The sequence below is a fragment of the Paracidovorax oryzae ATCC 19882 genome (genome assembly GCF_000687165.1).
In the GTDB taxonomy this organism is placed as follows: domain Bacteria; phylum Pseudomonadota; class Gammaproteobacteria; order Burkholderiales; family Burkholderiaceae_C; genus Paracidovorax; species Paracidovorax oryzae.
Map to the genome: position 1 here is coordinate 1 of NZ_JMKU01000010.1, position 55,202 is coordinate 55,202.

The window sequence follows — 55,202 nt, forward strand, 5'->3', positions numbered from 1 at the left end:
GCAATGATCTTGGCCACGACGCCGGCGCCGACCGTACGGCCGCCTTCGCGGATGGCGAAGCGCAGGCCTTCTTCCATGGCGATGGGGTTGATCAGCTTGACGGTGATCGACACGTTGTCGCCGGGCATGACCATTTCCTTGTCGGCCGGCAGCTCGATGGCGCCGGTCACGTCGGTCGTGCGGAAGTAGAACTGCGGACGGTAGTTGTTGAAGAAGGGCGTGTGGCGGCCGCCTTCGTCCTTCGACAGCACGTACACCTCGGCCGTGAAGTGGGTGTGCGGCTTGATGGAGCCGGGCTTGCACAGCACCTGGCCGCGCTCGACGTCTTCACGCTTCGTGCCGCGCAGCAGCAGGCCGACGTTGTCGCCGGCTTGGCCCTGGTCCAGCAGCTTGCGGAACATTTCCACGCCCGTGCAGGTGGTCTTCTGCGTGTCGCGGATGCCCACGATTTCGATTTCTTCGCCGACCTTGATGATGCCGCGCTCGACACGGCCCGTCACCACGGTACCGCGACCGGAGATGGAGAACACGTCTTCCACGGGCATCAGGAAGGCACCGTCCACGGCGCGCTCGGGCGTCGGGATGTAGGTGTCCAGGGCTTCTGCCAGCTTGTCGATGGCTTGCTCGCCCAGGGGGCCCTTGTCGCCTTCGAGGGCCAGCTTGGCCGAGCCGCGCACGATGGGGGTGTCGTCGCCGGGGAAGTCGTACTTGTCGAGGAGTTCGCGCACTTCCATTTCGACCAGCTCGAGCAGCTCTTCGTCATCCACCATGTCGCACTTGTTCAGGAACACGATGATGTAGGGCACGCCCACCTGGCGGGCCAGCAGGATGTGCTCGCGCGTCTGGGGCATCGGGCCGTCGGCGGCCGAGCACACCAGGATGGCGCCGTCCATCTGGGCGGCACCGGTGATCATGTTCTTGACGTAGTCGGCGTGGCCGGGGCAGTCCACGTGGGCGTAGTGGCGGTTGGCCGTCTCGTATTCCACGTGTGCGGTGTTGATGGTGATGCCGCGGGCCTTTTCTTCGGGCGCTGCGTCGATTTCGTCGTACTTCTTGGCTTCGCCGCCGAACTTGGCGGACAGCACCGTGGCGATCGCTGCCGTCAGCGTCGTCTTGCCATGGTCCACGTGGCCGATCGTGCCCACGTTCACGTGGGGCTTGGTACGTTCGAACTTACCTTTTGCCATTTCTCAACTCCAGAATAAAGAGCAATGCCCGTGTGTTGGTTTTACGTCTGCACCGCATTGCTGAATCCTTCGCCACGGGCAACGAAGGGCATGCGATCGCAGACAGAAACTGGTTCACCCCTGCGCCGCAGGCGACACAGGGGTGGTACTTTACTTCGCCCGGGCGGCCATGATGGCTTCGGACACGTTGCGCGGAGCTTCGCTGTAGTGCTTGAACTCCATCGTGTACGTGGCGCGGCCTTGCGTCGCGGAGCGCAGCGCGGTCGAGTAGCCGAACATTTCCGACAGGGGCACCTCGGCCTTGATGGCCTTGCCGCCGCCGACCATGTCGTCCATGCCCTGCACCATGCCGCGGCGGGACGAGAGGTCGCCCATCACGGTACCGGCGTAGTCTTCGGGCGTCTCCACTTCCACGGCCATCATGGGTTCCAGGATGACCGGACCGGCCTTCTTGCAACCTTCCTTGAAGCCGAAGATGGCGGCCATCTTGAACGCCAGTTCGTTCGAGTCCACGTCGTGGTACGAACCGAAGTGCAGCGTGACCTTCACGTCCACCACCGGATAGCCGGCCAGCACGCCCTGGGTCACGGCTTCGTTGATGCCCTTTTCCACGGCCGGGATGAATTCACGGGGAACCACACCGCCCTTGATGGCGTCCACGAACTCGATGCCCTTGCCGGCTTCGTTCGGCTCGATCTTGAGCACGACGTGGCCGTACTGGCCCTTGCCGCCGGACTGGCGCACGAACTTGCCTTCGGCCTCTTCCACCGTCTTGCGGATGGTTTCGCGGTAGGCCACCTGGGGCTTGCCCACGTTGGCTTCCACGCCGAACTCGCGCTTCATGCGGTCCACGATGATTTCCAGGTGGAGCTCGCCCATGCCGGCGATCAGCGTCTGGCCCGATTCCTCATCGGTCTTCACGCGGAAGGACGGATCCTCGGCGGCCAGGCGCTGCAGGGCGATGCCCATCTTTTCCTGGTCGGTCTTGGTCTTGGGTTCGACGGCCTGCGTGATCACGGGCTCGGGGAACACCATGCGCTCCAGCGTCACGATGGCTTCGGGATCGCACAGGGTTTCGCCCGTGGTCACGTCCTTCAGGCCCACGCAGGCGGCGATGTCGCCGGCGCGGATTTCTTCCACTTCCAGGCGTTCGTTCGCGTGCATCTGCACGATACGGCCGATGCGCTCCTTGCGGCCCTTCACGGGGTTGTACACGGTGTCGCCCTTGGAGAGCACGCCCGAGTACACACGCACGAAGGTCAGCTGGCCCACGAACGGGTCGGTCATCAGCTTGAATGCCAGGGCCGAGAACTTCTCGCCGTCATCCGCCTTGCGGGTGGTTTCGGCTTCGTCCTCGTCCGTGCCGGCCACGGGAGGAATGTCCACGGGCGAAGGCAGGTAGTCGATCACGGCGTCCAGCATGCGCTGCACACCCTTGTTCTTGAACGCCGTGCCGCACAGCATGGGCTGGATCTCGGTGGCGATCGTGCGCGTGCGCAGGCCGAGCTTGATCTCGTCCTCGGAGAGGTCGCCCTCTTCCAGGTACTTGTTCATCAGCTCTTCGGACGCTTCGGCAGCGGCCTCGACCATCTTCTCGCGCCATTCCTTGGCGGATTCCACCAGGTCGGCCGGGATGTCTTCGTAGTTGAACTTCATGCCCTGGGACGCTTCGTCCCAGATGATGGCCTTCATCTTGAGCAGGTCGACCACGCCGGTGAAGTTTTCCTCGGCACCGATCGGGATCACCACGGGCACGGGGTTGGCCTTCAGGCGCAGACGCATCTGGTCATAGACCTTGAAGAAGTTGGCGCCGGTGCGGTCCATCTTGTTGACGAACGCGAGACGGGGCACCTTGTACTTGTTGGCCTGCCGCCAGACGGTTTCCGACTGGGGCTGCACGCCGCCCACGGCGCAATACACCATGCAGGCACCGTCCAGCACGCGCATGGAACGCTCCACCTCGATGGTGAAGTCCACGTGGCCGGGGGTGTCGATGATGTTGAAGCGGTGCTCGGGATAGGACATGTCCATGCCCTTCCAGAAGCAGGTCGTGGCGGCGGACGTGATCGTGATGCCGCGCTCCTGCTCCTGCTCCATCCAGTCCATGGTCGCAGCGCCGTCGTGCACTTCGCCGATCTTGTGGTTCACACCCGTGTAGAACAGGATACGTTCAGTCGTCGTGGTCTTGCCAGCGTCGATGTGGGCCGAGATACCGATGTTGCGGTAGCGCTCGATGGGAGTCTTGCGTGCCATGATGGTCTTTCGTTAACAGCCAAAGAGCCCGCCCGCCGGTGTGGCGGATCGGGCTCCAGGCCTTCGAGATGAAGGGATGGGCTTAGAAGCGGAAGTGGCTGAACGCCTTGTTGGCTTCTGCCATGCGGTGCACTTCGTCACGGCGCTTCATCGCGCCGCCACGGCCTTCCGTGGCTTCCAGCAGCTCGTTGGCCAGGCGCTGGGCCATGGACTTCTCGCCGCGCTTGCGGGCGGCTTCCTTGAGCCAGCGCATCGACAGGGCCAGGCGGCGCACGGGGCGCACTTCGACCGGCACCTGGTAGTTGGCACCACCGACGCGGCGGGACTTCACTTCCACCATGGGCTTCACGTTGTTGATGGCAACGGTGAACGCTTCCAGGGGATCCTTGTCGGGGTGCTTCTTCTGGATGAGTTCCAGGGCGCCATAGATGATGCGCTCTGCAACTGCCTTCTTGCCGCCTTCCATGATCACGTTCATGAATTTGGACAGCTCGACATTGCCGAACTTCGGGTCCGGCAGGATTTCACGTTTGGGGACTTCGCGACGACGTGGCATTTCTCACCTCTATCTTTGCTTCAGTTGGCGCCTTTCCAGGCACCGCGAGAGCCATTCAGGACTCCCACTTACTCGACCCACGCAGAACGCCTGCGTTCGGGGCCACTACGCTGCTTCACCGCGCCACGCGGGAACAGCACCGAAAATTGCTTGAAACGCAGGGCTTACTTGGCCTTGGGCTTCTTGGCACCGTACTTGGAACGGGCCTGCTTGCGGTCCTTGACGCCTTGCAGGTCAAGCGAGCCGCGCACGATGTGGTAACGCACACCGGGCAGATCCTTCACACGGCCGCCGCGGACCAGCACGACGCTGTGTTCCTGCAGGTTGTGGCCTTCGCCGCCGATGTAGGAGATGACCTCGAAGCCGTTGGTCAGGCGCACCTTGGCGACCTTCCGCAGAGCGGAGTTCGGCTTCTTGGGCGTCGTGGTGTACACACGGGTGCACACGCCACGGCGCTGGGGAGAGTTTTGCATCGCAGGGCTCTTGGACTTGGTCGTTTCGACCTCGCGCCCCTGACGAATGAGCTGGTTGATGGTTGGCATGAATCGTCCCTAAACGTGAAAACTTCGCCCGGTGGATTCGGATCGAGCGAAGACGTGATTCCCTTCGGAAATTCCGAAAAGCCTTCTAATGTATCAGTTTGCCCCGGGCGAGGCAAGGACCGGCGCTGCCGGCCTCCCGGCACGCTCAACGTGCATCACTTGATCCAGAGCCGGATGGCATCCCAGGCACGACCGAAGATGCCGGCCTGCTCGACGGTCTCGAGCGCCACCAGGGGCACCTCGGCGATCTGCTGGTCGCCCAGCGAGACCTTGAGGGTGCCGATGGACTGCCCCTTGGTCAGGGGGGCGACCAGCGGGTCCTGGCGGACGATCTGGGTGGAGATCTTGCCGGCCGATCCCGACGGCACCGTGACCACGATGGGGTCCGGGCGCCCGATCTTGATGGTGTTCTGCGTGCCCTTCCAGAGCGCCGGGGTGGCGGCCGGCTGGCCGCCGTCGAACAGCTTGACGGCATCGTAGGCGGTGTAGCCCCAGTTCAGGAGTTTCTGGCTCTCGTTGGCGCGCGCGTTCTCGCTCGCGGTGCCCAGCACGATGGACAGCAGGCGGCGCTGGCCGACATTGGGGAAATCACGCTTGGACGTGGCCACGAGGCAGTAGCCGGCCGCAGCCGTGTGCCCGGTCTTGAGGCCATCCACCGTCGGATCGCGGAACAGCAGCGAATTGCGGTTGGTGCCGTTGGAAGGCGGCGTGCCCGGATAGGCATAGTGCTTGGTGGAGTAGTAGTGCATGTACTCCGGAAAGTCCTTCATGAGCCGCGTCGCGAGAATGCTCAGGTCGCGCGCCGTGGTCGTGTGGCCGGGCTCCGTGAGGCCTTCGGGGTTCTTGTAGGCCGTGTTCTTCATGCCCAGGGCCTTGGCCTGGTCGTTCATGAGCTTGACGAAGTTCTCGGCCGAGCCGCCCACGCCCTCGGCCAGGGCCATGGAGGCGTCGTTGCCCGACTGCACGATCATGCCCTTCAGCAGGTCGTCCACCGGCACCTGCATCTTGGGGTCGATGAACATGCGCGAGCCGGGCATCTTCCACGCCAGGACGCTCACGGGCAGCTTCTGCTCCAGGGTGATCTTCCTGGATCGCAGCGCATCGAACACCAGGTAGCCGGTCATGAGCTTGGTCAGGGACGCCTGCTCCACGGGGGCATCGATGTCCTTGGCGGCCAGCACCTGCCCGGATGTCACGTCCAGCAGCAGGTAGTTGCGCGCCGCGATCTCGGGCGGCTGGGGGGCCTGCACCTGCGCCCAGAGCGCAGCAGGCGCGAGCGCGGCGGCCATGGCGAAGGAGCGCAGCAGGGGCAGGAAGGGCTTCATGGAGGCATGCATTCGGAACGGTCCGGGAAGAAAGGAAGCGGGAGAGGGGGAAGGGGAAGGATGAAAAGCGGGGGCGGGGCAGGCAGCCGGCGGCCTGCCCCTCAGGCCTGGGAAGTCAGGTGCCGCATGACCAGGCTCTTGAGCAGCGGCAATTGTCCGTGAAAGAAATGCCCGCCGCCGGGCACGACTGTCACAGGGAGTGTCTGCGGGCGCGCCCAGTCCATCACGGCGGCCAGGGGCACGGTGTCGTCCTGCTCGCCATGGACGACCAGCGTGCGGCCATGGGCCTCGGCCGGCACGGGCGCGACGGTGAAGCGGCTGGCGGCCGTCCCCACGAGCACGGCGCGCTCGATGTCGCGCGCGCCCCAGAGCCGCTCCAGGGCGTGGCTGGTGACGAAGGCGCCGAAAGAGAACCCCGCCAGCGCGATCGCACCGGCGGGCGCTGCCTGGTCGATGACCGCGAGCAGGTCGTCCAGCTCTCCGCGTCCTTCGTCGTGGGAGCCGGCGCTGCCGCCGACGCCCCGGAAATTGAAGCGCACGGCCGTCCACCCACAGGCGACGAAGGCCCGGGCGAGGGTCTGCACGACCTTGTTGTCCATGGTGCCGCCGAAGAGCGGATGGGGATGGGCGATCACGGCCACGCCGCGCGGGTCGCCGCCCCCGGCCGCGGCGGCCGGGTCGCGCAGCGCCTCGATGGCGCCGGCCGCGCCGGAGAAGGTCAGGCGTTCAGTCTGTGCGTTCACTTGTCTGCAGTAAGGAAATGGGCCCGTGCCGCCCCCGAAAAAGGCGGCCCGCGGACCGAAATGCGGGAAGGCCGGGGTCTGAGCCCGGATCAGCGTCCGAGTTCCGGCGGGGTGAGCAGGCGCTCGACCACCTGGCCGTTCTTGAGGTGGGACTCGACGATCTCGTCGATATCGCTGGTGTCCACGTAGGTGTACCAGGTGCCCTCGGGATAGACGACCGCGACGGGCCCGCCCGCGCAGCGGTCCAGGCAGCCCGCCTTGTTCACGCGCACCTGGCCGGGACCGGCGAGCTTTTCGGCCTTGACGCGCGCCTTGCAGTGGTCGAATGCCTCCTTCGCGCCGTGGTGGGCACAGCTGTCCTCTCCGTTGATGCGGTCGTTGAGGCAGAAGAAAATGTGGCGGGCGTAGTAGCCGCGGGGCGGGGAAGTGTCTTCGGTCATGCCCGGATTCTAGGAGGCGGGGCCGCGCGCACCTCCGGCGCCGGGCGGCTGGCGACCTGCAGCACCACGTACACCAGCGTCGCGTAGGGCCAGAGCCAGCCGAGCCACTGGCCCAGGCCGTAGAAGCGGATGAAGCGCCCCTGCTCCCAGGCCAGGAGGGTTTCCGCGAAGTAGGCGCTGGTCGGCGCCTGGTTGAGCAGGTTCAGGTGCCAGACCAGCACAAGCAGCAGCAGCACCCCGGCGGCGCGGCGCGGCAGGGTCACGAGCAGCAGCGCCGCCACCAGGCCCGCGACGATGCCCACGCGCGTGGGCAGGCCCAGCCACTCCCAGGCGTGGGCCGGGCCGTAGCTGAGCGCGGCGGACAGCGCGGTCACCGCCACCCCGGCGGCGACCATGCCGCAGGCATAGGCCACGCGGCGCCCGACGTTCCGGATCACGCAGTAGCCCAGCAGGCAGGGAACGAGCAGCCCGAGCAGCACCGAGAGCAGTTCCGCCCCTGGCATCAGGGGCTCCAGCGGGGTGTCGCGCACCGGCAGCCATTCGAGGAAGGGGGTGTCGGCCAGCGTTTCGGCCAGCGCAGCTTCCAGGCGCTCCCACATCTGGCCGAGCCCGAACGGCACGGCTGCGGGGAACAGCAGCGCGGCCGGCCAGAGCGCGATGAGCACCAGGGCGCCACTCGCATCCTGCACGAACCAGCGCGCGCGGAACCGGCTCCAGCGGGCGATGGCGCCCAGCCGCTCCAGCAAGGCGGCCACGAGCGCCCCCAGCAGGGTGCCGGCCGTGTTGAGCAGCAGGTCCATGTTGGACGGCACCCGCCTCGGCAGGTAGATCTGCAGCAGCTCCATGAGCATGGAAAGCATGCCGCCGGACAGCACGGCCACCGCCACGGCCGCCCGGGGCCAGCCCGTGCGCAGCAGCGCCAGGGCCAGCAGGAAGCCCAGCGGCGCATAGCCCGCGACGTTGATGTTGACGTCGAACCAGGTCCAGTACGGCGGCGGGACCCGGGCCGTGAGGAAGACCAGCGGGGAGATGCCCTGCTCGCGCCAGCCCTCGAAGGGAAACAGGCTGGCGAAGACGATGAGCGCGATGTAGGTCAGCGCGAGCGGCCAGGCGGAGGTCTTGTGCACGGCGGCGCGCGCCCGGTTCAGAACGGTTTGACGACCACCAGCACCACCGCCGCGACCAGCAGGAGCACCGGCACCTCGTTGAACCAGCGGTACCAGCGGTGCCCGTGGCTGTTGCGCCCCGCAGCGAACTTGCGCAGCAGCACGCCGCAGGCATGGTGGTAGCCCACGGCCAGCACCACCACGGTGAGCTTGGCGTGCATCCAGCCGTTGCCCGGTCCGCGGCCGATGCCATAGCCCAGGTAGAGCCACAGGCCCAGGGCCAGCGCGGGCACCGCCAGGAAGGTGGTGAAGCGCAGCAGCTTGCGCGCCATGAGCAGCAGGCGCTCGCGCTCGGCGGTGGAATCCGGCGGCACCATGGCGAGGTTCACGAAGATGCGTGGCAGGTAGAACAGGCCCGCGAACCAGCTGGCCACGAAGACGATATGGAAGGCTTTGACCCAGAGCATGGGCCGCAGTGTACGTGCCGCCGGGCGCCCATCCGGTGGCACGCCCTCCCGAAACGGGAGCACAATTTCGGGATGCATCTCTCCAGCCCCCCGCCCTTTCCCCAGCACCGCCCGCGCCGGCTGCGGCGCGACGCATTCACCCGCAACCTGGTGCGCGAGCACCGGCTGTCCTCGCACGACTTCATCTACCCGGTGTTCGTGCACGAAGGCACGAACCACCGGCAGGCCATTGCGTCGATGCCCGGCGTGGACCGGCTGAGCCTGGACCTGCTGCTGCCCGTGGCGGAAGACTGCGTGCGCCTGGGCATCCCGGTGCTGGCGCTGTTCCCGTCCATCGAGCCGTCGCTGAAAACGCCGGATGGCAAGGAAGCGCTCAACCCCGAGGGGCTGATCCCCCGGGTGGTGCGATCCCTCAAGAAGGAGTTTCCCGATCTCGGCGTGCTCACCGACGTGGCGCTCGACCCCTACACCAGCCATGGACAGGACGGCGTGCTGGACGAGACCGGCTACATCATGAACGACGAGACGGTGGAAATCCTCGTCGGCCAGGTGCTGACGCATGCCGAGGCGGGAGTGGACATCGTGGCGCCCAGCGACATGATGGACGGCCGCATCGGCGCCATCCGCGAGGCGCTGGAGGCCCAGGGCCACATCCACACCCGCATCATGGCCTACAGCGCGAAATACGCGAGCGCGTTCTACGGCCCGTTCCGCGACGCCGTGGGCACGCGCGGGGCGCTCGGCAAGGCCGACAAGAACGTGTACCAGATGGACCCGGGCAACACCGACGAGGCGCTGCGCGAGGTGGCCCTGGACATCGCCGAGGGCGCGGACATGGTCATGGTCAAGCCCGGCATGCCCTACCTGGACGTCGTGCGCCGGGTGAAGGACGAGTTCCGCGTGCCGACCTTCGCCTACCAGGTGAGCGGCGAATACGCCATGCTGAAGGCCGCCGCGGCCAACGGCTGGCTCGACCACGATGCCGTGATGATGGAATCCCTGCTCGCCTTCAAGCGCGCCGGGGCGGACGGCATCCTGACGTATTTCGCCCGCGACGCCGCGCGCCTGCTTTCCCGGTAGGAGCGCCATGGCACCCCATTCCGGATGCCGGGGGCGCGCCCCGTGACGCTGGACGCCTCCGGCGCGATCCGCGTATTCCACATCGGCCCGCAGGGGGCGAAAGAGCTGGATGCCATCCCGCAGCGCGTGCCCTCCCAGGGCTTCGTATGGATCGCCTGCACGCGCGCCGTCTTCGGCGAGCGGCTGCCGGCGCTGCAGGCGGCGCTGCAGTCCCTGGCGGGCCTGCAACTCGTCGATCTGCACGTGTCCGACCTGCTGAATGCCCAGTTGCCTTCGCACTACGATTACACGTCCCAATACGACGTCATGGTGTTCCGGCGGCTGAGCGCCACGCAGTGCGACACGACGGAAGTGCCCAGCCTGACGGGGCTCGCCCCACCCCGGCGCGCCGGGCCTCCCGTGCTGCGCCGCATCGACACCAGCCCCGTGGGGTTCGCGGTCTTCGACCAGGTGCTGTTGTCGGTGCACCCGGGCGATTGCACCGTGCGCGACGCGTTCGCCGCCCGCCTGCTCACGGCGACACAGCCCGCGCCTGCCGCGGAGGGCGGCCCGGCGTCGGAGACCCAGGCCCGGGACATGCGCACCGGCCCCGCCCCGGGATCGCGCCTGCCGACCAGTCCGGCGGACCTGATGCTGCGCGTGGTGAACCTGATCGTGGACAACTACCTGGACCTGCGCCGCGAACTCTCTCGCCAGCTGGACCACTGGCAGGCCGAACTGCTCAAGCCGCGCGGGCGATTCGCCAACTGGAGCGCGCTGCTGGATGCGCGGCTGACGCTGCACCAGCTCGACGAGATCTGCGAGGACCAGCGGGCCGCCGTGCAGGACTGGGTGGACACGCTCGAGACCTGGACACTGCCCGAGAACATCGCTGCGCTGCGCGAACTGGAACTGCTCAAGGTGCGCAGCCGCGACGTGCTGGAACATATCGAACGGGTGGTGCACCACGTGCGCCGGCTGGAGCAGAGCACCGAAACGGCGGTGCAGATGCATTTCAGCGTCCAGAGCAACCGCACGAACGACATCATGCGCACGCTCACCGCCCTCACCGCCGTGTTCCTGCCGCTCAACCTGATCGCCGGCATCTTCGGCATGAATTTCGAGTTCATTCCGCTGGTCCACAAGCAGGATGGCTTCTGGTGGGCCATGGCCACGATGACGGTGATCGCCATCGCCCTGGTGGCGCTGTTCTGGCGCAAGCGCTATCTCGCCCGCACCGGCCAGCATTGACCGTCCCGCCCGCATGCCTTCGCCGAAACCGCCTCCCATCGTGATCGCCAGGACCGGCGGCACCTTCCCGGCGCTGCGGGAGCGTTTGGGCGACTTCGAGGACTGGGTGCAGGCCGGGCTGGCCGGCACCGCAGCGCCCGTGCTCACCGTCGATGCGGCGCAGGGCGACGGCATGCCCGGCCCCGATGCCGTTGCCGGCGTGGTGGTGACCGGTTCGCACGCCATGGTCACGGACCGGGCGCCATGGAGCGAAGCACTGGGCGGCTGGCTCGCCCGCGCCGTGGCGGCACAGACGCCCGTGCTGGGCATCTGCTATGGCCACCAGTTGCTCGCGCACGCGCTGGGCGGTGAAGTGGCGGACCATCCCGGAGGGTGGGAAATCGGCACCGTAGAGATCCGCACGGCGCCGGACGCCGCGGGCAGCGATGCGCTTTTCGCCGGACTGCCCGGCGTTTTCGGCGCCCAGGTGGTGCACCGGCAGTCGGTGAGGCGCCTGCCTGCGGGGGCGGTGCGGCTCGCGGGCAATGCCTTCGAACCGCACCAGGCCTTCCGGGTCGGCCGCTGCGCGTGGGGGGTGCAGTTCCACCCCGAATTCACTCCCGCCGCCATGCGCGGCTACATCGACGCACTGGCAGCCGATGTGGGGCAGGCCGGCCGCGATCCGGAAGCCTTGCGCGACCACGTCCGCGCGACACCGGAAGCCTGCGGGCTGCTGGGCCGGTTCGCCCGTTTCTGCCTGAGCAGCCGCCAGACAGGCTGATCTTTATTACCCTCCAGCCGCCGGCCGGAGCAAAGGTCTCCGCCCTGCGCACAGGCCGTTCGGGCCGAGCCGCAATCAAAGACTTGACATTATTTGACCAGTCAATTAATGTTTAGGCATGCATCCGACCCGCAACGCCAAGCCTTCCGTCAATCCCGAGCTGATCGAGCAGAGCATCGGCTACCAGATGCGCCGCATCGTCAATCTGATGAGCAGCGAGGTGGACCGCCGGGTGGAGCCCCTGGGGCTGACCGATGCGCAATGGCGGCCCCTGTTGCGCATCTTCCTGGCTTCGGGCCAGGAAAGCACGGTCGCCGCCCTGGCCCGCGTCTGCCAGCTGGACGCCGGTGGCATGACGCGGCTGCTGGACCGGCTGGAAACCAAGGGCCTGTGCCGCCGCGAGCGCTCGCAGGAAGACCGCCGCGTGGTCAACCTCGCGCTGACCGACGAAGGCCACGCCGCCGCCGCCCGGTTGCCTGAATTGCTGCAGGACCTCCAGCGCACCGCCCTGCATGGATTCAGCGATGCGGAAGCCGCCGCGCTGCGCCGCTACCTGGCCCGCATCTACGAAAACCTGACCACGCGGCTCCCGCCGCCGCCGGACGGCCAGTAAGCCCTTCCGCCTTTTTTCCGAGAGCACGACACAACATGAAAAACCTTCTGGCTCCTTTCTCCTCCGCCGCAGCGGTGCCGCATGCGCAGCCGGCCGGTGACGCCGCAGGGCCTCGCTGGCAGGCGGTAGCGCTCTATGTCGGCACCCTGGCCTTCGCGCTGCTGGGGCTGACGGCCTGCGCGGACATGTCCGGCATCGCCCCCCAGGCCCGGATGCGCGACGCAGCCTCCCTGGGCCTTGCTGCACAGGCGCAGGGCACGGCGGATGCCGCACGGGCTTTCGCCGATCCGGCCGTGGCATCCGACTGGTGGCGCGGCTTCGGCGATGCGCAGCTGGATGCACTCATCGGCCAGGCACTGTCCCAGAGTCCCAACCTGAAGCTCGCCGAAGCGCGCATCGCCCGGGCACAGGCCTTCACGGAAGCCACGCGCGCCGCCGACCGCCCGCAGGTCAATGGCAGCCTGGACGCCAACCGCCAGCACTACAGCGCCAATTCCATCTATCCGCCTCCGCTGGGCGGCAGCACGGAAAACAGCGCCACGGGCCGCCTCACGGGCAGCTGGGAGCTGGACTTCTTCGGCAAGAACCGCGCGGCCATCGACGCCGCGGTGGGCAGTGCCAACGCAGCCATCGCCGACGCGCAGGCCGCGCGGGTGCTGCTGGCGTCCAACGTGGTGCGGCAGTACGTGGAACTCGCGCGGGTGCAGGCCCAGCTCGGCGTGGCGCAGCGCACCCTGGAGCAGCGCACCCAGACGCTGTCGCTGGTGCGCGACCGCGTGGCGGCCGGCCTGGACACGCGGCTGGAAGAACGCCAGAGCGAAGGCAGCCTGCCCGAGGCACGCCAGCAGATCGAGGTGCTGCGCGAGCAGGCGGCCATGGCGCGCAATGCGCTGGACGCGCTGGTGGGGCAGCCCGGAGCCGCCCAGGCCCTGGTGCCGCCGCCGCTGTCGTCCCTGCATGCCATCGCCCTGCCCGCCGCGCTGCCCGCGGACCTGCTGGGCCGGCGTGCGGACATCGCCGCCGCGCGCTGGCGCGTGGAAGCCGCCACGCAGGACGTGACCGTGGCGAAGGCGCAGTTCTATCCCAACGTGAGCCTCACGGCCTTCGTGGGCCTGGCCTCGCTGGGGCTGGACAACTTCGTCAAGGGCGGCAGCCGCGAATGGGGCGTGGGCCCGGCCATCCGGCTGCCGATCTTCGAGGCGGGCCGGCTGCGCGCCAACCTGCGCGGCAAGGCCGCCGACGTGGATGCCGCCGTCGAAAGCTACAACGCCACGCTGCTGGATGCGCTGCATGAAGCGGCCGACCAGATCGCCTCGGCACGCTCCATCGACCAGCAGGCGGCCGAGCAGCGCGAAGCGCAGGCGTCCGCCGAGAGCGCCTACGCCATCGCCCAGCAGCGCTACCGGGCCGGCCTGGGCAACTACCTGAACGTGCTCACCGCCGAGACCAGCGTGCTGCAGCAGCGCCGCCAGGCCGTGGATCTCGCGGCCCGCCGCCTGGACAACCAGGCCCGCCTGGCGCGCGCACTGGGTGGCGGCTATGCCGCGCAGGCGCCCGTCCTGGCGGCGGGCACGCAGGCACCCGCCGCATCCGGCTCCGCGCACTGACCTTTCCGCCCCTCTTTATTCGCCTCTTCTCTTCCCTTGCCGCGCGGACGATGGCCGTCCCGCGGGGAGACATCACCATGAACGCACCCCAGAACGCTTCCGCCGCCTCCAACGCCCCGGCCTCCGCACAGGACGCCAAGGCCCGCCGCCGCAAGACCCTCGTGGCCCTCGCCGCCGTGGTCGTCGTGGCCGGCGCGGGGTGGGGTCTGTACGACTGGCTCGTCCTGAGCCACTACGAGAGCACCGACAACGCCTACGTGCAGGGCAACGTCATCCAGATCACGCCCCAGACGGGCGGCACGGTGATGTCCATCATGGCCGACGACACCGACTTCGTGAAGGCCGGCGCACCGCTGGTGCAGCTGGACCCGGCCGATGCCCGCGTGGCGCTGGCCCAGGCCGAGGCGGGCCTTGCCCAGGCCGTGCGGCAGGCGCGCACCGTGTACGTGAACAACGGCTCGCTGAACGCGCAGATCACGCTGCGCCAGGCCGAGGTGGCCAAGGCGCGGTCGGACGTGGCACGCGCCCAGGAAGACCTGAAGCGCCGGCAGTCCCTCTCGGGCAACGGCGCCGTCTCCAAGGAGGAGCTGCAGCACGCGCAGAACCAGGTGGACGCGGCCCGTTCGGCCCTGGCTGCCGCGCAGGCCGGCGTCGAAGCAGCACGTGAACAGCTGACCAGCAACCAGTCGCTCACCCAGGGCGTGCCGGTGCAGGAGAACCCCAACGTGCTCGCCGCTGCGGCGAAGGTGCGCGAAGCCTATCTCGCCGAGCGCCGCACGGCCCTGCCCGCCCCGGTGGACGGCTATGTCGCCAAGCGCACGGTACAGCTCGGCCAGCGCGTGGCGCCCGGCGCGCCGCTCATGACCATCGTGCCGCTCAGCCACGTGTGGGTGGACGCGAACTTCAAGGAAAACCAGCTGCGCAACCTGCGCCTGGGCCAGTCCGCCACGCTCACGGCCGATCTCTACGGCAGCAAGGTGGAGTACACGGGCAAGGTCGTCGGGCTGGGCGTGGGCACGGGCGCGGCCTTCGCCCTGCTGCCCGCGCAGAACGCCACCGGCAACTGGATCAAGGTGGTGCAGCGCGTGCCCGTGCGCATCGCCCTGGACGCCGAGCAGCTCAAGGACCATCCGCTGCGCGTGGGCCTGTCCATGGACGTCACGGTCAACACCCAGGACCGCGCAGGCGCGCTGCTGGCGGATGCGCCGCGTGCCGAGGCGGTGGCGCAGACGGCCGTGTATGCCGGCCTCGACAAGGGTGCCGACGAAGAAGTGGCCCGCATCATCGCAGCCAATGCAGGGCCGGCTGCCCGCGCCGCCGGCCGGACGCAGGCCCACTGACCGCGGCGGCGCCCTCCCCTTTCGGAGCCTTCATGTCCTCTCCTTCCCACACTCCGCCCCTGGCGCCGCCACCGCTCGAAGGCAGCGCGCGCATGTGGGGCACGCTGGCCCTCTCGGCGGCCACGTTCATGAACGTGCTGGACACGTCGATCGCCAACGTGTCGCTGCCCGCCATCGCGGGCGACCTGGGTGTAAGCCCCACGCAGGGCACCTGGGTCATCACCAGCTTCGCGGTGGCCAACGCCATCGCAGTGCCGCTCACCGGCTGGCTGTCGCAGCGCTTCGGGCAGGTGCGCCTGTTCGTGGCCAGCGTGACGCTCTTCGTCATCGCATCGCTGCTGTGCGGGCTGGCCCCCAACATGGCGACGCTCATCGCCTTCCGCGCGCTGCAGGGCTTCGTGGCCGGGCCGATGATCCCGCTGTCGCAGTCGCTGTTGCTCTCCAGCTACCCCAAGGCGCTGGCCGGTCTGGCCATGGCGATGTGGTCGATGACCACGCTCATCGCGCCGGTCATGGGGCCGCTGCTGGGCGGCTGGATCACGGACAACATGACCTGGCCGTGGATCTTCTACATCAACGTGCCGGTGGGCATCGTGGCGGTGCTCGTCACCTGGGGCATCTTCCACAAGCGCGAATCCGAGCGGCGCGCGCTGCCGATCGATTCCGTCGGCCTGGCCCTGCTCGTCATCTGGGTGGCGGCGATGCAGGTGATGCTGGACATCGGCAAGGAGCATGACTGGTTCGCCTCGCCCTGGGTGGTGGCCTGCTGTGTGGTGGCCGTGGTGGGCTTCATCACCTTCATGGTCTGGGAGCGCGGCGAGGAGCACCCCGTGGTGGACCTGTCGCTCTTCAAGATCCGCAACTTCTGGGCCGGTGCGCTGGCCACGTCGGTGGGCTACGGCCTGTTCTTCGGCAACGTGGTGCTGCTGCCGCTCTGGCTGCAGCAGTACATGGGCTACACCGCCACGCAGGCGGGCATGGTGATGGCGCCCGTGGGCCTGCTGGCGCTGGTGCTCTCGCCGGTGGTGGGCAAGAACATCGCCAAGGTGGACCCGCGCCGCTTCGCGACCTTCGCCTTCCTGGTGTTCGCGCTGGTGCTGTGGATGCGCTCGCGGTTCAACACGCAGGCGGACCTGACGACCATCATGGTGCCCACCATCATCCAGGGGATCGCCATGGCGTTCTTCTTCATCCCGCTGGTGACGCTCACGCTGTCGGAGATCGCTCCGGCGCGGATTCCCTCGGCGTCGGGTCTGTCGAACTTCATGCGCATCACGGCCGGGGCCATCGGCACATCCGTGTCCACCACACTATGGGAGCGGCGCGCCACGCTGCACCATGCCCAGCTGACCGAGGGCCTGCAACAGGGCGGGGTGGCCGTCACGCAGACACTGCAGGGGCTGCAGGCGGGCGGCTTGACGGCGGAGCAAGCGCTCGCGCAGGTCGAGCGGCTGGTGAACCAGCAGGCCTTCATGCTGGCGGCGAACGACATCTTCTATGCGTCGGCCGTGCTGTTCCTGCTGCTGATCCCGCTGGTCTGGCTGGCCCACCCGGTGCGCGCCAGTGCGGGCAGCGCTGATGCTGCGGCCGGGGCGCATTGACTGGGGAACACCCCCCTGAGCGGCTGCGCTGCTCGGTGCTGCCTCCAGAGGCGGCTGCCCTTCGTGCACGTTCAAGCCTGCGCAGGCAGGCTTGGAACCGCAGAACTCAGCCCCCGCTCTCGCCATGCTGCGCATGGCGGGCAGGGCGGAGTGAGGACCGCGGCTCCATGCTCGCCTGCGCGGGCATGGACGGGACGAACGCCCCTCGGCTCTGGCGAGGGGCTGGACGCCAGTGGCCTGGCAAAGCCAGTTCCACGGCGCCTGCTGGCTTGGCCTGCTCCGCGGCCTTCGGATGGGTAACGCTGCGTCGGTTTCAAAGGCCGGAGGACGGGCCTCTGGAGCTTTTTCCGGCGGCAGCTCAGCCCAGGTGCTTCGCGAAGAACGCCAGCGTGCGTTCGCGCGCCAGGTCTGCCGAGGGCGCGTCGTAGGAGCCGCGCTGGTCGCAGTTAAAGCCGTGGTCGGCCTCGTAGATGTAGGCTTCCACCTCCGGATGCGCCTTGCGGAAGGCCTCCACGCCTTCCAGCGGGATGTAGTGGTCGCGCTTGCCGAAGTGCGCGATCACCGGGCAGCGCGGGGTGCGGGCCACTTCCTGGTCGCCCGTGATGCCGCCACCGTAATAGACGGCCGCGGCCGACAGGCCCCGGAGTTCGCACGCCGCCCGCCAGGACAGCAGACCGCCCCAGCAGTAGCCCACGATACCGACCTTGCCGCCGCTCTGCTGCGCCGCATGGTCGATGGCCGCCTGGATATCGGGCAGCACGCCTGCGCCGGGCAACGCCTCCACCTGCTGCTTCAGGCCGAAACCTTCCTTCATGTCGTCGTCGGTGTAGCCCAGCTCCACGCCAGGCTTCACGCGTACGAAGGTGGCGGGCGCCACAGCGAGGTAGCCCGCGGCCGCATAGCGGTCGGCCACGGAGCGGATGTGCGAGTTGACGCCGAAGATCTCCTGCAGGACCACCACGGCGCCGCGCGCCCGGCCTTCGGGCTGCGCCACCCAGGCTGGCACCTTGAAACCATCGGCCGAGGCCAGATCCACGAAACTTCCCATGTTTTCACTCCTTCGATATGGACGGGTTGAACGCCCCCCGGGAAGGGGAGCGTTGGAAATCGATCGCAGCGGCCTGCCCCGTGCCGGGCACGGCAGTGCTGTAATCGCGCCACGGCATTCTTGCAGGAGACGCACCCATGGACAAAAAAGTGGTTTTGGTGACGGGAGGCAGCCGGGGCATCGGCGCCGCCACCGCCCGGCTGGCCGCGCGGCGCGGCTGGGCCGTGGCGGTGAACTATGCGCGCGACGCCGCCGCGGCCGGGCGCGTGGTCGATGCCATCCGGGCGGAAGGCGGCGAAGCCGTGGCCATCCAGGCGGACGTGGCCGACGAGTCGCAGGTCGTGGCGCTGTTCGAGGCGGTGGACACGCAATGGGGCCGGCTGTCGGCACTCGTGAACAATGCCGGCGTGGTGGACGTGCCTGCACGCGTGTCCGAGATGAGCGGCCAGCGGCTGCGGCGCATGTTCGACATCAATGTGCTGGGCAGCTTCTACTGCGCGCGCGAGGCCGTGCGGCGCATGAGCCTGCAGCGCGGCGGCCAGGGCGGCAGCATCGTCAATGTTTCCAGCGCCGCCGCCCGGCTGGGCGCCGCCCACCAGTACGTGGACTATGCGGCAGCCAAGGGCGCCATCGACGTGCTCACTGTGGGCCTCGCGCGCGAAGTGGCAGCGGAGGGCATCCGAGTGAACGCGGTGCGGCCCGGCCTGATCGATACCGAGATCCACGCGAGCGGCGGATTGCCCGACCGCGTGCGAGACCTTGCCCACCAGGTGCCCATGGGCCGGGGCGGCACGCCGGAAGAGGTGGCCGAATCCATCGTCTGGCTGCTGTCGGACGCCGCGAGCTACACCACCATGAGCCTGCTGGACGTCTCCGGCGGCCGCTGAACCGGACATCGACATCCCATGGACCTCAAGCCCCTCATCACCCTGCTGGCCATCGTGAACCCGCTGGCCATCGTGCCCTTTTTCATCCACTACACCGACGGGTTCTCGCCGCGGCAGCGGCGGCGCACCATCCAGGTGGCGGCCTTCAGCGCGTTCTGCGTCATCGCGGCCTGCGCACTGCTGGGCCTGCAGATCCTGGAGTTCTTCAACATTTCGCTGCAGAGCTTCCAGGTGGGCGGCGGCATGCTGCTGCTCATCAGCGCGATGAACATGCTCAACGCCCAGCCCGCCGAAGCGAAACCGCACACGCACGAACTGGAGGAAGGCGCCGAGAAGGCCGCCCAGGGCGACAGCATCGCCGTGGTGCCGCTCACGATCCCGCTGCTCACCGGCCCGGCGAGCATGTCCACCGTGGTGATCTACGCCGACCGGGCGCAGACCTTCTGGCAGCACCTTGCGCTGGTGGGCTACGGCGTGGTCATCGCCCTGGCCACGGCGGTGTGCTTCGCGCTCGCCGACCCGATCGCGCGCGTGCTGGGCAAGACCGGCATCAACGTGATGACGCGGCTCATGGGCCTGATCCTCGCGGCTCTGGCGGTCGAGGTGATGGCCGACGGCCTGGGCAAGCTCTTTCCCGTGCTGGTGGCGCGCTGACCATGGCGGCCCGCCTGCTGCTCGTGGAGGACGACCCGGCCATCGCGCGCACCGTGGCCTACGCCCTGGAACGCGACGGCCTGGCGGTGAGCCACAGCCTGCTGCTGGGCGATGCCCGCGGCCTGCTGCGCGCCCACCGCTTCGACCTGCTGGTGCTGGACGTGGGCCTGCCCGACGGCAGCGGCCTGGACCTGCTGCGTGAATTGCGGCAGCAGGGCAGCGCCCTGCCCGTGCTCATGCTCAGCGCCCACGGGGAAGAAATCGACCGCGTGCTGGGACTGGAGCTCGGCGCCGACGACTACCTGCCCAAGCCCTTCAGCCCCCGCGAACTGGCTGCCCGGGCCAAGGCCCTGCTGCGCCGCGCCGCCGTGCCGGCAGCAACGCCTGCCCCCTCGGTCACCGGCCCCTTCCATGATGACACCGCCGGCCAGCGCATGCACCTGCACGGACGCGCGCTGGCGCTCACGCGCCGGGAATACCGCCTGCTGTCCCAGCTGCTCGCGGGTGCGGGGCGCATCCACACGCGCGATGCCCTGCTAGCCGGTGCCTGGGGCGGCGACAGCGAGAGCACCGACCGCACCGTGGACACGCACATCAAGACCCTGCGCGCCAAGCTGCGCGAGGCCGACCCGTCGCGCGAGTACATCCACACCCACCGGGGCATGGGCTATTCACTAGAGGTATGAAGCCACCCCTGACGCGCTTCGCGCCATCCCCCTTCCGCTGGCAAGGAACTTGACCCATGCGCCTCGGACTGCGGCTGCTTTTCGCGTTCTTCCTCATCAACGGCATCGCGGCGTTCTTCGTGCTGCGGGTATTCACGGCCGAGATCAAGCCCAGCGTGCGGGAGGTGATGGAGGACATGATGGTGGACACCGCCAACCTGCTGGCGGAGCTGGCGAGCGACGACCTCGCGAGCGGGCGCCTGGCAGCGGATGCGCAGGGCGCATCCGGCGCGCCGGAGAGCAATTTCGCGCGCCACGTGCGGCGCTACGCGAGCCGGCCGGTGGATGCCTCCATCTGGGGGCTGTCCAAGCAGACGCTGGATTTCCGCATCTACGTGACCGACGCGCGCGGGCGCGTGGTCTTCGATACCGAGCGGCGTGCCGTGGGCGATGACTATTCGCAGTGGCGCGACGTGGCCCGCACGCTGCGCGGTGAATATGGCGCCCGCGCCACGCGCGATGTGCAGACCGACGACACCAGCGGCGTGATGTACGTGGCCGCACCGATCTGGATCGACGGCGCCCCTGGTGGCGAACGGCGGATCGGCGGCGTACTCACCGTCGCCAAGCCGACGCGCACGGTGCAGCGGTTCATCGACCGCGCCGAACGCAAGGTGCTGCAGGGCGGATTGCTGCTGCTCGCGCTCTCCGCGGCCGTGGGCGTGGCCGTCACCGTGTGGACGGTGTGGCACGTGCGCCGCCTGCGCGACTATGCCCTGAGCGTGCAGGCGCCGGGCGACGGGGGCGGGCCGCCACCTGCCGTGCCGCGCGTGCCCGGCGAACTCGGCGACCTCGCGCGGGCCATGGACCACATGCGCGAACGCCTCGCGGGCCGCGACTACATCGAAGGCTACGTGCGCGCCATGACCCACGAGCTCAAGAGCCCCGTCGCCGCCATCCGCGGCGCGGGCGAGCTGCTGCGGGACGAACTGCCCGCGCCCGACCGCCGGCAGTTCGCGGCCCAGGTGGTGGACCAGAGCGAGCGCCTGCAGCGCCTCATCGACCGGCTGCTGGAACTGAGCAAGCTGGAGCAGCGCCAGCATGCCGAGGCCGGCGCCGCACCGGTGGCCCTGCGCGCCTGCGCCGAGGCCGCCCTGCGCCAGTGCGCGGCGCGGGCCCTCCAGCGCAGGGTGCAACTGCAGCTGGAGGGAGAGGGGACCAACGGCCCATGGGAAGCCGAACTCATCACCCTGGCCCTGGGCAACCTCATCGACAACGCCATCGACTTCTCGCCCGAAGGCGGGACCGTGCGCGTGGTGCTGGACGGCGCCACCGCCTCGGTGCAGGACGAAGGACCGGGGGTACCGGACTATGCCCTGCCCCGGCTGGGCGAGCGGTTCTTCACCACCGCGCGCTCGGATGGCTCTCGCAGCGGCTCAGGCCTGGGGCTGGCGATCGTGAAGAGGGTGATGGCGCTGCACGGCGGCCGGCTAGACATGGCCAGCACCGCCCGCGGGCTGCGGGCGACACTGGTACTGCCCGGCTGACGATCATCCCCCGGGGGGGTGCATAGGCCCGAGCCCCGCACCGGGTGGCGGTGCACGCCACCTCACGCTCGCCTCACACACCTCATTTCCCCCTCACACCCGGAACCGAGACTGCCCCTCCATCACCACTCGCCGGAGGAGCACCTCTTGAAACACCCCTTTCTCGCCAAAGCCGCGGCGCTCGCCGCGGTCACCCTGCTGCTGCTCTTCGGGCTCGGCATGATCGATGACATCGTGCGCGACCGGCAGCACTACCGCAGCGAAGCCACCCGCAGCGTGGCCCAGAGCCTGGCCGGTCCGCAGACACTGCTGGGGCCGATGCTGCACAGCGCCTGCGTGGAAACCTGGGATACCGTGACCGGCAAGGGGGAGGAGCGCCGCACGACCGAGCAGCGGCGCGAATTCCTGCTCACGGCCATGCCCGAATCGCTGCAGGTGCGGTCGGGCGCCGCGATGCAGCAGCTTTCGCGCGGCCTGCACCAGGTCAACGCCTATACCCTCCAGGCCCATGTCACTGCACGCTGGGCCTCGCTCTCGGACCTGCGGCCGCACGCCACCGTGGAAGGATCGCGCATGCAGTGCGGCGCGCCCATCCTCATGCTGGCCGTGGGCGATGCACGCGGCATACGCGCCGCACGGGTGGAGGTGGACGGGCAACCGCTGGCGCTCAAGCCTGGCACCTTCCACCCCACCTATACGCGCGGCCTGCACACACCGCTGCCGGAATCGCTCAGTGGGCGCAGCGAGCCCCTGGTCGCCTCCGTGGATCTCGAACTGGTGGGTACCGAGCGGCTTTCGGTCGTTCCCCTGGGCGGCACGACCGACGTGCAGCTGCAGAGCAGCTGGCCACATCCGTCGTTCGGGGGCCGCTTCCTGCCGTCGGAGCGCGCGCTCGGCAACGACGGATTCACGGCACGCTGGAACCTCTCGGCTCTGGCCACCACCGCGCAGCAGGACGTAGCCGCCAGCCGGCGGCTGTGCGACCTGGCAGGAGATCCGGCGCCCTACCAGCCACCGGGAGCGGCCGAGGCAGGCTGCGCCGATGTGTTCGGCGTGTCCTTCATCGACCCCGTCAATCCGTATTCGCTCTCCGACCGGGCCACGAAATACGGCGTGCTGTTCATTGCACTCACCTTCGTGGCCGTGGGCCTGTTCGAGTTGCTGCAGCGGCTGCGGGTGCATCCGGTGCAGTACCTGCTGGCAGGCAGCGCCCTGTGCAGCTTTTTCCTGCTGCTGGTGAGTCTGTCCGAGCATCTGCCTTTCGGCACGGCCTACGCGGCGGCGGCCGGTGCGTGCGTGCTGCTGCTGACCTACTACGCCTGCCACATGCTGCGCAGCGTGCGACGCGGACTGCCGTTCGGCGCGGGCATCGCCCTGCTCTACGGCCTGCTCTACCTGCTGCTGCAGCTGGAACAGACGGCGCTGGTGGTGGGATCTCTGGCGCTGTTCGCGGTGCTGGCTTTCGTGATGGTGGCCACGCGCAAGATGGACTGGTATGCGCTGTCTGCCGCTGGCCGAGGCCCGTCTCCGGCAGCCCGGGCGGAGATCACGCCATGACCCTGGCACGACCGCATTCCGGCTTGCCCGGCACCACGGACTGGTCCGGCTTCCTGTCGGCGCCGGGCACTGCGCAGGCATCGGCAGCCCCGGTGCCGCTGCGTCCGGCGGAGGCGGCCCGGCTCGCGCGCTACCGGGACCAGTTGCTGGCAGCCTGGGACGCGAGGGACCGGGACGCGCTGCACACCGCCAAGCAGGCCGTGCTGCGGACCGCGTCTGCCTCCCGGGGAGCGACGCCCGCCTTCATGCGAGCGATACGGCAACTCGCCTGGCGCATGGCCGCCCTGCGGCTGGCAAGGTCGCGCACGGAATGACCGGCCATCCGTGGGAACACGCCGGGCCGTCAGGCCACGGCCGCGGCGGCCGGGACTTCGGCCCGCTCGCTGGAGCAGGCACCGCCGCAGCCCAGGATGGGCGCCTCGGGCAACGCATCCGGCGCATGTACCCGGCCGCTGACGGGGTCGTAGCCCACGCGGCGCAGGTGCAGGGCCAGCGCGGCATCCATGGTCTGGGTGTGCTGGGGGAACCATACCGCCAGTTCGCCAGCCATGTGGCGCAGCACGGCAGGCTCGTCGGCCTCGGCGCGGGCCGTGCCCTCGCCCATGACCTGCAGCACCACCTTGTGCTGCAGGCTGTGGCAGTTGCCGGAGGCGAAGCGGGTGGCGGCCATCCAGGCGTCTTCGCGTGCGAAGTGCTCCGCGGTGTGGGCCACGAGCGCGCGCCACGCGGGCAGCAGCGCTTCGTCGTCCGCCTCTTCGACGGCGGCCAGCAACGCGACGAATTCCTCGTGCGTTTCATCCATCAGGGGCAGGTCCAGTGCGAGCCCCTCCGACCATTGCAGTGCGGCCATGCATCTCTCCAATCCTTGGCTTGCGGTGAGCGATGCAGCTTAGGCGCAGCCCCGGCCGGGAGATTTGATGCAGGTCAGCCTTCGGGCCGCCGGGCACGCACGCCATGCCAGCGGCGTTTGCACAAAAAAAGGCCGAAGCCCCCGTCAGGAGACCTCGGCCCACAGAGGGCCATGGCGTGGCGTGCCATGGCTCCCACCAGTACGCTTACTGGTTGTACATGCGCTTGGCGTCGGCAACGCACTTGTCCTTGGCGTCGCCGGTCATGGTGTCGCAGCGCTCCTTGGCGGCCTTGTAGTCGGCTTCACGCTTTTCGTGGGCGGCATCCTTCTTGGCCTCAGCCACCTGCGCGCCCTTCTCGGCGGCCGTGTCGGCGGGCTTGGCCTCGGCGCGGGCCACCTTGGCGTCTTCCTTGGCCTTCACGTGGGCGGCCTTGGCATCCTTCTGGCAGACGTTCTTGGCATCACCCTTCAGGTCGTCGCACTTTTCCTTGGCCACGTCGTAGGCGGCATCGGCGCGGGCCTCGGCCACCTTGTAGGTGTTCTTGTCGCTGGGCTTGTACTGTGCTTCCAGTTCGGCCTTGGCGATCTTCTCGTTGCCCTTGGCTTCCTTCTGGCAGACGTCCTTGGCATTGCCCGTCAGGCCGTCGCACTTGGCCTTGGCGGCCTTGTAGTCGGCGGAGATGCGGTCGCCGGCGGCCTTGTGTTCTTCCTTGGTCATGGCCATGCCGGAAGTGGCGAGCAGACCGGCAACGGCCAGGGCGAGCAGATTGCGTGCGTGCTTCATTGTTTTCTCCTCAAGTCAGTGAAGGTGGGATGGTTTCAGGAAAGGCGGTGAGAGATCACGAGTCCTCGACGGATCACTTGTCGAAACGGAAATCGGGGTGGCGGTCCTGCCAGGCCTTGAGCTCCTTCTCGGCAGCATCGCGTGCCAAACCTTGGCGCTCCTGCAGCTTGCCCAGGAACTGGTCGCGCTTGCCGGCGACGACGTCGAGGTCATCGTCGGTGAGCTTGCCCCACTGTTCCTTGATCTTGCCGGTGAATTGCTTCCAGTTGCCCTTGATGGTGTCTTCGTTCATGGACGTGTCCTCTCTTCTGGGTGTCTCGCTTCCGCCATCCACTCCGGTACGGGGTGGAACCCTTGCGGGAGGCGATGAAGGCACTGTAAAAGTCGGCCCGGCACGGTCGCGTAGGCACGGGGGGTGAGGCCGCGTCAGCCCAGGACTACTGGCGGCGTGGGCACCCAGCCATAAAAAAAGGGCATGCAAGCACGCCCTTCGGGGTGGAGAGGAGAGGCGCCGCGGCCGGCGCGCTGGTCAGTGGGCCAGGTGCAGGCCGCACTCGCGGTTGTCTTCGCCCTTGGTCGGGTCCACGTAATCGAAATTGTTGGGCAGGCCATGCGCCTGGCAGTATTCGTACAGGTCTTTGGAACTCCAGTGGAGCAACGGTGCGACCTTGACGAGGCCGTCGGGGTTGAGGCTCACCGGATCCATCTGCGCCCGCACGGCCGTGTCGGTGGCGCGCAGGGCCGTGAACCAGACCTTGGGGGCCGTCTCGCGCAGGGCCCGCGCGAAGGGCTCGAGCTTGACCTCCTGCGTGAACGCAGCGTGGCGGGGGTCGTCCAGCGCGGGCGTGGGGCCTTCCACCGCCTCGCGGTGGGCTCGCGAGCGCAGCGGCAGGTAGATGCGCAGGTTGAGCCCGAGCTGGCGAGTCACCTCGTCGGCGAACCGGTAGGTGGCTTCGGTGTTGTAGCCGTTGTCCATCCACACGACCGGGATATCCGGCCTGGCGCGCGTGCACATGTGCAGGATCACGGCCTCGAACGGGCGGAAATTGGTGGTGACGATGGCGGGCTGGCCCAGGCCGATGGCCCAGTCCACGAGGCCCTGCGCGTTGTGGCCGAGTTCGGCGTTGATCCGGTCGAGGTCGATGCTGCTCATGGGAATGCGTGGCTCCGTTGCCGCGCCGGCAGGACAGAAAAAAACGCCGGCGGCAGGGCTGGCATTGTGCCGCGCGTGCGGGCCGCCGTCCCGGCGGCAGGTCACGCCCACGCCGGTGGCAGGGATGCAGGGCGCGGAATCCTGGTTATCAATGTTAATAATTCGCATTAACTTTTCTATAATCACGGCCGCCATGACATCCATCGCCGCCGATTCCCGCGCCGTCCCCGGTGCCGCCCCCCTGCTGGCGGCGCTCGTGCAGCACTATGAGGAACTGGTCGGTGCGCTGCGGCAGCGCTTCGGCGAAGACTGCTTTCCCTGCGAGATCGTGAACGAGGTCTGCGTGCGGCTGCTGGAGCGGCCCGTGCCGCAGCATGTGGAGAACCCGGTGGCGTTCCTGCGCGCGGTGTCGCGCGACCTGGCGATCGACCGGCACCGCGCCCGCGCGCGCCGGCCCGAGACGGTCCTGGAGCCGGAGTTGCTGGAGGCACACGCTTCGTCCGCCGCGCCCACGCGGCTGTCGCCGCCCGAGCTGGCCTGCGCGGCTCAGCAATGCCGGCGCGCCCTGCTGTCGGCCATCGCGGACCTGCCCGAGGCCTGCCGCGATGTGTTCGTGATGGCCAAGCTGTACGGGCTGCCCCAGGACGAGGTCGCGCGGCGCCTGGGCATTTCGCGCAGCATGGTGGCACGGCACCTGGCACGGGCATTGCGCGGCGTGGAGCCGGTCCTGCAGGGCACCTGCGCCGGCAGCACGCTGCCGGACGGGGACCGACGCCACGGCCATGGACATTGATCCGGCCCACCGGGCGCCGCCGCCCGCGCGCCGCCCCGCGCGTTCCCCCCACCTTCCCTTCGACGAGGCGCTGGCCCCCTTCGCCGACGCGCTGCGCCAGCACCTGCCCACGCCCGAGGAGATCGAACGCGCTGCCGCTGCCCGCAAGCGGCGCCGCGCGGCCCGGGCGACGGCAGGCACGGCGGCGGTGGCCCTGCTGGCCGCCGGGCTCTGGTGGGCCGACCCGGCATGGCACCGCGACACCCTGGTCACTGCCCGGGGAGAGCGCCGCAGCGTGCGCCTGCCGGACGGCAGCGAGGTACGGCTGCACAGCCAGTCCCGCGTGGAGGTGGCGATGCACTTGCGCTCGCGCAGGCTCGCTCTCTCCACGGGCGAGGCGTCGTTCGACGTGGCGCATGCGCCATGGCACCGCTGGCTGCCGTGGCTGCAGCGGCCCTTCGCCGTGCAGGCCGGTGCGGTGCGCGTGCTCGACATCGGCACCGTGTTCCAGATCCGCCGCCGCGGGGCGCCGTTCATTCCCGGCGGACCGGGGCGCACGGACATCGCCGTGCTGCAGGGGCTTGTCAGCGTGCATCCGCTGCAGGGGACGGCTCCCGCGGTGCGGCTGGTGGCCGGGGACCTGCTGCGCATACCCGACGGCGCAGCGGCCGCAGGCGCCCCGGCAGTGCTGCCGGCCCCGGAGCGCCCGGGCCCTGCCGCGATGGCAGCGGCCACGGCCTGGCGAGAAGGACGGCTGCTGCTGGAGGCGACGCCGCTGGCCGACGCCGTGGCGGAAATGCAGCGCCAGCATGCCGCACCCATCGTGATCGCGGACGAGCAGGCCGCGGGCCGGCGGATTTCCGGCGGGTTCGACCTGGACCACATCGACCAGCTCATCGATCTGCTGCCGCGGCTCGCGCCCGTGGCGATACACCGGCAGCCCGACGGCAGCGTGGTGATCCGGTCCCGCGCGGGAGCGCACTCCTCTTCCTGACCACCAGGCCGCAGGAAACGGCGCCATAACTGCCTGGCGATTTTTTTCGAGGGAGAGGTGTACAAACCCGCGCGCCCGTTCGGCTTGCAGGCAAGCCGGAGTCCTTTCCGACCATTTCCTCACCGTCTTCCGCCAGGAGTTTCCGTTCCATGCCGACCCCGTTCCGCCCCCTGCGCCCTCTGCACATCCTGCGCCAGCCCCAATCCTTCGCCCTCCGGGGCGCAGCCCTGGCCGCGGCGCTGTGCATCGCTGCCGCAGCCCATGCCCAGCCCGTGGCCATCGACCTGCCCGCGCAGCCGCTGGCGCAATCGCTGTCCGCACTCGCCCGCCAGAGCGGAGCGCAGATCGTGTTCGCCACCGAACTGGCACAGGGGCTGCGCGCACCCGCGCTGCGCGGCACGCTGGAGGTGCGCGAGGCACTGGACCGCCTCGTGGCCGGCTCGGGTCTCGTCGTGCGAGTGCAGGATGGGCGCACCTTCACCATCGAACGCGCCCAGGCAGCACCGGGCCAGGCCGCCGGTGGCGCGCCCGCACTGGGCGAAGTGCGCGTGCAGGCCGCGCGCGGCGAGGACACGGCCTACTACGCCCCCTCGTCCGCCAGCGGCACCAAGACCGAGGCGGCCTTGCGCGATGTGCCCCAGACCATCGACGTGGTGCCCCAGCAGGTGATCCGCGACCAGGGCGCCACCTCGATCCAGGACACGCTGCGCAACGTGGCGGGCGTGGGCCTGTCCACGGGCGACGGACAGCGCGACCAGGTGAGCATCCGCGGGTTCACCAGCATCGGCGACCAGTTCGTGGACGGCTTCCGCGACGATGCGCTGTATTTCCGCGACCTGTCGAACATCGAACGCGTGGAGGTGGTGAAGGGGCCGGCCGCCGTGCTCTATGGGCGCGGATCGTCCGGCGGCCTCGTGAACCGCGTCACGAAGAAACCGGGTACCAATGTGTCCGATGCGGCCGTGAGCGTGGGCAGCTGGGCGGACAAGCGGGCCGAGTTCGACGTGGGCCGCGCACCCGCGGGCAGCGACTGGTCCTGGCGGGTGACCGGCGCGGCCGAGGATGCCAACAGCTACCGCAGCCAGCAGTTCCTGGAGCGCCAGGCGATCGCACCGTCGGTGCTGTGGAAGCCCGACGGCGCCACCTCGCTGATGCTGCAGGCGGATTACCTGCGGGACAAGCGCGTGACCGATTTCGGCATTCCGGCGTACCGGGGCCGCCCGGTGGCCGTGGACCCGGGCACCTACTACGGATCGGCCAACGCACGCGATGCGGACACGTCGGAATCCCGGGTCAGCTCTTTCGCCGCCACCTTCGAGCACCGCTTCTCCGACACTCTGCGCCTGCGCAATGCCCTGCGCTACTACCACTACGAGCTGGACCGCCAGAACACCCTGCCGGGGGGCGCCGTCAACGAGGCCGCCGGCACCGTGGCGCTCACGCGCTCGGGCATCGACCGCTTCGAGCACGGCGTGTTCAACCAGACCGAGCTGATCCAGAAGCTGCGCACCGGCAGCGTTGAGCACGAGGTGCTGTACGGCGTGGAACTGGGCCAGCAGAACAAGGATGCGCTGAGCTTCTCGGATGGCACCGTCGCCACCGTGAACCTTTTCCATCCGGTGCTGCCGGTCGTGCCGCTGGACGGCGGAGGCAAGCTGACCGCCAGCGCGCTCAACCGGTACGACACGCGCGGCATCTACGTGCAGGACCAGGTCACGTTCACACAGCAATGGAAGCTTCTGGCGGGCCTGCGCTACGACCGTTTCGGACAGGCGACCGACAACCGCCTGCCGGGCCAGGCCGATTTCGAGCGCACGGACACGACCTGGAGCCCGCGCCTGGGCCTGGTCTGGCAGCCCGATGCCGTGCAGTCGTACTATGCCTCGGTGAGCCGCTCGTACCAGCCGTCCGCCGAGATGTTCGCGCTGTCGGCATCGAATGCGTCCGTGAAACCCGAGCGCACCACCAACTACGAAGTGGGCACGAAGTGGGAGCTGCTGGGCGGCCGCGCCACCGCCACGGCCTCGCTCTTCCAGCTGGAGCGCACCGACATCAAGACCGCCGACCCGGCGCAACCCACGGTGCTGATCCCCATCGGCACGCAGCGCACGCGCGGGCTGGAGCTGTCGCTCTCTGGGGAACTGCGCCCCGGCACGCAGGCCACCTTCAGCTACGCGTTCCTGGATACGCGCGTCACGCGCTCCACGGCCACGGACGCGGGCCAGCTGGTGGAAGGCAAGCGCGCCACCCTCACCCCGCGCAATGCCTTCTCGGCCTGGATCACCCAGCAGCTCGGCGAGGCCTGGAGCGTGGGCGGCGGCGTGAACTACGTGGGCGACCGTTTCGCCAACCCGGGCAATACGGTGACGCTGCCGTCGTACGTGGTGGTGGACGCCATGGCGCAGTACCGCATCGACCGTGCGACCACGCTGCAGTTGAACCTGCGCAACCTGTTTGACCGCAATTACATCGTGTCGGCGCACGGATCGAACGCGAACCTGAACCTGCCGGGGGCACCGCGCAATGCGACGCTGACGCTGCGGCACAGTTTCTGAAGCGGAGGACGCGGAAGGCCGGGGCCGGGCGAGCCATAAGTCACCAGATGGTCATGAAACCTGGTTACAAATCGCCGGCCTCCGGGCGCTGTCGCGCGCCACGGGGGCACGCCCCTATAACGCTCTACAACATCCGCGTCCCATGCCCACTTCCACGCTCCGCGCACGCCGGCCCGTGCGCCATCCCCTGGCGGCCTCTTCCCTGCTGTTTCTTCTCCTGAGCGCCTGCGGCGGCTCCGGCGGCTCGTCCGACAACTTCGAGAAGGGCCGCTGGACCACCGGCGACCTGCACACACACACGGTGCAATCCGACGACTCGCGCACCACGCAGACCCTGGACTTCCTGCTCGGCAAGGCCTTCACCAGCTACGGCCTGGACTGGATGGCCGTGACCAACCACCTGCGCTCGTCCAAATACGACAACGCGGCCAACCTGCTGCCCGCGCCCAGGGCCTTCGCCTACGGCATGGAAAGCTACGAGATGCCGCGCATCAAGGCGCTGCAGGACACTGGCAACTACAAGGGCAAGCTGATCTATTCGGCCTTCGAGTGGGACATGCCCACGCACGACCACATCGGCGTCGGCATCTTCGAAGGAACCAGCGGCAACTGGAAGACCTCCGCCAGCGCGGCCAAGGAATTCCAGTACCTCTTCACCACCGGCGCCGAGTCGCTGTTCGACCCGGCCGACGTGGCCCGCTGGAAGGCCCGGTACCCACAGCGCTACAACCAGACCGGCGACGACGCCATCAAGGCCATCGCCTGGCTGAAGGACAACTACCCCGACAACAGCTACGCGCTGATCAACCACCCCTCGCGCAACCCCAACAAATACACCATCGCCGACTTCCGCCAGATGAACGATCTGGCGCCCCGGATCGTGTTCGCCATCGAAGGCATGGTGGGCAACCAGCTCGAACCCGACCGCGGCGGCTACACCTCGGCCTACATCGACGCCAACAAGCCCAACCGCACCTACGGCGGCACCGACTACATCGTGGCGCAGCTGGGCGGCGTGTGGGACGCGCTGCTGGGCGAAGGCCGCCGCATCTGGAACATCGCCGACTCCGACTCGCACTTCGAGATCGACTCCAACAACAACAGCAGCGGCTACTACCCCGGCGAATACGCCAAGACCTATGTCTGGCAGCCCGCCAAGACCGAGGGCAGCATCAGCGGCCTGATCGACAGCCTGCGCTCAGGCCGCAGCTTCGGGGTGTTCGGCGACCTGGTCAACGCCCTGGACTTCAACGTGTCCGGCGCGGCCGGCCGGGCCACCATGGGCCAGGAGATCCAGGTTGCCGCCGGGGAACGCGTGACGGTGCGCATCCGCTTCAAGAGCCCTCCGGTCAACAACTACCAGCGCCCGGTGGCGAGCGGCAACCTGGGCAACATGACGCCCAGGGTGGACCATGTGGATCTCATCGTGGGCGACGTGGGCGCGAAAGCACAACCCGGCACCGACGCCTACCGGCAGGCCACCAACCCGAGCACCCGCGTGCTGCGCCGCTTCACCGCCGCGGACTGGACCACCGACGAGGAAGGCTACAACGTGGTGGAGTTCCCGATGACCGTCACGAAGAACCAGTACCTGCGACTGCGCGGAACCAACCTGGGCGAGAACGTGGCCGGCCTCACGTCCGGGGGCGAGCCGCTGGCGGACCAGCCGGTCACCACGACCGATCCTGCCACCCGCCATGACCAGATCAACGACCGCAATTACGGCAGCCTCTGGTTCTATTCGAACCCGGTCTTCGTGTCGCTGCGCTAGCGGCCTTGCGGCGCAATGGCGCCGCTTCCTGCTTTACCAAACCCATTTCCACCGCGCTTGTCCAGCGCACGGTGGAAATGTTCTGCATTGCAGAACACGCGGTGCAACGGCCACCCGCACACTTCCCGATGAAGGCACATTGGCATCCGTCCAGGGCGCGCACCGCCCGGAGGAAGGCCGCACCGGTCTTCCATTCACATGCACATGGGGAGGAAAGACCGGATGTCGCTTGCCTACTGGTTCCGGGAGGGACCTGCGGAGCCCGTCGAGAATGGGTGGATTCAGCATGGGCCGGGGAAGGGGTTGCCCAAGCTGGTGTTCAAGGGATTGGACAATACCCAGAGACTTGTCTCGAAAATTGCCACCATTGATCCTGTGCGCAGGAAGATCATCCTGATTCAGCCGGGAGAGAGGGCGCTGTATGCCTCAGGTCTGCGGGAAAGAGGGATTCCGGGATATCTTTATCTTTTCGCGCATGCGAATGCAACTCGCCTGCAGGGAGTGTTAGACATTGGAGAAATCGTCAAGCTTTTCCATTGCAGCGGAATCTGGCACAGGCAACCGATCCTGATAGATGCATGCAACGCCGGTGCCGCACCTGACGGTGTCGCCAGCGTCTTGGCCAGGGCCTTGCGTACCCACGTCACGGCGCCTACCACCACCACGTGGAATCATCCTTTCGGTGGCCCTGCTATCGGCCAGGGTGCTTTCGAAAAGCTACCAGGAGTGTTGGAGAGACTGGCCATTCCGAACTTCCTACGCCCAGGACAATGGAGAACCTGGGGGCCGGACGGCGAACCCATTGCCACCACACGCACGTCCCCGCGCGATGGCGGAGGACCTGTCAGGGACCCGCTGGCTAACGAACTGCTGAGAAAACAATGATGTTGCGCTGGTGGAAACGGATGGGTTGGGGACTGCGACTGCTTTTGCTTTTTGCGCTTCTGATCGGCATCTACACCGCATGGTGGTGGATCGATAGCGCACACACCTGTGATACCCAGGACGAATACAACCTTCGCGGCATCTGCCTCATGCGCATACAGGAGCGCGCCGAGCAGGGCGACAACGCCGCGCAATGGAGCTACGGCGCCTACCTCGAAACGGAGCGCAGGGAATCGGAAGCACGCCAGTGGCAGTTACGCGCCATGCGCGGGGCACAGGTGGGGCTAGACTTGCGCAGTGAGATGAAGGTGTTCTGTGACCGCATTCCCGGCTTCGAGGCGCGCACCGTGGAGGCCATCATGCTGCGCGTGGTGCAGAACAGCCCAGACGCCCATCTTCGTTTGCTGCAGCTGTATATCCATCCCCCCTGCGGTGCGTTTGATCTCGACAAGGCCAGCGCGCAGATTCCGTTGTTGACGCAATGCGCACACCTCACGCTCGACGACTATCTCGAACGCGCTGAAAGTGCGAACTACCACGTTCCGGCGGACACGCGGACAGCGATCCGCGCCAATATGGCGCTCTGCGAAAAGGAACTGGCAGGGCATCCCTCCCCAGACACGACGGTGCAGGAATTCCTGACAGTTCGCAGGCAGGACGTGGAAGCGCTGCTGCGCCGCCTCGCGGCGCTGGCGCAATGACTTACCGCCCCATCTGCTCCACCCACTGCGCCACCTCCTGCGACGCCTGGGCGGCTGCCTCGGCCATGGCGAGCGTGCCGCCGCGCGCGTCGGCCGTGGGGGCTGGGCGCTGGATGACGAAGACGCGCTGGGCGACGAGCTTCTCGCCGGCCTGGGTGGAGTCGGCGAGCGAGGCACGCAGCCGCAGCACGCCGGCGCTGGCCTTGGGCGACTGGAAGACCTGGCTGAACTCCTCGATTTCCACGCGCAGCACCGTCGGCGGCTTGCCCGTATCGACGAGTTGCGATGCGCCCTCGTCACCCATGAGCACGGGGCGGCGCAGGCCAAGCTGGTCGCGCAGGGCCTGCTGCACGAGCTGCGCGGGCGGCTGGCTCCAGCGTGCCTGGCCGTAGGGACGCAGGTGGCGGGGATCGTCGTAGGCCAGGCGGTACAGCACGGCGGTGCTGCCTTCGACCGGCCCCGCGACGGCCACCTCCGGCAGCGCGATGGGCGGCAGCGGCGCACCGCGCTCGGCAGGCGCTTGCGCCAGCGGGCCGGGACCGAAGTCGTACACGTCGGCCCGGGGCGGTGGCGCGGGCAGGGCGGAGCAGCCCGCCGTGAGCGCTGCGGCCGCGAGGGCGACGGCCCAGAGGCCGCGGGCCCGGGGGATGACTGCGTGGTGTGCCATGTCGTTCCTCGTCATGTCCATGGATGCGGTGAAAGGTCTTGCGGGTGCATGCCTGCAGGTGCCGTAGCGGCCGGCCCGGCGCCTCACGGTGCTGCAGCAGCCGGCGCCTCGAAGCCGGGTTCGCCGGGGCCGCCCGCCGAACGGCCGGGCCCGTAGATCAGCGATTGCGGGTTGTCGCTGAGATTGCTGGCCGCGCGGCCCAGGCGGCGCACAGCCCGCGAGGTTTCGTCGGCGGCGTGGTTCAGGCGCGGGAGCGTCACGCGGCCGAAGCGGTCCGCGGCCTGCGATAGCGATTGCGAGCTGTCGGCGATCTGGTCCAGCGGCCCGCCTTCGGCGCTGAGCTTGCGCACGGCGGCCTTGACCTCGTTGGCGGCGTCACCGGCGTTGGTTCCCGCCTGCCGCAGTGCCTTGAGCGTCTCGCGTGCATCGCTGGCCACGGCCGGCACCGATGCAAGGGCAGGGTCGAGCCGCTGCTCCACCGTGGCGTCGAGCCGCTTCATGAGCGCATTGGCGCTGCCGGCAGCCTGGCCCAGGTTGTCCAGCGCCAGGGAGAAGCGTTTCTGGTTCTCGTCGCCCAGCAGGTCGTTGATGCGATCGGTCGCCTGCTGCACCTGCGCGAGGATGGCCGGGCCCTGCTCCGCGAGCTGGCTGAAGGGGGAGCTCTTGAGGGGGAGCCGCGGCAGGCCGCTCGCCCCGCGGGGAAGCGCCGGCTGCGGACCGTTGCCGTCATCGAGCAGCACGTGGGCCAGCCCGGTGACGCCCTGGTAGCCCAGCACCGCGAAGGTGGCCGGGGTGACGGGTGCCTGGTCGTTGACGGCGATCCGGATGAGCACGTTGCCCGGTACGTCGGGATCGAAGCCGATGCGCATGACCTTGCCCACGGCGACGCCCTTGTAACGCACGGCGGCCTGCGGCTGCAGGCCGCCCACGCTCTCGCGGGTGGACAGCTCGTAGAGCTGGTAGCTCGCCCGGTCGCGGGTGAGCCACAGGCCCAGCCCCGCCAGCAGCGCCGTCACGACGACCACGAAAATGCCCGCGGCCAGGGCATGGGACTTGTTTTCCATCAGGCCTCCTGTTCCGGGGCGGCATGCGGCGCCGACGGCGCGGGCGCCATCGCGCGGCGGCCGCGCTCCCCGAGGAAAAAGTGTTGAATGAACGGATGTTCGAAGCGGGTCACCTCCTGCGGCGTGCCGCTGGTGATGACCCGCTTTTCCGCGAGGACCGCGACGCGCGTGCTGAGCGCGAAGAGCGTGTCCAGGTCGTGCGTGACCATCACCACGGTGAGGCCGAGCGCGGCATGCAGCTCGCGCAGCAGTTCGCAGAATTCGTCGGAGCTGTTCGGGTCGAGCCCCGCGGTGGGCTCGTCGAGCAGCAGCAGCGGCGGATCCATGACGAGGGCGCGCGCCAGCGCCACGCGCTTGATCATGCCGCCGGAGAGGTCGGACGGGCTGCGCGTGGCGTGTTCGGGCTTCAGCCCCACCATGCGCAGCTTGACCATGGCGGCATCGCAGATCAGGTCCCTGGGCAGCGTGCCCTGCTCGCGCAGCGCGAAGGCGACGTTGTCCAGCACGCTGAACGCCGAGAACAGCGCGCCGTGCTGGAACAGCATGCCCACGCGGCTCGCGGCACCCGCCCGGCCCATCTCGGAGGCCGGACGGCCCAGCACGGTGACGCTGCCCTTGGCAGGACGGGTGAGGCCCAGCATCTGCCGCAGCAGCACGGTCTTGCCGGTGCCCGAGCCGCCCACGAGCGCGAGGATCTCGCCGCGGCGTACCGTGAGGTCGAGGTTCTCGTGCACGGCGAAGGCTTCGTCGCCCTTGCCGAACACGGTGGACAGCCCCTGGATCTCGACCACGGGGGGAGCGTCCGTCGGCGGCGGCTCCGGGGCGGCTGCCGGGCCCGTGGCGATGGCGTCTGCTTCTGCTTCGCTCGTCATGCGCTCAGATCCCCAGGTTCTTGAACGCGATCGCGAAGAGCGCATCCACGATGATGACCATGGTGATGGCGTTCACCACCGAAGCCGTGGTGCCCTCGCCCAGGCTCTGGGTATTGGGTTTCACGCGCAGGCCCCAGTGGCAGCCGATGAGGGCGATGCCGACGCCGAACACCACCGACTTGCCCATCGCGAGCACCAGGTTGGAGAAGCCCACCGCATTGGGCAGCGCCTGCACGAAATAGGCAGGCGAGACATTCATGGCGATGTCGGCCGCGAGCATGCCCCCCGCCAGGGCGCACAGCGTGGTCCAGACGGCGATCAGCGGCATGGCGATGGCGAGGGCCACCGCGCGGGGCATCACCAGCCGGAAGCCGTGCGGTATGCCCATGACGCGCATTGCATCCAGTTCCTCGGTGACCCGCATGACGCCGATCTGCGCCGTGATGGCCGAACCGGACCGGCCCGCCACGAGGATGGCCGCCAGCATCGGGCCCAGTTCCCGGATCAGCGAGATGCCCAGGATATTGACGATGAAGGATTCGGCCCCGAACTGCCGCAACTGCAGGCTCATGAGGTAGGCCAGCACCACGCCGATCAGGAAGCCCACGATGGCCGTGATGGGCAGGGCCGTGGCGCCCATGCGGTAGAGGTGGCCGGAGATGTCGCGCCATGGCGCGCGCCGCGGCGCGCGCACCACCCGGACCAGGTCGATCATCAGCTGGCCCACCAGCTCCAGCAGGTGGCGGCCATGGCCGAGGGCGCTGAGCACTTTCACGCCGAGCCGGTCGACCTCCTCGGCGAGGCGCCAGGGCGATTCGGATGGCCGGCGGGTGACGGTGTATTCGGCCACGCGCTCGAGCATGTCGCGCTGCGCATCGTCCACCGACAGGCGCGCGGGCCAGTCGCGGCCCCAGTGGTTCCAGAGCAGTTGCGCGCCCACGTGATCGAGCCATTCGACGCCGCGCAGGTCCCACCCCAGGCCGGCCGAGGGCGGCGTCTTCGCCAGCTGCGCCGCCAGGGCCTTCCAGGCCGGCCGCGTGCCCAGTTCGGCAGCGCCCCAGCGGCCGAGCAGCGCCGCGACCGGCCCTTCGGGGGTGTCCGTGCGTGTGATGCGTGGCTGGCTGTCGCTCATTGGAGGGGAAACGGTGCCGTATCGGGGCGGAAGGTGCAGGGCAGGATGCGGTGGCGTTGGACGGGCGGAGAAAAACGCCGCGTAAAACGGCAACCGGATGTTAGCGGAGCGCGGCAGGCCGCACGCGTCAGCGCAGAGCCCGTCCGTATGGCGGAGCACGGCGGTTGAAATTTCTTCAAAACCGGCATGCGGCCAGCAGAGATGGACCAGCAATGCTATCGAACCAGGAGCAGCAGGTGTTTCCCTATCGACAGCACGGCACCGCTGCGCACAATGGCCGGGCCCCCTTGCCGCGCCGCGGCGTCCCCGCCCTCCTTTCCATGAGCGACACCACTTTCGACACCATCGTCATCGGCGGCGGCACGGCCGGCGCCCTGCTGTGCAACCGGCTGAGCGCCGACCCGCGGCACCGCGTGCTGCTCGTGGAGGCGGGCCGCAAGGACGACTACCACTGGATCCACATTCCCGTGGGTTACCTCTACTGCATCGGCAACCCGCGCACCGACTGGCTCTACCAGACCGAACCGGACGAAGGCCTGAACGGCCGCAGCCTGCGCTACCCGCGCGGCAAGACCCTGGGCGGCTGCAGCAGCATCAACGGCATGATCTACATGCGCGGGCAGGCACGGGACTACGAGCAGTGGGCGGAGATCACCGGCGACGACGCCTGGCGCTGGGAATCCGTGCTGCCGGCCTTCCGCCGCCACGAGGACCACTGGCGCCTGGACCGCCCCGACACGGCGAGCGAGGCGTTCCGACGATTGCACGGCAGCAAGAGCACCGGGGGCGGCGGTGAATGGAGGGTGGAGCGCCAGCGCCTGCGCTGGGACGTGCTGGATGCCTTCGCGCTCGCGGCGCAGCAGGCCGGCATCCCGGCGACCGACGATTTCAACGGCGGCAGCAACGAGGGCGTGGGGTATTTCGAGGTCAACCAGAAGAACGGCTGGCGCTGGAACACCGCCAAGGCCTTCCTGCGGCCCACCTGCTACGGCCGGCCCAATTTCGAGATGTGGACCGGCGCGCAGGCCGCCCGGCTGCTGCTGCAGACCCTGCCGGACGGCACCAGCCGCTGCACGGGCGTGGAGGTGTGGAACGGCAGCGAGATGGTGACGGCGCATGCCGCCCGCGACGTGGTCCTGAGTGCGGGCGCCGTCAATTCGCCGCAACTGCTGCAGCTCTCGGGCATCGGCCCGGGAGAATTGCTGCAGTCGCACGGCATCCCCGTGGCGCACGACCTGCCGGGGGTGGGCGGCAACCTGCAGGACCACCTGCAGATCCGGGCGGTGTTCAAGGTGAACGGGGTGCCCACGCTCAACACGCTGGCGGGCAACCTCTGGGGCCGCGCGCGCATCGGGCTCGAGTACGCCCTGAAACGCACCGGCCCGATGAGCATGGCGCCTTCGCAACTGGGGGCCTTCACCCGCAGCGCACCGGAGCAGCCGCACCCCAATATCCAGTACCACGTGCAGCCCCTGTCGCTCGATGCGTTCGGCGAGCCGCTGCACACGTTCCCGGCGTTCACCGCCAGCGTGTGCAACCTCAATCCCACGAGCCGCGGCACGGTGCGCATCCGCAGCCCCCGCTTCCAGGACGCGCCCGCGATCGCGCCGCGCTACCTGAGCACGCCGGAGGACCGCCAAGTGGCCGCCGATTCGCTGCGCGTCACGCGCCGCATCGTGGCGCAGCCGGCACTGGCGCCCTACCGGCCCGAGGAGTGGAAGCCGGGCCCGCAGTACCAGACCGACGACGAACTCGCGCGCCTGGCGGGAGACATCGCCACCACCATCTTCCATCCCGTGGGCACCACGCGAATGGGCGCCGACGGAGACCCCGCCGCCGTGCTCGACGCGCGGCTGCGCGTGCGGGACGGCCGGGGTGGCACGATCGCGGGCCTGCGGGTGGTGGACGCGGGCGCCATGCCCACCATCACGAGCGGCAACACCAATTCGCCCACCCTGATGATCGCGGAGAAGGCGGCCGAATGGCTGTGCGCCGAAGCCCGGGCCGGCGGCTGACGCGCAGCCGGCCACGGGCCGATGCACCACCGCGACCTCCGGCAGGCCGCCCCACGCACCGCCATCGCGCATGCACGGTCTGCGGGAAACCCCCAATGCACCAGCGGGGTGCGGGAGTTACATTGCAGTTACCCGATGGCGCGCACGTCGCGTCACGAGGGGGCCGAGGAGACAAACTCGAACTCGAAAACATATTCCAAGCATCCCCTACAAGATGCCCTGTTTCCCCAAGCGCCGGTGATCCCGGCGCTTTTTTTTGCCCGCAAGCTATTGAAACGATAGCAGGTGAGACAATCCGGGGATGGAATGGATCATTGTTTCGCTGGCCTCGCTGCTGGCCGGTTTCGTGGATGCCATCGTGGGCGGCGGCGGGCTCATCCTGGTGCCCGCCCTGTTCGCCACCTTCCCCAACGCGCCGCCGGCCACCCTGCTGGGCACCAACAAGAGCGGCTCGATCTGGGGCACCGCCATCGCCACCTGGCAGTACAGCCGGCGCGTGCAGATACGCTGGCAGGCGCTGCTGCCGGCCGCGGCGGCGGGCTTCGCGGGAGGGTTCGCCGGGGCGTGGACGGTCACCGTGGTGCCGGTGGACTTCCTGCGCCGGATCCTGCCCTTCATCCTGCTCGCCGTGCTGCTCTACACCCTGGCGCGCAAGGATCTCGGCAAGCACCATGCGCCGCGCTTCGAGGGCGCGGCCGAAACCCGCGTGGCCTGCCTGATCGGTCTCACGATCGGGTTCTACGACGGCTTCTTCGGTCCGGGAACGGGCAGTTTCTTCGTGTTCCTGTTCGTGCGGCTGCTGGGCTACGATTTCCTGAACGCATCGGCCTCGGCCAAGCTGCTCAACCTCGCGACCAACGTCGCCGCGCTGATCCTGTTCACGGCCAAGGGCCAGGTGTGGTGGCATTTCGCCCTGCCGCTGGCGGTGGCCAATGTGGTGGGCAGCGTGCTGGGCACGCACATGGCGATGAAGCACGGCACGGGGTTCGTGCGCGGCATCTTCATCCTCGTCGTGGGAGCGCTGATCCTCAAGACGGGCTACGACGGCTTCATGCGGTGACATCGCCTGCCGGGCGGGACAGGCGTTCCGCCGCGCGCACGATCTCGTCGATGAATACCTTTACGGCCGGGTGGTCGCGCTCGCCGCGCCGGAAGGCCACGGAGATCTCCCGGGCGACGGCCGGGCGCAGGGGCACGGCGCGGGTGCCCGGCAAGGAGCGCAGCAGGCGCAGCCCCGGCACCACGGTCACGGCGCAGCCGGCGCCCACCATGGCGGACACGACCTCGAACCCGAGGGCGCGCACGTCCATGCGCGGCTCGAAACCTTCCGCGAGGCAGAGGTTGCGCACGAACTCGCCGAAGCTGCTGGAGGCGGCGTCCATGGCCCAGGGCTCGTCCCGCAGGTCCGCCACGCCCAGCCACGGGCGGGCCGCCAGGGGATGGGAGCCGGGCAGCAGCACGTGCAGCGAATCCCGGGCCAGCGCCACGAAGCCGTATCCGTCCTGACGCCGGTCCCGGCGCAGCGCGAGGTGGTCGATGAGCGCGATGTCGGCGCGCCAGGAACCCAGCGCCGCCAGGCCGTCCGCCGGCTCCATTTCCTCCACGGCCAGGCGCAGGCGCGGATAGGCGGCCCGCAGCGCCTGGATCGTCTCCGGCAGCAGCGCGGAGGCGATCGACGGGAACGCCGCCACGCGCAACTCGCCCGCCAGTTCGCGGCGCAGCAGCGCCAGCTCGGACTTCGCCTCGTCCAGCACCGCCATCAGGCGCTCCGCATGGCGCACCAATGCTTCGCCGCCGGGCGTGAGGCGCACGCCGCGCCCCTGGCGCTCGGTAAGCGCGATGCCCGCTTCCGCCTCCAGCTGCGCGATCTGCTGCGAAACGGCCGAGGGCGTGAGGGCCAGTGCCTCGGCAGCCGCGGCCATCGTGCCGCAGCGGGCCAGCTCGCGCAGGGCGCGCAGGCGGTTCATGTCCATGGTTTTCCGGCTTTCACGAATCGATAGGATCGCTAATGTATTCCTTCACGAAAGATCAGTGGACCTGGTGAAACTTGTTGCCTACGCTGTACGCCCATCCGCAGCATTGCACCCAGCTCCCATGGCCATCAGCGTCTTCGACCTCTTCAAGATCGGCATCGGTCCGTCCAGCTCCCACACGGTGGGGCCAATGCGTGCCGCCCGCATGTTCACCCACGCCCTGGAGCACCAGGGCCTGCTGGCGGCCACGGCGCGTGTGGAGGCGGAGCTGTACGGCTCGCTGGGCGCCACGGGCAAGGGCCACGGCAGCGATACCGCCGTGCTGCTGGGCCTCGCGGGGCACGAGCCCGACACGGTCGATGTGGATCGCATCGGCGGCTACGTCGCGGAGATCCGCGCCGGCGGGCGCCTGCCGCTCGCAGGCCACCACCCGATCGCCTTCGACGAACGGCGCGACCTGCGCTTCTACGCGCTCAGGACCCTGCCCTTCCATGCCAACGGGCTGCGCTTCGCGGCGCACGCGCCTTCCGGGGAACTGCTGCACGAGGCCACGTACTACTCCGTGGGCGGCGGCTTCGTGGTGAGCGAGGCCGTGGCGGCGGACGGATCGCGGCACAAGGTGGTGGCGCCCGACCCGTCGGTGCTGCCGCTGCCCTTCGGCGACGCGGCGGACCTGCTGCGCCTCACGGCCACGCACGGCCTGGACATCGCGGGGATCATGCGCGTCAACGAGCGGCACTGGCGCACGGACGCGGAGATCGATGCCGGCCTGCTGGCCATCTGGCGCACCATGCAGGGCTGCGTCGAGCGCGGCTGCCGCACCGAGGGCCTGCTGCCCGGCGGGTTCAAGGTGAAGCGGCGCGCCGCCGGCCTGGCGCAGCGGCTGGGAACGTTCGATCCCCGTCCGGAAGACCCGCTGCGGGTGCTCGACTGGGTGAACCTCTGGGCGCTGGCCGTCAACGAGGAGAACGCCGCGGGCGGCCGCGTGGTCACCGCCCCGACCAACGGCGCCGCGGGCATCGTGCCGGCGGTGCTGCACTACTACGTGCACACGGCGCCCGGGGCCAGCGACCGCGGGGTGGTGGACTTCCTGCTCACGGCCGGGGCGATCGGCATCCTCTACAAGCAGAACGCGTCCATCAGCGGGGCGGAGGTCGGCTGCCAGGGAGAGGTGGGAGTGGCCTGCTCGATGGCGGCGGGCGCGCTGTGCGCGGCGCTGGGCGGCACGCCGGCGCAGGCGGAGAACGCGGCGGAGATCGGCATGGAGCACCACCTGGGCCTTACCTGCGACCCCGTCGGCGGGCTGGTGCAGATCCCGTGCATCGAGCGCAACGCCATCGCGTCCGTCAAGGCGATCAACGCGGCGCGCATGGCGCTGCACGGCGACGGCACGCACTTCGTGAGCCTGGACCAGGTCATCAAGACCATGCGCGAAACCGGGGCCGACATGCTCACCAAGTACAAGGAGACGGCCCGGGGCGGCCTGGCGGTGAACATCGTGGAGTGCTGAGCGCCAGGGCGGGTCCGCTTCTTGCTGGGCCGTGTAGCCGCTCCGTGCGGCACCGGACCATCCGCATTTTCGAGGGGGCATGGCGCCATGCCCCGTCTTTATAATGTGTCCACTCCGTGACGCCCGACACCGGGCGGCGGGTCCACCATGTCCGGCTTCGCCACACGCCAAGCCGGATTTTTTGTACCCTGTCCCACCCCACCAGGAACCGCAGATGAAGATTCTCAAGACGATGGCCACCGCCGCCGTGGCACTGTGCGCAGCCTTCTCGGCACAGGCCCGCCCGATCGACGCCATCCAGAAGGACGGCAAGATCATCATCGCCACGGAGGGGCAGTTCGCGCCCTTCAACTATTTCAAGGGTACGGAACTCACGGGATTCGAGGTCGAGGTCGCCAACCTGGTGGCCAGGAAGATGAATCTGAAGGTGGAATGGAAGACGCTGGGCTTCGACGCCCTGCTGACCGGCCTCGCGCAGGACCGCTGGGACGTCGCCATCGCATCGCACGGCGTGACGGAAGAGCGCTCCAAGGCCGTCACCTTCGCCACCCCCCACTACTGCTCGGGCGGCATGGTGATTTCCATGGACCCGGCCATCCGCGCGGGCAAGGACCTCGCCGGCAAGGTGGTGGCCGTGCAGACCGGCACGAGCTACCTGGAGAACGTGAAGAAGGTGCCCGGCGTGAAGGACGTGAAGAACTTCCCGACCGACGTGGACGCCCGCAGCGCCCTCACCTCCAAGCGCGTGGACGCCTGGGTGACCGACAAGTTCGTCGCCAAGGAAGTCGCCGCCAAGAATCCCAAGGCCGGCCTGAAGCTCGGCGACATGCTCTTCATCGAGAAGATCGCCCCGGCCGTGGCCAAGGGCAACACCGGTCTGGCCGATGCCTGGAACAAGGCCTTCGCCGAGATCCTGGCCGACGGCAGCTATGCCGCCGTGTCGAAGAAGTACTTCAACGAAGACGTCCGCTGCACCCCTTGATCCCCTGACCGCCGGCCGGCGCCCTGAAACGGGTGCGCGGCCGGCCTTCCGGACGCTTTCTCCATGCTCACCGCTCTTTGGCCCCGGCACTGGAGCCGCCAGCAGCGCAGCAATGCGACGCTGGTCTCGGCCCTGGTGCTGATGGTGCTGGCCCTGGCCCTGCTCGGCCAGGTCCTCTCCTTCCTCCCCGACCCCATCGGCCCCAACGCGCAGGCCTTCGCCGACGGCGCGCGCACCACGCTCTGGCTCACGCTCGTGAGCGGGTTCTGCGGCCTGGTTCTCGGCACCGGCGCGGCCCTGGCCCGCACCGCGCGCTGGACGCCCCTGCGCTGGGTGGCCCGCTTCTACATCTGGGTGATCCGCGGCACGCCGCTGCTGGTGCAGATCCTGTTCGTGTATTTCGCGCTGCCGGTGCTGGTGCCGGGGCTCAACCTGCCCGACTTCGCCGCCGCCGTGGTGGCGCTGGGCCTGAACGTGGGCGCCTACAACTCCGAAGCCATCCGGGCCGGCCTGCTGGCCGTGCCGCGCGGGCAGACCGAGGCGGCACGCGCGCTGGGGCTGTCGCGCACGCATGTCTTCTTCGACGTGGTGTTCCCCCAGGCCTTCAAGATCTCGCTGCCGCCGCTGGTGAGCAACTTCGTGGCGCTGCTCAAGGACTCCTCGCTCGCCTACGCGATCGGCGTGGTGGAGCTGACCAACGTGGGCAACCGCATCCAGTCGGCCACCTTCCAGCCGATCGCGACACTCTCCACGGTGGCCATCACCTACCTGCTGCTGACCACGCTGGTGACCCAGGTCTCGAATGCCATCGAGCACCGCTTCGACGTGGAGGGCCGCGCCCAATGAACCGGCCGCATACCACCACCACCGCCACGCCCTACATCGTGGCGGAGAACGTCTGCAAGGCGTTCGGCACGCACCAGGTGCTCAAGGATGTCTCCACCGTGTTCAACACGGGCGAGGTCACCGTGATCATCGGCGCCTCCGGCTCGGGCAAGTCCACGCTGCTGCGCGCCATCAACCGGCTGGAACCGCACGACAGCGGACGCATCACCATCGGCGGCGTGGAAGTCACCGACGACCAGCGCGTCCTGCAGCAGCAGCGCAGCGAGGTCGGCATGGTGTTCCAGCAGTTCAACCTGTTCGGCCACATGAGCGTGCTCGACAACGTGACGCTCGCGCCGCGCCGCATCCACCGCACGCCGCGCGCCGAGGCGAACGAGCAGGCCCTGCAGCTGCTGCGGCGCGTGGGCCTGCGCGAGCATGCCCACAAGTACCCCTGGCAGCTCTCGGGCGGCCAGCAGCAGCGCGTGGCCATCGCCCGCGCGCTGGCCATGCGGCCCAAGGTGATGCTGTTCGACGAGCCCACCTCCGCCCTGGACCCGGAAATGGTCCAGGAAGTGCTGGACGTGATGCGCGAGCTCGCGCGCGGCGGCATGACCATGATCGTGGTCACCCACGAAATGGGCTTCGCCCGTGAAGTGGCGGACCGCGTGATGTTCTTCGACCAGGGCCGCATCGCGCACGATGCACCGCCTGCCGAGTTCTTCTCCAACCCGGCCAACGACCGCATACGCGCCTTCCTGGGGCGCATGGGCAACTGACCGCCTTGCGCGCCGAACGCCAGGGCCTGCTGGCCCTCCTTCTCGTGACCATGGTCTGGGGAACGACCTTCCCCGCGATGAAGATGCTGTCCGCGCACCTGGACGCACTGCAGATCATCTGGATGCGCTTTGCCATCGCGCTGGCCGTGCTCAGCCCGATGTGGCGCGGCATGCGCCGCGCCGAGTTCGGCTGGGGGCTGCTGCTGGGCGCCCTCCTGTTCCTGGCGTTCTGGCTGCAGATCGAGGGGCTGGCACGCACCAGCAGCAACCGCAACGCCTTCGTCACCGGCCTGAACGTGCTGGTCGTGCCGCTGCTGGCGATGGCCGTGCTCGGCCGGCGCTACGGATGGACGCTGTGGGCCGCCTGCGGCATGGCGCTGGCGGGCATGGGCCTGATGTTCCACGAGAACGAGCCCTGGAACCTGGGCGATACCCTGACCCTGGCCAGCACGGCGTTCTACGCCATCTACATCCTCGCGCTGGAGGAGTGCGCGCGCCGCACGGCCGCGGCGCCGCTGCGAGCCACGCGCATGGCGGCCATGCAGGCGCTGGTGATGTTCGGCGCCGCCACCGTGCTGGTGGGCGTGCGCCATGGCGGCTATGCCACGACGGTCGCGCAGGTCGCGCAGCTGCCGGGCGATGCGTGGGCCGCGGTGGCCTACCTGGGGGTGGTGGCCAGCGTGCTGGTGGTCACGCTGCAGGCGTGGGGCCAGCAGCGCGTGGACGCCATGCGCAGCGCCATCGTCTTCGGCCTGGAACCCGTGTTCGCGGCGCTCACGGCCTGGGTGCTGATCGGCGAACGCCTGGGCTGGACCGGCGTGTGCGGGGCGGCGCTCATCGTCGCCGCGCTGATCGCCAGCCAGCTGCAGCCGCCGCGCGCGCCGCAGGCCGCCGGCTGACAGGCCGCGATCGGCTTTCCGTCAGGGAGCGGGAGCGGTGACCTGCACGTCGGCCGCGCGGCGCGGCGTGCCCATGGGCGCGCCGGCCTGGCCCTTGGCGACCGCGGCCAGGTCCTGTTCGTTGGGATAGTCGCCCTGGAGCCAGTAGTCGAACACGCGGCGCACGATGGGCGCAGCGGCTGCGGCGCCGAAGCCCGCGTTCTCGACGATCACCGCCACGGCGATGCGCGGGCTCTCGGCCGGCGCGAAGGCGGCGAACAGGGAATGGTCGCGCTGGTGCTCTTCCAGCAGTTTGGCGTTGTATTTCACGTTCTGCCCGAGGCTCACGGCCTGCGCGGTGCCGGTCTTGCCGGCCGCAGTGTAGGGAGCACCGGCGAACACGCGCGTGCCCGTGCCGGCCTTGATCACCGCCGTGAGGCCGTTGCGCACGATCTCGAGGTTCTTCGGCGAGTAGCCCAGGTTCTCACCCGGCGGCTGCTGCACTTCCGTGACCGCGCCGGTGACGGTGTCGCGCACGGCCTTCACGAGGTGCGGGCGGTAGCGGACGCCGCCGTTGGCGAGCGTCGCCTCGGCCGAGGCCAACTGCAGCATGGTGAAGCTGTTGTAGCCCTGCCCGATGCCGAGCGACACGGTCTCTCCCGAATACCAGCGCTTCATCTCCGGGCGCTTGTAGGTGTTGCGCTTCCACTCGGTGCTGGGCAGCACGCCGCGCACCTCGCCGTTGAGGTCGATGCCGGTGATCTGGCCGAAGCCCAGCGGCTTCATGAAATCGTGGATGGTGTCCACGCCCATGTCCACGGCCAGCGAGTAGAAGTAGGTATTGCTGGAGAACTGGATGGCGCGCACCATGTCCACGCCGCCCAGGCCGCCTTCGTGGCTGCGGAAGGTATGGCCGCCGTAGGTGTAGAAACCCGGGTCGTTGTACACCTGCGTCGGCGAGCGCTTGTTCAGCTGCAGCGCGCCGAGCGCCATGAAGGGCTTGTAGGTGGAGCCGGGCGGATAGGTGCCGCGCAGCGCGCGGTTGAGCAACGGCTTGTCGATGGATTCGTTGAGCGCCTGCCAGTTCTCCGAATCGATGCCTTCCACGAACAGGTTCGGATCGAACGTGGGCTTCGATACCAGCGCGAGCACTTCGCCGTTGCGCGGGTCGATCGCCACCAGCGCGCCGCGGCGGTCGCCGAACATGTCTTCCACCAGCTTCTGCAGCTTGATGTCGAGCGACAGCATCACGGTGTTGCCCGGCGTGGCCGGATGGCTCGCGAGGCGCCGCACCGCATGGCCGCCGGCCGAGGTCTCCATGCGCTCCACCCCGGTCTGGCCGTGCAGCGTGGTCTCCTGGCTCTGCTCGATGCCGAGCTTGCCGATGTGGTCGGTGCCGCGGTAGTTGGCCGCGTCCTCGGAATCCTCGATGCGCTCCTTCTCGCGCTGGTTGATGCGGCCGATGTAGCCGATGGCGTGGCTGCCGACGTCGCCCAGCGGATAGTTGCGGAATAGCCGGGCCTTGATGTCCACGCCCGGGAAGCGGTAGCGCTGCGCGGTGAAGCGCGCGACCTCCTGGTCCGACAGGCGCGTGCGGATCGGCAGCGACTCGAAGCTGCGCGACTCCTCCATGAGCCGCTTGAACCGGCGCCGGTCGCGCGGGTGGATCTCCACGACCTTGGCGAGTTCGTCGATCGTGTCCTCCAGGCCATCGACCTTCGAGGGCGTGATCTCCAGGGTGTAGGCCGAGTAGTTGGTGGCCAGCACCACGCCGTTGCGGTCCTGGATGAGCCCCCGGTTGGGCACGATGGGAACGACCGCGGTGCGGTTGCTCTCGGCCTGGTCGGCGAGGTCTTCGTGGCGCACCACCTGCAGCACGAGCAGGCGCGCCACGATCAGGCACATGGCGAGCAGCACCACGAGGCCCACGACGAAGACGCGCAGGCGGAACCGCGAGAGATCGGCCTCGGTATTGCGCAGCTCGGTCATGTCGGCAGGGCGGAGAAAAACAGAAGGCGCCTCAGAGCGGCCGGTTCTCGTCGCGGTCGGGCGGGCGGCGCTGCGGCGCGAGCAGCACCCAGCTGGCGAGCGGCCACAGCAGGGCCTCGAGCACCGGGGCGATCAGCCCCGGCAGACCGGGCAGGATGCCGCCCGAGACCATGCGCACCAGCAACTCGATCGCATGCGCGGCCAGGAACAGGGGCAGCACCTGCAGCGCCTGCGAGACCGGGCTGAACCACAGCAGGCGCCGGTGCAGGTAGATCGCGCCGAACATCATGGCGCAATAGGCCAGCGCATGCTGCCCCAGCAGCGCGGTCTGGTAGACGTCCATGCACAGGCCCATGGCGAAGGCGACGGCCATGCCCACGCGCTGGGACTGGTGCACGCCCCAGAAGACGAGCAGCACCATGACGAGGTCGGGCGTCCACACCACGCGCCCGAGCGGCAGCATGTTGAATGCCAGCGCCACCAGCAGGCTGGCCGCGATGAAGGCGGGACGCACGGGCAGCAGCAGCTGCTCGCCGCGGGGCATGATCATCGACGGCCCCCCTTGCGTACCGGCGCGGGCTCGGCGGCGGGGGGCCGTTCGGGCAGGCCGGTATCGAGCGGCTGCAGCACCATGACGTGGCGGGCGCCCTGCGCCTGCGCCAGGGGCGCGCAGTAGATGCGGGCGAAGGCGGAATCGGCCCGGCGCTCCACGCGCACGATGCGGGCCACGGGCAGGCCCGGCGGATAGAGGCCGTCCACCCCGCTGGTGGTGAGCAGGTCACCCTCCTGCACATCGGCATTGCTGGGCATGAACCGCAGCTCCATCCCGCCGCCGTGCGCGATGACGGGGTCGCCGTAGGCCACGCCGCGCGCTCCGGTGCGCAGGTTCATGACCGGAATGGCCTGGTCGCGGTCGATGAGCAGGGTGACCTCGCTCAGCAGCGGATGCACCCGGGTCACCTGGCCGAGCATGCCCGATTCGTCCATGACCGGGGAGCCGAGCGCGATGCCGGCCATCTGGCCCTGGTCGATCATCACCCGGCGGGTATAGGGATCGGCGGCGTCGTAGATCACCTGAGCGGCCTTCGCGGGCGTCTGCAGCCGGTCGCGCAGCTGCAGCAGCTTGCGCAGGCGCTCGTTCTCCTGCAGGAGCTGCTCGGCCTGGTTGGCCCGCTGGGCCATGGCCACCATGTTGCGCCGCGCGGTATCGACCTCGGCCTGGGCGGATTCCATGGTGCGCAGGTAGGCCATGCCGCCGCCCACGAATTCCACGGGCTGCAGCATCACCCACTGCACCGGGTAGAGCGCCACGGCGATGGCCTTGCGCAGCGGCTCGGTGACGTGGAAGCGGGCGTCCGCCACCATGAGGAACAGCGCCAGCGCGCCGCACAGCGCAAAGCGGGCACGCGGCGACGGGCCCTGCTTGAAGAAAGACGGCGCGGTCCGTTCGAGGGTACCGATGGGCATGGCGGTAGGGAACAGCCGCAGGGAATGTCAGGAGGAACGGTGCCGCGCAAGCACGGACGCAGAAGCGGACGCGGCGCCATCGGGACGCAGGCACGGCGGCCGGCCTGCCCGGCCGGCGGACCCGATGCCTCCGCCCCGCGGCATGGTCATGTCACTCGCTAGTGAAGATGCTGCCCTGGCGGTCCATGCGCTCGAGCGCGATGCCGCAGCCGCGGACCACGCAGGTCAGGGGGTCTTCTGCCACCAGCACCGGCAGGCCCGTCTCCTCGGCGAGCAGCCGGTCGAGGTCGCGCAGCAGCGCGCCGCCGCCCGTGAGCATCATGCCGCGCTCGGCGATGTCGGCGCCCAGTTCGGGCGGGGTCTGCTCCAGGGCGTTCTTGACGGAGGAAACGATCTGGTTGAGCGGATCGGTGAGCGCCTCCAGCACTTCGTTGCTGGAGATGGTGAAGCTGCGCGGCACGCCCTCGGAGAGGTTGCGGCCCTTGACCTCCATCTCGCGCACCTCGGATCCGGGGAAGGCCGAACCGATGCTCTTCTTGATGGACTCGGCCGTGGGCTCGCCGATCAGCATGCCGTAGTTGCGGCGGATGTAGCTGATGATGGCCTCGTCGAACTTGTCGCCGCCCACGCGGACGCTGCCCTTGTAGACCATGCCGCCCAGGGAGATCACGCCGACTTCCGTCGTGCCGCCGCCGATGTCCACGACCATGGAGCCGGAGGCCTCGGAGACCGGCAGGCCGGCGCCGATGCCGGCGGCCATGGGCTCCTCGATGAGGTAGACGGCGGTGGCGCCCGCGGCCTCGGCCGCGTCCTTGATGGCGCGGCGCTCGACCTGGGTGGAGCCGCAGGGCACGCAGATGATGATGCGCGGGCTCGGCGTGAGCAGCGTGCGCGGATGCACCATCTTGATGAACTGCTTGATCATCTGCTCGGTGATCACGAAGTCGGCGATCACGCCATCCTTCATCGGGCGGATGGCCTCGATGTTGCCGGGCACCTTGCCGAGCATGGCCTTGGCCTCGTGGCCGACCGCCTGGATGACTTTCTTGCCGTGGGGGCCGCCTTCGTGGCGGATGGCAACGACGGAGGGTTCGTCGAGCACGATGCCCTTGTCGCGGGCGAAGATCAGCGTGTTGGCTGTGCCAAGATCAATGGCAAGGTCGGTGGAGAAGTACCGACGGAAAGCTCCGAACATTCAGGAATTCCTCTCGGGCACGGCATGCGCGTCGGCCTGCCGTCGCCGGGTGTTTACAGGGTGTTTGTGGGCTTTTTTCGCACAATGACCGGCGGTGGGGAGGGTATTGCGGCAAAGCCGGGATAATACCGCATCCCCTGTGAATAACTCCCGCCCGCCGCTGCGCAGGCGCAGCTTTACATCCCGTTTCCGGACCTGTTTTCCCTATGGCACTGACACCCCAGGACATTGGCCGCATCGCCAACCTGGCGCGGCTCGATCTGAGTCCCGCCGAAAGTGAGCGCATGCTCACCCAGCTCAACGGCTTCTTCGGCATCGTCGAGAAGATGCGGGCTGTGGATACCGCCGGCCTGGAACCCCTCTCCCACCCCGTCGCGGCCATCCAGGACATCGCCCTGCGCCTGCGGGAAGACACCGCGAGCGAGCCCGACCAGCGCGAGGCCAACCAGCGCAGCGCGCCCGCCGTGGAGCGGGGCCTGTTCCTGGTACCCAAGGTGATCGAATAACAAGAATAAGCATACGTAATCCATGAGCGAACCCTCTTCTCCCCTCCACACCCTGGGCGTGGCCGAACTGGCCGCGGCGTTGCGCGGCAAGCGCGTCTCCGCCGTCGAGACCGCCCGGCATTTCCTCGCCCGCGTCCAGCAGCACACCGGCCTCGGCGCCTTCGTGAGCGTCAACGAGGAAGCCACCCTGGCCCAGGCCCGCGCCCAGGACGCGGCCATCGCCGCCGGAACGGCCGGCCCGCTGGCCGGCGTGCCCATCGCCCACAAGGACATCTTCGTCACGCGCGACTTCCCCAGCACGGCCGGCTCGAAGATGCTGGCCGGCTACCAGTCGCCCTTCGACGCCACGGTGGTCACGCGGCTGGCCGACGCCGGCGCGGTGACCCTGGGCAAGCTCAACTGCGATGAATTCGCCATGGGCTCGGCCAACGAAAACTCGGCCGTCGCCCCCCTGGGCGCCGATGCGCCCGCCCCGGTGCGCAACCCCTGGGCCACCGACCGCGTGCCGGGCGGCTCCTCCGGCGGCAGTGCCGTGGCCGTGGCCGCGCGCCTCGCCCCGGCCGTGACGGGCACCGACACGGGCGGCTCCATCCGCCAGCCGGCCTCGTTCTGCGGCATCACGGGCATCAAGCCCACCTACGGCCGCGCCAGCCGCTACGGCATGATCGCCTTCGCCTCCAGCCTGGACCAGGCCGGCCCGATGGCCCGCTCGGCCGAGGACTGCGCCCTGCTGCTCTCGGCGATCTGCGGCCCCGACCCGGACCGCGACTCCACCAGCCTGGACGTGCCGGCCGAAGACTTCAGCGCGAAGCTGAATGACAGCATCGACGGCCTGCGCATCGGCATCCCGGCCGAATTCTTCGGCGAGGGCCTGGCGCCCGACGTGCGCGCCGCGGTCGATGGCGCGCTCAAGGAATACGAGAAGCTCGGCGCGAAGCTGGTGCCCATCACGCTGCCGCGCACCGAGCTGTCCATCCCGGTGTACTACATCATCGCGCCGGCCGAGGCCTCGTCCAACCTGAGCCGCTTCGACGGCGTGAAGTTCGGCCACCGCGCCAGGGACTACACCGACCTGGTGGACATGTACAAGAAGACCCGCGCCGAGGGCTTCGGCGACGAGGTCAAGCGCCGCATCATGATCGGCACCTACGTGCTCTCGCACGGCTACTACGACGCCTACTACCTGCAGGCGCAGAAGATCCGCCGCATGATCGCGGATGACTTCCAGAACGCCTTCAAGGAGTGCGACCTGATCGCCGGTCCCGTGGCGCCCACGGTGGCCTGGAAGCTGGGCGAGCACGGCAACGACCCGCTGGCCGACTACCTGGCCGACATCTTCACCCTGCCCGCATCGCTCGCCGGCCTGCCCGGCATGAGCGTGCCCGCCGGTTTCGGCGAAGGCGGCATGCCCGTGGGCCTGCAGCTCATCGGCAACTACTTCCAGGAAAGCCGGCTGCTGAACGCCGCGCATCGCCTGCAGCAGGCGACCGATTTCCACCTCCGCACGCCCGGAGGCCTTTGACATGACGACCAGCAAACTGATCCATGGCTACGAAGTCGTCATCGGCTTCGAGACCCACACCCAGCTCGCCACGCAATCGAAGATCTTCAGCCGCGCGCCCACGGCCTTCGGTGCCGAGCCCAATACCCAGGCCTGCGCGGTGGACCTGGCCCTGCCCGGCACGCTGCCGGTGATGAACCGCGAGGCCGTGGCCTGCGCCATCCGCCTGGGCCTGGCCCTGGGCTCCACCGTCGCGCCCGAGAGCATCTTCGCGCGCAAGAACTACTTCTACCCCGACCTGCCCAAGGGCTACCAGATCAGCCAGTTCGAGATCCCGGTGGTGCAAGGTGGCGAGGTTTCGTTCTTCCTCGGCGACGAGAAGAAGACCGTGCGCCTGGTGCGCGCCCACCTGGAAGAAGACGCGGGCAAGTCGCTGCACGAGGATTTCATCGGCCAGTCGGGCATCGACCTGAACCGCGCCGGCACGCCGCTGCTGGAGATCGTGACCGAGCCGGACATCCGCTCCAGCGAAGAGGCCGTGGCCTATGCCCGCGAGCTGCACAAGATCGTGACCTGGATCGGCATCTGCGACGGCAACATGCAGGAAGGCTCCTTCCGCTGCGACGCCAACGTTTCCGTGCGCAAGCCAGGGCAGCCGCTGGGCACGCGCCGCGAGATCAAGAACCTGAACAGCTTCAAGTTCATGCAGCAGGCGATCGACTACGAGATCCGCTGGCAGATCGAGCAGATCGAGGATGGCCACGCCATCCAGCAGGCCACCGTGCTGTTCGACCCGGACACGGGCGAGACGCGCGCCATGCGCACCAAGGAAGACGCGGCCGACTACCGCTACTTCCCCGACCCGGACCTGCCGCCGCTGCGGATTTCGGAGCAGTGGGTGGAGGAAGAGCGCGCGCGCATGCCCGAACTGCCGCGCACCATGGCCGCGCGTTTCGTGGCCGACTACGGCCTGCCCGAATACGACGCGACCACGCTCACCCAGTCCAAGGCCATGGCGGCCTACTTCGAGGAAGCGGCCAAGGCCAGCGGCCAGCCGAAGCTGGCCAGCAACTGGATCATGGGCGAGGTGTCGCGCCGCGTGAATGCGGGCGAGACCGACATCGCCGCCGCGCCGGTCACGGCCGCGCTGCTGGCAAAGCTGATCCAGCGCATCGCCGACGGCACCGTCTCCAACGCTGCCGCCCGGCAGGTGTTCGATGCGCTCTGGACCGGCGAAGGCACTGACGTGGACGCAGTGATCGAGGCCAAGGGCCTCAAGCAGATGAACGATTCCGGCGCGCTGGAGAAGATCATCGACGAGGTGATCGCCGCCAACCCCGACAACGTGGCGCAGTTCAAGGCCGGCAAGGACAAGGCATTCAATGCCCTGGTGGGCCAGGCCATGAAGGCCAGCAAGGGCAAGGCGAACCCGCAGCAGGTCAACGAGATGCTGCGCGCGCGGCTCGCGGCCGCCTGACGCGGAAACACGCCACGGCCGGGCCGCCCTGCCCGGTCAGCGCGAAGCCGGCATCGCCGGCATGCCCTGCTGCGCGGCCCAGAGCTGGCGCAGCTGGGCCAGCTCCGCATCGAAGCGCTGGTGCACCCGGCGCTTTTCGTCTTCCTGCGAGGCGATGAACCGCTGCTGCTGGGCGATCGAATCCTCCTGCTCGGCGATCTGGCGGCGCAATGCCATGGGGGCCTTGGACGGGTCGCGGCGGTAGAACTCCATCTCGGCGTCGAGCGCCTTGCGCTGGCGCCGCAGTTCGGCCACCCGGGCCTCGGCCACGGCCGTCACCTCGTTCACCTGCGCGATGGCCGCCGCGCGCTCGGCATCGTGCGCGGCCTGGTCCGGATAGCGGGCGACCAGCACGCGCTCGCGGCGCCGCTCCTCGGCGGCGCGCGCCCGTTCGTCGGCCTCCTTGCGGCGCTGGGCTTCCAGCGCGGCACGCTCCTGGTCGGACAGGATGGGACCCACGCGCGAGCGCTCCGTACCGGACGGCCCCAGCACGCGCTGCTCGCGGTCGGAGCACTCGGGGATGGGTCGGTCCGCGGTGAGGCGGCGGCCCTTGGCATCCACGCAGGTGTAGATGCCGCCGGGCCCGGGCTGCTGCTGCGCCTGGGCCGCGGCACCGCACAGGACGGCCAGCGCCGCTCCGGCGCCAGCGCGCCAGAGG

Annotated in this window: 53 protein-coding genes (1 of these 53 running past the window's edge); 29 read left to right on the forward strand and 24 right to left on the reverse strand. The window is 68.9% G+C overall.

The window, feature by feature from the left end:
- From tuf to T336_RS0109700, 9 genes are all read right to left on the reverse strand, one after another.
- Positions 1-1,187, reverse strand: a 1,187-nt coding sequence (gene tuf, locus T336_RS0109660) for an elongation factor Tu (protein ID WP_011793521.1), incomplete at its 3' end; no start/stop codon positions are given.
- 150 nt (positions 1,188-1,337) lie between these two features.
- On the reverse strand, positions 1,338-3,440 hold the full coding sequence (gene fusA, locus T336_RS0109665) for an elongation factor G (RefSeq protein WP_026432379.1): 2,103 nt from the start codon (positions 3,438-3,440) through the stop codon (positions 1,338-1,340).
- A gap of 82 nt (positions 3,441-3,522) precedes the next feature.
- Positions 3,523-3,996: a 30S ribosomal protein S7 gene (gene rpsG, locus T336_RS0109670; RefSeq protein ID WP_011793519.1), complete on the reverse strand. Its 474-nt coding sequence runs from the start codon at positions 3,994-3,996 to the stop codon at positions 3,523-3,525.
- Between the two features lie 164 nt (positions 3,997-4,160).
- Positions 4,161-4,538, reverse strand: a complete 378-nt coding sequence (gene rpsL, locus T336_RS0109675) for a 30S ribosomal protein S12 (RefSeq protein WP_026432380.1) — start codon at positions 4,536-4,538, stop codon at positions 4,161-4,163.
- A 155-nt stretch (positions 4,539-4,693) separates the two neighbouring features.
- The gene (locus tag T336_RS0109680) at positions 4,694-5,863 is read right to left on the reverse strand and encodes a D-alanyl-D-alanine carboxypeptidase family protein (RefSeq protein ID WP_026432381.1); all 1,170 of its coding nucleotides are present in this window, start codon (positions 5,861-5,863) and stop codon (positions 4,694-4,696) included.
- 101 nt (positions 5,864-5,964) lie between these two features.
- Complete coding sequence (locus T336_RS0109685) at positions 5,965-6,606, reverse strand: alpha/beta hydrolase (protein WP_026432382.1); 642 nt, start codon at positions 6,604-6,606, stop codon at positions 5,965-5,967.
- A gap of 89 nt (positions 6,607-6,695) precedes the next feature.
- Positions 6,696-7,046, reverse strand: coding sequence for a (2Fe-2S) ferredoxin domain-containing protein (locus T336_RS0109690; protein WP_019703847.1), 351 nt, complete (start codon positions 7,044-7,046; stop codon positions 6,696-6,698).
- Positions 7,043-8,173 carry a VanZ family protein gene (locus T336_RS0109695; RefSeq protein ID WP_026432383.1) on the reverse strand — a complete coding sequence of 377 codons (1,131 nt, stop codon included), beginning with the start codon at positions 8,171-8,173 and terminating at the stop codon, positions 7,043-7,045. Before T336_RS0109695 ends, T336_RS0109690 begins: the two co-directional genes overlap by 4 nt.
- Before the next feature lie 17 nt (positions 8,174-8,190).
- Positions 8,191-8,619 (reverse strand): CopD family protein, encoded by a 429-nt coding sequence (locus T336_RS0109700; RefSeq protein WP_019703845.1) that lies wholly within the window; start codon positions 8,617-8,619, stop codon positions 8,191-8,193.
- A 72-nt stretch (positions 8,620-8,691) separates the two neighbouring features.
- Between T336_RS0109700 and hemB the strand changes: the two genes are divergently transcribed.
- The 7 genes from hemB (at position 8,692) to T336_RS0109735 (ending at position 16,850) form a co-directional block, all read left to right on the forward strand.
- Complete coding sequence (gene hemB / locus T336_RS0109705; RefSeq protein ID WP_026432384.1) at positions 8,692-9,699, forward strand: porphobilinogen synthase; 1,008 nt, start codon at positions 8,692-8,694, stop codon at positions 9,697-9,699.
- A 24-nt stretch (positions 9,700-9,723) separates the two neighbouring features.
- Positions 9,724-10,929 (forward strand): magnesium transporter CorA family protein, encoded by a 1,206-nt coding sequence (locus T336_RS0109710; protein WP_035225627.1) that lies wholly within the window; start codon positions 9,724-9,726, stop codon positions 10,927-10,929.
- A 13-nt stretch (positions 10,930-10,942) separates the two neighbouring features.
- Entirely contained in the window at positions 10,943-11,689 is a 747-nt protein-coding gene (locus tag T336_RS0109715) for a glutamine amidotransferase (RefSeq protein ID WP_026432386.1), read from the forward strand.
- 118 nt (positions 11,690-11,807) lie between these two features.
- Positions 11,808-12,302 (forward strand): MarR family winged helix-turn-helix transcriptional regulator, encoded by a 495-nt coding sequence (locus T336_RS0109720; RefSeq protein WP_026432387.1) that lies wholly within the window; start codon positions 11,808-11,810, stop codon positions 12,300-12,302.
- 35 nt (positions 12,303-12,337) lie between these two features.
- The gene (locus T336_RS0109725; RefSeq protein WP_026432388.1) at positions 12,338-13,909 is read left to right on the forward strand and encodes an efflux transporter outer membrane subunit; all 1,572 of its coding nucleotides are present in this window, start codon (positions 12,338-12,340) and stop codon (positions 13,907-13,909) included.
- 77 nt (positions 13,910-13,986) lie between these two features.
- Positions 13,987-15,249, forward strand: coding sequence for an HlyD family secretion protein (locus T336_RS0109730; protein ID WP_051647118.1), 1,263 nt, complete (start codon positions 13,987-13,989; stop codon positions 15,247-15,249).
- A 32-nt stretch (positions 15,250-15,281) separates the two neighbouring features.
- Positions 15,282-16,850, forward strand: coding sequence for a DHA2 family efflux MFS transporter permease subunit (locus T336_RS0109735; RefSeq protein ID WP_019702675.1), 1,569 nt, complete (start codon positions 15,282-15,284; stop codon positions 16,848-16,850).
- Between the two features lie 358 nt (positions 16,851-17,208).
- On the opposite strand, the gene T336_RS0109740 is transcribed toward T336_RS0109735, so the two are convergent.
- A complete protein-coding gene (locus tag T336_RS0109740; protein WP_026432390.1) occupies positions 17,209-17,898 on the reverse strand; it encodes a dienelactone hydrolase family protein in 690 nt (229 codons plus the stop codon).
- A 137-nt stretch (positions 17,899-18,035) separates the two neighbouring features.
- Here T336_RS0109740 and T336_RS0109745 point away from each other — a divergent pair, with 137 nt between their 5' ends.
- The 6 genes from T336_RS0109745 to T336_RS0109770 all read left to right on the forward strand — a co-directional run bounded on the left by T336_RS0109745 (position 18,036) and on the right by T336_RS0109770 (position 23,522).
- A complete protein-coding gene (locus tag T336_RS0109745; protein ID WP_026432391.1) occupies positions 18,036-18,785 on the forward strand; it encodes an SDR family oxidoreductase in 750 nt (249 codons plus the stop codon).
- A gap of 18 nt (positions 18,786-18,803) precedes the next feature.
- The gene (locus tag T336_RS0109750) at positions 18,804-19,439 is read left to right on the forward strand and encodes a MarC family protein (RefSeq protein ID WP_019702672.1); all 636 of its coding nucleotides are present in this window, start codon (positions 18,804-18,806) and stop codon (positions 19,437-19,439) included.
- A gap of 2 nt (positions 19,440-19,441) precedes the next feature.
- Positions 19,442-20,125, forward strand: coding sequence for a response regulator (locus T336_RS0109755; protein WP_026432392.1), 684 nt, complete (start codon positions 19,442-19,444; stop codon positions 20,123-20,125).
- A 56-nt stretch (positions 20,126-20,181) separates the two neighbouring features.
- Positions 20,182-21,651, forward strand: coding sequence for a two-component system sensor histidine kinase CreC (creC, locus tag T336_RS0109760; protein ID WP_026432393.1), 1,470 nt, complete (start codon positions 20,182-20,184; stop codon positions 21,649-21,651).
- Between the two features lie 147 nt (positions 21,652-21,798).
- Positions 21,799-23,208, forward strand: coding sequence for a cell envelope integrity protein CreD (gene creD, locus T336_RS0109765; RefSeq protein WP_026432394.1), 1,410 nt, complete (start codon positions 21,799-21,801; stop codon positions 23,206-23,208).
- Entirely contained in the window at positions 23,205-23,522 is a 318-nt protein-coding gene (locus T336_RS0109770; protein ID WP_026432395.1) for a hypothetical protein, read from the forward strand. The genes creD and T336_RS0109770 overlap by 4 nt, the downstream gene beginning before the upstream one ends.
- A 29-nt stretch (positions 23,523-23,551) precedes the next feature.
- Here T336_RS0109770 and T336_RS0109775 read toward each other — a convergent pair whose 3' ends face one another.
- The 4 genes from T336_RS0109775 to T336_RS0109790 all read right to left on the reverse strand — a co-directional run bounded on the left by T336_RS0109775 (position 23,552) and on the right by T336_RS0109790 (position 25,995).
- The gene (locus tag T336_RS0109775) at positions 23,552-24,058 is read right to left on the reverse strand and encodes a hemerythrin domain-containing protein (RefSeq protein ID WP_026432396.1); all 507 of its coding nucleotides are present in this window, start codon (positions 24,056-24,058) and stop codon (positions 23,552-23,554) included.
- Between the two features lie 205 nt (positions 24,059-24,263).
- Positions 24,264-24,842 (reverse strand): hypothetical protein, encoded by a 579-nt coding sequence (locus tag T336_RS0109780; RefSeq protein ID WP_019702666.1) that lies wholly within the window; start codon positions 24,840-24,842, stop codon positions 24,264-24,266.
- Between the two features lie 73 nt (positions 24,843-24,915).
- A complete protein-coding gene (locus tag T336_RS0109785) occupies positions 24,916-25,134 on the reverse strand; it encodes a CsbD family protein (protein WP_013592887.1) in 219 nt (72 codons plus the stop codon).
- Between the two features lie 237 nt (positions 25,135-25,371).
- Positions 25,372-25,995 (reverse strand): phosphoadenosine phosphosulfate reductase domain-containing protein, encoded by a 624-nt coding sequence (locus T336_RS0109790; protein WP_026432397.1) that lies wholly within the window; start codon positions 25,993-25,995, stop codon positions 25,372-25,374.
- A gap of 193 nt (positions 25,996-26,188) precedes the next feature.
- Here T336_RS0109790 and T336_RS0109795 point away from each other — a divergent pair, with 193 nt between their 5' ends.
- The 6 genes from T336_RS0109795 (at position 26,189) to T336_RS0109815 (ending at position 33,673) form a co-directional block, all read left to right on the forward strand.
- Complete coding sequence (locus tag T336_RS0109795) at positions 26,189-26,788, forward strand: RNA polymerase sigma factor (RefSeq protein WP_026432398.1); 600 nt, start codon at positions 26,189-26,191, stop codon at positions 26,786-26,788.
- A complete protein-coding gene (locus T336_RS0109800; RefSeq protein WP_026432399.1) occupies positions 26,778-27,761 on the forward strand; it encodes a FecR family protein in 984 nt (327 codons plus the stop codon). Before T336_RS0109795 ends, T336_RS0109800 begins: the two co-directional genes overlap by 11 nt.
- Positions 27,762-27,910: 149 nt before the next feature.
- A complete protein-coding gene (locus T336_RS0109805; protein WP_026432400.1) occupies positions 27,911-30,316 on the forward strand; it encodes a TonB-dependent siderophore receptor in 2,406 nt (801 codons plus the stop codon).
- A gap of 142 nt (positions 30,317-30,458) precedes the next feature.
- The gene (locus tag T336_RS0109810; RefSeq protein ID WP_026432401.1) at positions 30,459-32,087 is read left to right on the forward strand and encodes a CehA/McbA family metallohydrolase domain-containing protein; all 1,629 of its coding nucleotides are present in this window, start codon (positions 30,459-30,461) and stop codon (positions 32,085-32,087) included.
- 222 nt (positions 32,088-32,309) lie between these two features.
- On the forward strand, positions 32,310-32,972 hold the full coding sequence (locus T336_RS26030) for a DUF8616 domain-containing protein (protein ID WP_084151402.1): 663 nt from the start codon (positions 32,310-32,312) through the stop codon (positions 32,970-32,972).
- Positions 32,969-33,673: a hypothetical protein gene (locus tag T336_RS0109815; protein WP_026432402.1), complete on the forward strand. Its 705-nt coding sequence runs from the start codon at positions 32,969-32,971 to the stop codon at positions 33,671-33,673. Before T336_RS26030 ends, T336_RS0109815 begins: the two co-directional genes overlap by 4 nt.
- Before the next feature lies 1 nt (position 33,674).
- On the opposite strand, the gene T336_RS0109820 is transcribed toward T336_RS0109815, so the two are convergent.
- The 4 genes from T336_RS0109820 to T336_RS0109835 form a co-directional block, all read right to left on the reverse strand.
- Positions 33,675-34,340 carry an ABC-type transport auxiliary lipoprotein family protein gene (locus T336_RS0109820; protein WP_026432403.1) on the reverse strand — a complete coding sequence of 222 codons (666 nt, stop codon included), beginning with the start codon at positions 34,338-34,340 and terminating at the stop codon, positions 33,675-33,677.
- A gap of 83 nt (positions 34,341-34,423) precedes the next feature.
- Positions 34,424-35,404 carry an MlaD family protein gene (locus T336_RS0109825; RefSeq protein WP_026432404.1) on the reverse strand — a complete coding sequence of 327 codons (981 nt, stop codon included), beginning with the start codon at positions 35,402-35,404 and terminating at the stop codon, positions 34,424-34,426.
- Positions 35,404-36,276, reverse strand: a complete 873-nt coding sequence (locus tag T336_RS0109830; RefSeq protein WP_019702655.1) for an ABC transporter ATP-binding protein — start codon at positions 36,274-36,276, stop codon at positions 35,404-35,406. Before T336_RS0109830 ends, T336_RS0109825 begins: the two co-directional genes overlap by 1 nt.
- A 4-nt stretch (positions 36,277-36,280) precedes the next feature.
- Complete coding sequence (locus T336_RS0109835) at positions 36,281-37,408, reverse strand: MlaE family ABC transporter permease (RefSeq protein WP_019702654.1); 1,128 nt, start codon at positions 37,406-37,408, stop codon at positions 36,281-36,283.
- A gap of 320 nt (positions 37,409-37,728) precedes the next feature.
- Between T336_RS0109835 and T336_RS0109840 the strand changes: the two genes are divergently transcribed.
- Positions 37,729-39,423, forward strand: a complete 1,695-nt coding sequence (locus T336_RS0109840; RefSeq protein WP_019702653.1) for a GMC family oxidoreductase — start codon at positions 37,729-37,731, stop codon at positions 39,421-39,423.
- Between the two features lie 301 nt (positions 39,424-39,724).
- Positions 39,725-40,483: a sulfite exporter TauE/SafE family protein gene (locus T336_RS0109845; protein WP_026432405.1), complete on the forward strand. Its 759-nt coding sequence runs from the start codon at positions 39,725-39,727 to the stop codon at positions 40,481-40,483.
- Here T336_RS0109845 and T336_RS0109850 read toward each other — a convergent pair.
- A complete protein-coding gene (locus T336_RS0109850; RefSeq protein ID WP_026432406.1) occupies positions 40,473-41,396 on the reverse strand; it encodes a LysR family transcriptional regulator in 924 nt (307 codons plus the stop codon). The genes T336_RS0109845 and T336_RS0109850 overlap by 11 nt on opposite strands.
- A 121-nt stretch (positions 41,397-41,517) precedes the next feature.
- Here T336_RS0109850 and T336_RS0109855 point away from each other — a divergent pair, with 121 nt between their 5' ends.
- The 5 genes from T336_RS0109855 (at position 41,518) to T336_RS0109875 (ending at position 46,391) form a co-directional block, all read left to right on the forward strand.
- Positions 41,518-42,906, forward strand: coding sequence for an L-serine ammonia-lyase (locus T336_RS0109855; RefSeq protein ID WP_026432407.1), 1,389 nt, complete (start codon positions 41,518-41,520; stop codon positions 42,904-42,906).
- 214 nt (positions 42,907-43,120) lie between these two features.
- Positions 43,121-43,888 (forward strand): ABC transporter substrate-binding protein, encoded by a 768-nt coding sequence (locus T336_RS0109860; RefSeq protein ID WP_019699887.1) that lies wholly within the window; start codon positions 43,121-43,123, stop codon positions 43,886-43,888.
- Between the two features lie 63 nt (positions 43,889-43,951).
- Positions 43,952-44,734 carry an amino acid ABC transporter permease gene (locus T336_RS0109865; RefSeq protein WP_019699886.1) on the forward strand — a complete coding sequence of 261 codons (783 nt, stop codon included), beginning with the start codon at positions 43,952-43,954 and terminating at the stop codon, positions 44,732-44,734.
- Positions 44,731-45,492: an amino acid ABC transporter ATP-binding protein gene (locus T336_RS0109870; protein WP_019699885.1), complete on the forward strand. Its 762-nt coding sequence runs from the start codon at positions 44,731-44,733 to the stop codon at positions 45,490-45,492. Before T336_RS0109865 ends, T336_RS0109870 begins: the two co-directional genes overlap by 4 nt.
- A gap of 5 nt (positions 45,493-45,497) precedes the next feature.
- Positions 45,498-46,391, forward strand: coding sequence for a DMT family transporter (locus T336_RS0109875; protein ID WP_019699884.1), 894 nt, complete (start codon positions 45,498-45,500; stop codon positions 46,389-46,391).
- Between the two features lie 21 nt (positions 46,392-46,412).
- On the opposite strand, the gene mrdA is transcribed toward T336_RS0109875, so the two are convergent.
- From mrdA to T336_RS0109895, 4 genes are all read right to left on the reverse strand, one after another.
- Complete coding sequence (mrdA, locus tag T336_RS0109880) at positions 46,413-48,359, reverse strand: penicillin-binding protein 2 (RefSeq protein WP_026432408.1); 1,947 nt, start codon at positions 48,357-48,359, stop codon at positions 46,413-46,415.
- Positions 48,360-48,390: 31 nt separating this feature from the next.
- Positions 48,391-48,909 carry a rod shape-determining protein MreD gene (gene mreD / locus T336_RS0109885; protein ID WP_026432409.1) on the reverse strand — a complete coding sequence of 173 codons (519 nt, stop codon included), beginning with the start codon at positions 48,907-48,909 and terminating at the stop codon, positions 48,391-48,393.
- Positions 48,906-49,826, reverse strand: coding sequence for a rod shape-determining protein MreC (gene mreC / locus T336_RS0109890; protein ID WP_026432410.1), 921 nt, complete (start codon positions 49,824-49,826; stop codon positions 48,906-48,908). Before mreC ends, mreD begins: the two co-directional genes overlap by 4 nt.
- Before the next feature lie 151 nt (positions 49,827-49,977).
- A complete protein-coding gene (locus T336_RS0109895; RefSeq protein WP_013592862.1) occupies positions 49,978-51,021 on the reverse strand; it encodes a rod shape-determining protein in 1,044 nt (347 codons plus the stop codon).
- A 206-nt stretch (positions 51,022-51,227) separates the two neighbouring features.
- Here T336_RS0109895 and gatC point away from each other — a divergent pair, with 206 nt between their 5' ends.
- Genes gatC through gatB form a run of 3 tightly spaced genes read left to right on the forward strand, consistent with a single transcriptional unit; the run spans position 51,228 to position 54,505 of the window.
- A complete protein-coding gene (gene gatC / locus T336_RS0109900; RefSeq protein WP_013592861.1) occupies positions 51,228-51,527 on the forward strand; it encodes an Asp-tRNA(Asn)/Glu-tRNA(Gln) amidotransferase subunit GatC in 300 nt (99 codons plus the stop codon).
- A gap of 22 nt (positions 51,528-51,549) precedes the next feature.
- Positions 51,550-53,049 carry an Asp-tRNA(Asn)/Glu-tRNA(Gln) amidotransferase subunit GatA gene (gatA, locus tag T336_RS0109905; RefSeq protein ID WP_026432411.1) on the forward strand — a complete coding sequence of 500 codons (1,500 nt, stop codon included), beginning with the start codon at positions 51,550-51,552 and terminating at the stop codon, positions 53,047-53,049.
- A gap of 1 nt (position 53,050) precedes the next feature.
- Positions 53,051-54,505, forward strand: coding sequence for an Asp-tRNA(Asn)/Glu-tRNA(Gln) amidotransferase subunit GatB (gene gatB, locus T336_RS0109910; protein WP_026432412.1), 1,455 nt, complete (start codon positions 53,051-53,053; stop codon positions 54,503-54,505).
- A gap of 36 nt (positions 54,506-54,541) precedes the next feature.
- Here the strand turns inward: gatB and T336_RS0109915 are convergent, their stop codons facing one another.
- Positions 54,542-55,202, reverse strand: the 3' portion of a protein-coding gene (locus T336_RS0109915) for a hypothetical protein (protein ID WP_026432413.1). It continues 29 nt past the right edge of the window; the window shows 661 of its 690 coding nt (coding positions 30-690); the start codon falls outside the window, past its right edge — the gene reads right to left on this strand; its stop codon occupies positions 54,542-54,544.

What these genes read in the sequence shown, in the direction of transcription:
- T336_RS0109895 (WP_013592862.1), bottom strand. Translation starts at nt 51,021, where the DNA reads ATGTTCGGAGCTTTCCGTCGGTACTTCTCCACCGACCTTGCCATTGAT.
- T336_RS0109780 (WP_019702666.1), bottom strand. Translation starts at nt 24,842, where the DNA reads ATGAAGCACGCACGCAATCTGCTCGCCCTGGCCGTTGCCGGTCTGCTC.
- T336_RS0109735 (WP_019702675.1), top strand. Translation starts at nt 15,282, where the DNA reads ATGTCCTCTCCTTCCCACACTCCGCCCCTGGCGCCGCCACCGCTCGAA.
- T336_RS0109810 (WP_026432401.1), top strand. Translation starts at nt 30,459, where the DNA reads ATGCCCACTTCCACGCTCCGCGCACGCCGGCCCGTGCGCCATCCCCTG.
- T336_RS0109805 (WP_026432400.1), top strand. Translation starts at nt 27,911, where the DNA reads ATGCCGACCCCGTTCCGCCCCCTGCGCCCTCTGCACATCCTGCGCCAG.
- T336_RS26030 (WP_084151402.1), top strand. Translation starts at nt 32,310, where the DNA reads ATGTCGCTTGCCTACTGGTTCCGGGAGGGACCTGCGGAGCCCGTCGAG.
- gatB (WP_026432412.1), top strand. Translation starts at nt 53,051, where the DNA reads ATGACGACCAGCAAACTGATCCATGGCTACGAAGTCGTCATCGGCTTC.
- T336_RS0109715 (WP_026432386.1), top strand. Translation starts at nt 10,943, where the DNA reads ATGCCTTCGCCGAAACCGCCTCCCATCGTGATCGCCAGGACCGGCGGC.
- T336_RS0109845 (WP_026432405.1), top strand. Translation starts at nt 39,725, where the DNA reads ATGGAATGGATCATTGTTTCGCTGGCCTCGCTGCTGGCCGGTTTCGTG.
- T336_RS0109820 (WP_026432403.1), bottom strand. Translation starts at nt 34,340, where the DNA reads ATGGCACACCACGCAGTCATCCCCCGGGCCCGCGGCCTCTGGGCCGTC.
- T336_RS0109750 (WP_019702672.1), top strand. Translation starts at nt 18,804, where the DNA reads ATGGACCTCAAGCCCCTCATCACCCTGCTGGCCATCGTGAACCCGCTG.
- T336_RS0109730 (WP_051647118.1), top strand. Translation starts at nt 13,987, where the DNA reads ATGAACGCACCCCAGAACGCTTCCGCCGCCTCCAACGCCCCGGCCTCC.
- T336_RS0109855 (WP_026432407.1), top strand. Translation starts at nt 41,518, where the DNA reads ATGGCCATCAGCGTCTTCGACCTCTTCAAGATCGGCATCGGTCCGTCC.
- T336_RS0109700 (WP_019703845.1), bottom strand. Translation starts at nt 8,619, where the DNA reads ATGCTCTGGGTCAAAGCCTTCCATATCGTCTTCGTGGCCAGCTGGTTC.
- creC (WP_026432393.1), top strand. Translation starts at nt 20,182, where the DNA reads ATGCGCCTCGGACTGCGGCTGCTTTTCGCGTTCTTCCTCATCAACGGC.
- T336_RS0109850 (WP_026432406.1), bottom strand. Translation starts at nt 41,396, where the DNA reads ATGGACATGAACCGCCTGCGCGCCCTGCGCGAGCTGGCCCGCTGCGGC.
- T336_RS0109825 (WP_026432404.1), bottom strand. Translation starts at nt 35,404, where the DNA reads ATGGAAAACAAGTCCCATGCCCTGGCCGCGGGCATTTTCGTGGTCGTC.
- T336_RS0109815 (WP_026432402.1), top strand. Translation starts at nt 32,969, where the DNA reads ATGATGTTGCGCTGGTGGAAACGGATGGGTTGGGGACTGCGACTGCTT.
- T336_RS0109795 (WP_026432398.1), top strand. Translation starts at nt 26,189, where the DNA reads ATGACATCCATCGCCGCCGATTCCCGCGCCGTCCCCGGTGCCGCCCCC.
- T336_RS0109745 (WP_026432391.1), top strand. Translation starts at nt 18,036, where the DNA reads ATGGACAAAAAAGTGGTTTTGGTGACGGGAGGCAGCCGGGGCATCGGC.
- T336_RS0109755 (WP_026432392.1), top strand. Translation starts at nt 19,442, where the DNA reads ATGGCGGCCCGCCTGCTGCTCGTGGAGGACGACCCGGCCATCGCGCGC.
- T336_RS0109860 (WP_019699887.1), top strand. Translation starts at nt 43,121, where the DNA reads ATGAAGATTCTCAAGACGATGGCCACCGCCGCCGTGGCACTGTGCGCA.
- T336_RS0109775 (WP_026432396.1), bottom strand. Translation starts at nt 24,058, where the DNA reads ATGGCCGCACTGCAATGGTCGGAGGGGCTCGCACTGGACCTGCCCCTG.
- T336_RS0109770 (WP_026432395.1), top strand. Translation starts at nt 23,205, where the DNA reads ATGACCCTGGCACGACCGCATTCCGGCTTGCCCGGCACCACGGACTGG.
- T336_RS0109690 (WP_019703847.1), bottom strand. Translation starts at nt 7,046, where the DNA reads ATGACCGAAGACACTTCCCCGCCCCGCGGCTACTACGCCCGCCACATT.
- hemB (WP_026432384.1), top strand. Translation starts at nt 8,692, where the DNA reads ATGCATCTCTCCAGCCCCCCGCCCTTTCCCCAGCACCGCCCGCGCCGG.
- rpsL (WP_026432380.1), bottom strand. Translation starts at nt 4,538, where the DNA reads ATGCCAACCATCAACCAGCTCATTCGTCAGGGGCGCGAGGTCGAAACG.
- T336_RS0109830 (WP_019702655.1), bottom strand. Translation starts at nt 36,276, where the DNA reads ATGACGAGCGAAGCAGAAGCAGACGCCATCGCCACGGGCCCGGCAGCC.
- T336_RS0109870 (WP_019699885.1), top strand. Translation starts at nt 44,731, where the DNA reads ATGAACCGGCCGCATACCACCACCACCGCCACGCCCTACATCGTGGCG.
- T336_RS0109710 (WP_035225627.1), top strand. Translation starts at nt 9,724, where the DNA reads ATGCCGGGGGCGCGCCCCGTGACGCTGGACGCCTCCGGCGCGATCCGC.
- mreC (WP_026432410.1), bottom strand. Translation starts at nt 49,826, where the DNA reads ATGCCCATCGGTACCCTCGAACGGACCGCGCCGTCTTTCTTCAAGCAG.
- T336_RS0109865 (WP_019699886.1), top strand. Translation starts at nt 43,952, where the DNA reads ATGCTCACCGCTCTTTGGCCCCGGCACTGGAGCCGCCAGCAGCGCAGC.
- T336_RS0109835 (WP_019702654.1), bottom strand. Translation starts at nt 37,408, where the DNA reads ATGAGCGACAGCCAGCCACGCATCACACGCACGGACACCCCCGAAGGG.
- T336_RS0109790 (WP_026432397.1), bottom strand. Translation starts at nt 25,995, where the DNA reads ATGAGCAGCATCGACCTCGACCGGATCAACGCCGAACTCGGCCACAAC.
- gatC (WP_013592861.1), top strand. Translation starts at nt 51,228, where the DNA reads ATGGCACTGACACCCCAGGACATTGGCCGCATCGCCAACCTGGCGCGG.
- T336_RS0109800 (WP_026432399.1), top strand. Translation starts at nt 26,778, where the DNA reads ATGGACATTGATCCGGCCCACCGGGCGCCGCCGCCCGCGCGCCGCCCC.
- T336_RS0109680 (WP_026432381.1), bottom strand. Translation starts at nt 5,863, where the DNA reads ATGAAGCCCTTCCTGCCCCTGCTGCGCTCCTTCGCCATGGCCGCCGCG.
- mreD (WP_026432409.1), bottom strand. Translation starts at nt 48,909, where the DNA reads ATGATCATGCCCCGCGGCGAGCAGCTGCTGCTGCCCGTGCGTCCCGCC.
- gatA (WP_026432411.1), top strand. Translation starts at nt 51,550, where the DNA reads ATGAGCGAACCCTCTTCTCCCCTCCACACCCTGGGCGTGGCCGAACTG.
- T336_RS0109720 (WP_026432387.1), top strand. Translation starts at nt 11,808, where the DNA reads ATGCATCCGACCCGCAACGCCAAGCCTTCCGTCAATCCCGAGCTGATC.
- T336_RS0109840 (WP_019702653.1), top strand. Translation starts at nt 37,729, where the DNA reads ATGAGCGACACCACTTTCGACACCATCGTCATCGGCGGCGGCACGGCC.
- T336_RS0109785 (WP_013592887.1), bottom strand. Translation starts at nt 25,134, where the DNA reads ATGAACGAAGACACCATCAAGGGCAACTGGAAGCAATTCACCGGCAAG.
- T336_RS0109725 (WP_026432388.1), top strand. Translation starts at nt 12,338, where the DNA reads ATGAAAAACCTTCTGGCTCCTTTCTCCTCCGCCGCAGCGGTGCCGCAT.
- mrdA (WP_026432408.1), bottom strand. Translation starts at nt 48,359, where the DNA reads ATGACCGAGCTGCGCAATACCGAGGCCGATCTCTCGCGGTTCCGCCTG.
- fusA (WP_026432379.1), bottom strand. Translation starts at nt 3,440, where the DNA reads ATGGCACGCAAGACTCCCATCGAGCGCTACCGCAACATCGGTATCTCG.
- rpsG (WP_011793519.1), bottom strand. Translation starts at nt 3,996, where the DNA reads ATGCCACGTCGTCGCGAAGTCCCCAAACGTGAAATCCTGCCGGACCCG.
- T336_RS0109740 (WP_026432390.1), bottom strand. Translation starts at nt 17,898, where the DNA reads ATGGGAAGTTTCGTGGATCTGGCCTCGGCCGATGGTTTCAAGGTGCCA.